This is a genomic window from Paenibacillus sp. MER 180, from assembly GCF_023713665.1.
In the GTDB taxonomy this organism is placed as follows: domain Bacteria; phylum Bacillota; class Bacilli; order Paenibacillales; family Paenibacillaceae; genus Paenibacillus_B; species Paenibacillus_B suaedae.
Window position 1 is genome coordinate 1 of record NZ_JAMAVT010000029.1, and the last position, 57,671, is coordinate 57,671.

57 protein-coding genes and 2 riboswitches (1 of these 59 running past the window's edge) are annotated in these 57,671 nt (G+C 48.4%); of the genes, 1 reads left to right on the forward strand and 56 read right to left on the reverse strand.

What is annotated here, in order from left to right:
• Positions 1-720 precede the first annotated feature (720 nt).
• From lysS to M3661_RS28280, 51 genes are all read right to left on the reverse strand, one after another.
• Entirely contained in the window at positions 721-2,226 is a 1,506-nt protein-coding gene (gene lysS, locus M3661_RS28030) for a lysine--tRNA ligase (protein WP_251490365.1), read from the reverse strand.
• A 224-nt stretch (positions 2,227-2,450) separates the two neighbouring features.
• Positions 2,451-2,927, reverse strand: coding sequence for a transcription elongation factor GreA (greA, locus tag M3661_RS28035; protein ID WP_021255209.1), 477 nt, complete (start codon positions 2,925-2,927; stop codon positions 2,451-2,453).
• Positions 2,928-3,228: 301 nt separating this feature from the next.
• The gene (dusB, locus tag M3661_RS28040; protein ID WP_021255208.1) at positions 3,229-4,230 is read right to left on the reverse strand and encodes a tRNA dihydrouridine synthase DusB; all 1,002 of its coding nucleotides are present in this window, start codon (positions 4,228-4,230) and stop codon (positions 3,229-3,231) included.
• A gap of 89 nt (positions 4,231-4,319) precedes the next feature.
• Positions 4,320-4,520 (reverse strand): helix-turn-helix domain-containing protein, encoded by a 201-nt coding sequence (locus tag M3661_RS28045; protein WP_021255207.1) that lies wholly within the window; start codon positions 4,518-4,520, stop codon positions 4,320-4,322.
• Complete coding sequence (gene folK, locus M3661_RS28050; protein WP_251490429.1) at positions 4,478-5,038, reverse strand: 2-amino-4-hydroxy-6-hydroxymethyldihydropteridine diphosphokinase; 561 nt, start codon at positions 5,036-5,038, stop codon at positions 4,478-4,480. Before folK ends, M3661_RS28045 begins: the two co-directional genes overlap by 43 nt.
• A gap of 54 nt (positions 5,039-5,092) precedes the next feature.
• The gene (folB, locus tag M3661_RS28055; protein ID WP_065292138.1) at positions 5,093-5,506 is read right to left on the reverse strand and encodes a dihydroneopterin aldolase; all 414 of its coding nucleotides are present in this window, start codon (positions 5,504-5,506) and stop codon (positions 5,093-5,095) included.
• A 44-nt stretch (positions 5,507-5,550) separates the two neighbouring features.
• Positions 5,551-6,417, reverse strand: coding sequence for a dihydropteroate synthase (folP, locus tag M3661_RS28060; RefSeq protein WP_028532534.1), 867 nt, complete (start codon positions 6,415-6,417; stop codon positions 5,551-5,553).
• A 123-nt stretch (positions 6,418-6,540) separates the two neighbouring features.
• Positions 6,541-7,425: an aminotransferase class IV gene (locus M3661_RS28065; protein ID WP_065292139.1), complete on the reverse strand. Its 885-nt coding sequence runs from the start codon at positions 7,423-7,425 to the stop codon at positions 6,541-6,543.
• Positions 7,425-8,000 (reverse strand): aminodeoxychorismate/anthranilate synthase component II, encoded by a 576-nt coding sequence (pabA, locus tag M3661_RS28070; RefSeq protein WP_251490368.1) that lies wholly within the window; start codon positions 7,998-8,000, stop codon positions 7,425-7,427. Before pabA ends, M3661_RS28065 begins: the two co-directional genes overlap by 1 nt.
• 49 nt (positions 8,001-8,049) lie before the next feature.
• Positions 8,050-9,693, reverse strand: a complete 1,644-nt coding sequence (locus M3661_RS28075) for an anthranilate synthase component I family protein (RefSeq protein WP_251490371.1) — start codon at positions 9,691-9,693, stop codon at positions 8,050-8,052.
• Positions 9,694-9,924: 231 nt separating this feature from the next.
• Positions 9,925-10,863 carry a cysteine synthase A gene (gene cysK, locus M3661_RS28080; protein ID WP_251490374.1) on the reverse strand — a complete coding sequence of 313 codons (939 nt, stop codon included), beginning with the start codon at positions 10,861-10,863 and terminating at the stop codon, positions 9,925-9,927.
• Positions 10,864-11,067: 204 nt separating this feature from the next.
• Complete coding sequence (locus M3661_RS28085; protein ID WP_251490377.1) at positions 11,068-12,009, reverse strand: SurA N-terminal domain-containing protein; 942 nt, start codon at positions 12,007-12,009, stop codon at positions 11,068-11,070.
• Between the two features lie 57 nt (positions 12,010-12,066).
• Positions 12,067-12,999 carry an Hsp33 family molecular chaperone HslO gene (gene hslO, locus M3661_RS28090; RefSeq protein WP_285853382.1) on the reverse strand — a complete coding sequence of 311 codons (933 nt, stop codon included), beginning with the start codon at positions 12,997-12,999 and terminating at the stop codon, positions 12,067-12,069.
• A 63-nt stretch (positions 13,000-13,062) separates the two neighbouring features.
• On the reverse strand, positions 13,063-13,833 hold the full coding sequence (locus tag M3661_RS28095; RefSeq protein WP_021255197.1) for a type III pantothenate kinase: 771 nt from the start codon (positions 13,831-13,833) through the stop codon (positions 13,063-13,065).
• 508 nt (positions 13,834-14,341) lie between these two features.
• Entirely contained in the window at positions 14,342-16,495 is a 2,154-nt protein-coding gene (gene ftsH, locus M3661_RS28100; protein WP_251490380.1) for an ATP-dependent zinc metalloprotease FtsH, read from the reverse strand.
• A gap of 91 nt (positions 16,496-16,586) precedes the next feature.
• Positions 16,587-17,132, reverse strand: coding sequence for a hypoxanthine phosphoribosyltransferase (gene hpt / locus M3661_RS28105; RefSeq protein ID WP_021255195.1), 546 nt, complete (start codon positions 17,130-17,132; stop codon positions 16,587-16,589).
• A gap of 90 nt (positions 17,133-17,222) precedes the next feature.
• Positions 17,223-18,815 (reverse strand): tRNA lysidine(34) synthetase TilS, encoded by a 1,593-nt coding sequence (tilS, locus tag M3661_RS28110; protein WP_251490383.1) that lies wholly within the window; start codon positions 18,813-18,815, stop codon positions 17,223-17,225.
• Positions 18,816-19,118: 303 nt separating this feature from the next.
• Positions 19,119-20,186 (reverse strand): protein kinase domain-containing protein, encoded by a 1,068-nt coding sequence (locus M3661_RS28115; RefSeq protein WP_251490386.1) that lies wholly within the window; start codon positions 20,184-20,186, stop codon positions 19,119-19,121.
• Positions 20,140-20,907, reverse strand: a complete 768-nt coding sequence (locus M3661_RS28120; protein ID WP_251490435.1) for a vWA domain-containing protein — start codon at positions 20,905-20,907, stop codon at positions 20,140-20,142. The genes M3661_RS28115 and M3661_RS28120 overlap by 47 nt, the downstream gene beginning before the upstream one ends.
• Positions 20,908-21,058: 151 nt before the next feature.
• The gene (gene spoIIE / locus M3661_RS28125) at positions 21,059-23,578 is read right to left on the reverse strand and encodes a stage II sporulation protein E (protein WP_251490438.1); all 2,520 of its coding nucleotides are present in this window, start codon (positions 23,576-23,578) and stop codon (positions 21,059-21,061) included.
• Positions 23,579-24,025: 447 nt separating this feature from the next.
• Positions 24,026-24,499 (reverse strand): S1 domain-containing RNA-binding protein, encoded by a 474-nt coding sequence (locus tag M3661_RS28130; RefSeq protein WP_021255190.1) that lies wholly within the window; start codon positions 24,497-24,499, stop codon positions 24,026-24,028.
• A gap of 129 nt (positions 24,500-24,628) precedes the next feature.
• Complete coding sequence (locus M3661_RS28135) at positions 24,629-24,961, reverse strand: FtsB family cell division protein (RefSeq protein ID WP_251490389.1); 333 nt, start codon at positions 24,959-24,961, stop codon at positions 24,629-24,631.
• Positions 24,962-25,005: 44 nt separating this feature from the next.
• Positions 25,006-25,650, reverse strand: coding sequence for a spore cortex biosynthesis protein YabQ (yabQ, locus tag M3661_RS28140; RefSeq protein ID WP_028532540.1), 645 nt, complete (start codon positions 25,648-25,650; stop codon positions 25,006-25,008).
• Positions 25,647-25,934 (reverse strand): sporulation protein YabP, encoded by a 288-nt coding sequence (gene yabP, locus M3661_RS28145; protein ID WP_065292149.1) that lies wholly within the window; start codon positions 25,932-25,934, stop codon positions 25,647-25,649. The genes yabQ and yabP overlap by 4 nt, the downstream gene beginning before the upstream one ends.
• Before the next feature lie 157 nt (positions 25,935-26,091).
• Positions 26,092-26,583, reverse strand: coding sequence for a preQ(1) synthase (gene queF / locus M3661_RS28150; RefSeq protein WP_065292150.1), 492 nt, complete (start codon positions 26,581-26,583; stop codon positions 26,092-26,094).
• 122 nt (positions 26,584-26,705) lie between these two features.
• Positions 26,706-27,431, reverse strand: a complete 726-nt coding sequence (gene queE, locus M3661_RS28155; protein ID WP_065292151.1) for a 7-carboxy-7-deazaguanine synthase QueE — start codon at positions 27,429-27,431, stop codon at positions 26,706-26,708.
• Entirely contained in the window at positions 27,428-27,916 is a 489-nt protein-coding gene (queD, locus tag M3661_RS28160; RefSeq protein WP_251490393.1) for a 6-carboxytetrahydropterin synthase QueD, read from the reverse strand. The genes queE and queD overlap by 4 nt, the downstream gene beginning before the upstream one ends.
• Positions 27,913-28,680 carry a 7-cyano-7-deazaguanine synthase QueC gene (gene queC / locus M3661_RS28165; RefSeq protein WP_083189292.1) on the reverse strand — a complete coding sequence of 256 codons (768 nt, stop codon included), beginning with the start codon at positions 28,678-28,680 and terminating at the stop codon, positions 27,913-27,915. The genes queD and queC overlap by 4 nt, the downstream gene beginning before the upstream one ends.
• A gap of 164 nt (positions 28,681-28,844) precedes the next feature.
• Positions 28,845-28,888: riboswitch (PreQ1 riboswitch) on the reverse strand.
• Positions 28,889-29,144: 256 nt separating this feature from the next.
• On the reverse strand, positions 29,145-29,423 hold the full coding sequence (locus M3661_RS28170; protein WP_251490396.1) for an RNA-binding S4 domain-containing protein: 279 nt from the start codon (positions 29,421-29,423) through the stop codon (positions 29,145-29,147).
• A complete protein-coding gene (locus M3661_RS28175) occupies positions 29,423-29,695 on the reverse strand; it encodes an HU family DNA-binding protein (protein ID WP_021255231.1) in 273 nt (90 codons plus the stop codon). The genes M3661_RS28170 and M3661_RS28175 overlap by 1 nt, the downstream gene beginning before the upstream one ends.
• Positions 29,696-29,882: 187 nt before the next feature.
• Entirely contained in the window at positions 29,883-31,403 is a 1,521-nt protein-coding gene (gene yabN / locus M3661_RS28180) for a bifunctional methyltransferase/pyrophosphohydrolase YabN (RefSeq protein WP_251490400.1), read from the reverse strand.
• A 63-nt stretch (positions 31,404-31,466) separates the two neighbouring features.
• Positions 31,467-33,104, reverse strand: coding sequence for a putative polysaccharide biosynthesis protein (locus M3661_RS28185; RefSeq protein ID WP_251490403.1), 1,638 nt, complete (start codon positions 33,102-33,104; stop codon positions 31,467-31,469).
• Between the two features lie 301 nt (positions 33,105-33,405).
• Positions 33,406-33,948, reverse strand: a complete 543-nt coding sequence (spoVT, locus tag M3661_RS28190) for a stage V sporulation protein T (protein WP_021255234.1) — start codon at positions 33,946-33,948, stop codon at positions 33,406-33,408.
• A 625-nt stretch (positions 33,949-34,573) separates the two neighbouring features.
• Positions 34,574-35,638, reverse strand: a complete 1,065-nt coding sequence (locus M3661_RS28195; protein ID WP_251490406.1) for a peptidylprolyl isomerase — start codon at positions 35,636-35,638, stop codon at positions 34,574-34,576.
• Positions 35,625-39,155, reverse strand: coding sequence for a transcription-repair coupling factor (gene mfd / locus M3661_RS28200; protein WP_021255236.1), 3,531 nt, complete (start codon positions 39,153-39,155; stop codon positions 35,625-35,627). Before mfd ends, M3661_RS28195 begins: the two co-directional genes overlap by 14 nt.
• Positions 39,156-39,289: 134 nt before the next feature.
• Positions 39,290-39,520, reverse strand: coding sequence for an anti-sigma-F factor Fin (locus tag M3661_RS28205; protein ID WP_021255237.1), 231 nt, complete (start codon positions 39,518-39,520; stop codon positions 39,290-39,292).
• Between the two features lie 86 nt (positions 39,521-39,606).
• Positions 39,607-40,167 (reverse strand): aminoacyl-tRNA hydrolase, encoded by a 561-nt coding sequence (pth, locus tag M3661_RS28210; RefSeq protein ID WP_251490409.1) that lies wholly within the window; start codon positions 40,165-40,167, stop codon positions 39,607-39,609.
• A 171-nt stretch (positions 40,168-40,338) separates the two neighbouring features.
• Complete coding sequence (locus M3661_RS28215; RefSeq protein WP_005545532.1) at positions 40,339-41,292, reverse strand: ribose-phosphate diphosphokinase; 954 nt, start codon at positions 41,290-41,292, stop codon at positions 40,339-40,341.
• A gap of 151 nt (positions 41,293-41,443) precedes the next feature.
• The gene (gene glmU / locus M3661_RS28220; RefSeq protein ID WP_065292157.1) at positions 41,444-42,838 is read right to left on the reverse strand and encodes a bifunctional UDP-N-acetylglucosamine diphosphorylase/glucosamine-1-phosphate N-acetyltransferase GlmU; all 1,395 of its coding nucleotides are present in this window, start codon (positions 42,836-42,838) and stop codon (positions 41,444-41,446) included.
• A gap of 123 nt (positions 42,839-42,961) precedes the next feature.
• Complete coding sequence (gene spoVG / locus M3661_RS28225) at positions 42,962-43,246, reverse strand: septation regulator SpoVG (RefSeq protein WP_005545528.1); 285 nt, start codon at positions 43,244-43,246, stop codon at positions 42,962-42,964.
• Between the two features lie 137 nt (positions 43,247-43,383).
• Positions 43,384-43,767 (reverse strand): RidA family protein, encoded by a 384-nt coding sequence (locus M3661_RS28230; protein ID WP_251490412.1) that lies wholly within the window; start codon positions 43,765-43,767, stop codon positions 43,384-43,386.
• A gap of 37 nt (positions 43,768-43,804) precedes the next feature.
• A complete protein-coding gene (gene purR, locus M3661_RS28235; protein ID WP_065292159.1) occupies positions 43,805-44,635 on the reverse strand; it encodes a pur operon repressor in 831 nt (276 codons plus the stop codon).
• A gap of 149 nt (positions 44,636-44,784) precedes the next feature.
• Entirely contained in the window at positions 44,785-45,639 is an 855-nt protein-coding gene (ispE, locus tag M3661_RS28240; RefSeq protein WP_021255242.1) for a 4-(cytidine 5'-diphospho)-2-C-methyl-D-erythritol kinase, read from the reverse strand.
• Between the two features lie 167 nt (positions 45,640-45,806).
• A complete protein-coding gene (locus M3661_RS28245; RefSeq protein WP_021255243.1) occupies positions 45,807-45,983 on the reverse strand; it encodes a small acid-soluble spore protein (alpha/beta-type sasp) in 177 nt (58 codons plus the stop codon).
• Positions 45,984-46,198: 215 nt separating this feature from the next.
• Positions 46,199-46,474: a biofilm formation stimulator Veg gene (gene veg, locus M3661_RS28250; protein WP_021255244.1), complete on the reverse strand. Its 276-nt coding sequence runs from the start codon at positions 46,472-46,474 to the stop codon at positions 46,199-46,201.
• A gap of 158 nt (positions 46,475-46,632) precedes the next feature.
• The gene (yabG, locus tag M3661_RS28255) at positions 46,633-47,538 is read right to left on the reverse strand and encodes a sporulation peptidase YabG (RefSeq protein ID WP_251490415.1); all 906 of its coding nucleotides are present in this window, start codon (positions 47,536-47,538) and stop codon (positions 46,633-46,635) included.
• Between the two features lie 72 nt (positions 47,539-47,610).
• Entirely contained in the window at positions 47,611-48,522 is a 912-nt protein-coding gene (gene rsmA, locus M3661_RS28260) for a 16S rRNA (adenine(1518)-N(6)/adenine(1519)-N(6))-dimethyltransferase RsmA (RefSeq protein WP_065292161.1), read from the reverse strand.
• Between the two features lie 5 nt (positions 48,523-48,527).
• Positions 48,528-49,094, reverse strand: a complete 567-nt coding sequence (gene rnmV / locus M3661_RS28265) for a ribonuclease M5 (protein ID WP_028532547.1) — start codon at positions 49,092-49,094, stop codon at positions 48,528-48,530.
• Between the two features lie 166 nt (positions 49,095-49,260).
• Positions 49,261-50,388, reverse strand: a complete 1,128-nt coding sequence (locus M3661_RS28270) for a resuscitation-promoting factor (protein WP_065292162.1) — start codon at positions 50,386-50,388, stop codon at positions 49,261-49,263.
• Between the two features lie 319 nt (positions 50,389-50,707).
• A riboswitch (cyclic di-AMP (ydaO/yuaA leader) is annotated at positions 50,708-50,911 on the reverse strand.
• A gap of 193 nt (positions 50,912-51,104) precedes the next feature.
• On the reverse strand, positions 51,105-51,872 hold the full coding sequence (locus M3661_RS28275; RefSeq protein WP_251490418.1) for a TatD family hydrolase: 768 nt from the start codon (positions 51,870-51,872) through the stop codon (positions 51,105-51,107).
• 35 nt (positions 51,873-51,907) lie between these two features.
• Positions 51,908-53,191: an HD domain-containing protein gene (locus tag M3661_RS28280; RefSeq protein WP_251490420.1), complete on the reverse strand. Its 1,284-nt coding sequence runs from the start codon at positions 53,189-53,191 to the stop codon at positions 51,908-51,910.
• A gap of 307 nt (positions 53,192-53,498) precedes the next feature.
• On the opposite strand from M3661_RS28280, the gene M3661_RS28285 reads away from it, so the two are divergent.
• On the forward strand, positions 53,499-53,753 hold the full coding sequence (locus M3661_RS28285; protein ID WP_005545514.1) for an AbrB/MazE/SpoVT family DNA-binding domain-containing protein: 255 nt from the start codon (positions 53,499-53,501) through the stop codon (positions 53,751-53,753).
• A gap of 176 nt (positions 53,754-53,929) precedes the next feature.
• On the opposite strand, the gene rsmI is transcribed toward M3661_RS28285, so the two are convergent.
• The 5 genes from rsmI to holB all read right to left on the reverse strand — a co-directional run.
• Entirely contained in the window at positions 53,930-54,823 is an 894-nt protein-coding gene (gene rsmI / locus M3661_RS28290; RefSeq protein WP_065292164.1) for a 16S rRNA (cytidine(1402)-2'-O)-methyltransferase, read from the reverse strand.
• Between the two features lies 1 nt (position 54,824).
• The gene (locus tag M3661_RS28295) at positions 54,825-55,598 is read right to left on the reverse strand and encodes a tRNA1(Val) (adenine(37)-N6)-methyltransferase (protein ID WP_065292165.1); all 774 of its coding nucleotides are present in this window, start codon (positions 55,596-55,598) and stop codon (positions 54,825-54,827) included.
• Between the two features lie 164 nt (positions 55,599-55,762).
• Positions 55,763-56,146, reverse strand: coding sequence for a DNA replication initiation control protein YabA (yabA, locus tag M3661_RS28300; protein ID WP_021255898.1), 384 nt, complete (start codon positions 56,144-56,146; stop codon positions 55,763-55,765).
• Positions 56,147-56,179: 33 nt separating this feature from the next.
• A complete protein-coding gene (locus M3661_RS28305) occupies positions 56,180-56,980 on the reverse strand; it encodes a PSP1 domain-containing protein (RefSeq protein ID WP_021255897.1) in 801 nt (266 codons plus the stop codon).
• Positions 56,981-57,671, reverse strand: the 3' portion of a protein-coding gene (holB, locus tag M3661_RS28310; RefSeq protein WP_251490423.1) for a DNA polymerase III subunit delta'. Its footprint extends 290 nt past the window's final position; only the last 691 of its 981 coding nucleotides appear in the window; its start codon lies off the right edge, out of view — the gene reads right to left on this strand; it ends in the stop codon at positions 56,981-56,983.

The following is a 57,671-nucleotide window of genomic DNA, read 5'->3' on the forward strand; positions in this document are numbered from 1 at the left end:
GTTCGTCCTGAGCCAGGATCAAACTCTCCGTTAAAGTTAAGTTTGAACTGCTCATATCTTTTGACGAGGTATTGCTACCTCATTCACAAACGTTGCTCGTTGTTCAGTTTTCAAAGAACAATCTTCAATCCAGCGCTTCGGCTTATCGCCTATTTCGCTTTCGTTCACCGCGTCTCTCAGCGGCGACTCATATAATATATCACGACCACCAATAGTATGCAACAGGTAAAAAATTACTATTTCAATTTTATACAATCTCCCCTATTGAACTGTGCATAAAACCGCTCTACAAAAGGCTTTTTCGTGATTCATATTTCAATTGTCCTCACTTATAACTACCCCATTTCCCCCTGTTTTACACAGCTAAAGGCTATATTCATGATTGTACACAATAATAGCAGCAGCTATCTGCATGCCGCACTAGATCACAAGTAACATCCATCCTATCATCTTCATTCATCCGAGCATACATGTTCTTTCATTTTCCTACATCCAGTGCAAACACCCGACTTCTTCAGTGTAGTCCCATGACACTTCTACATATTTCATCGCTATACCTGATGATTCAACCGCATACGATCACCGTAATTGAAATGAAACTAGTTATTCATTACATCTTTACCTTCTTTCTAATGGAATAGTAGCTATCTCCGAACGAATTAAAAAAGGATCGAACCTAGGCCTAAACCTAGGAGCGATCCTTACTAATGTACATTTATCTTAGTTGCTGCGCTCACGCATGTGAGGGAACAACAGTACGTCACGAATAGACGGCGCATTCGTAAGCAGCATAACGAGGCGATCTACACCGATACCAAGTCCACCTGTTGGCGGCATGCCGTATTCCAATGCACGAATGAAGTCATCGTCCATTTCATGTGCTTCATCGTTACCATGCTCACGCTCTTCCAATTGCGCCTCAAAGCGTTGACGCTGATCGATTGGATCATTAAGCTCTGAGAATGCATTTGCATGTTCACGCGCAACGATGAACAACTCGAAGCGATCTGTGAAGCGTGGATCCTTGTCGTTCTTCTTCGCAAGCGGAGAAATTTCAACCGGATGGCCCGTAACGAATGTTGGCTGAATCAACGTTTCTTCTACGAATTCTTCGAAGAATGCATTCAGAATATGACCGAATGTATGGTGCGGCTCTACCTTCACATTATGTTCCTTCGCAACACGATGCGCCTCTTCGTCTGTCATCTGTGCGGAGAAATCAACACCTGTCACTTCTTTAACTGCATCCACCATCGTTACACGGCGCCATTGCGGCGTCAGATCAACTTCGTGGTTCTGATACTGAATCTTCGTTGTCCCCAACACTTCTTGCGCAATATGCGCAACCAGATTTTCCGTCAGGTCCATGATATCGTTGTAATCTGCATATGCCTCATACAATTCAATCATTGTGAATTCCGGATTGTGACGTGTTGAAATCCCTTCGTTGCGATATACGCGGCCTATTTCGTACACTTTCTCCAATCCGCCCACGATCAAGCGCTTCAAGTGGAGCTCAATCGCAATACGCATGTAGAGTGTCATGTCGAGTGCATTATGATGCGTGATGAACGGACGTGCTGCCGCACCACCAGCGATTGCATGGAGTGTTGGTGTCTCCACTTCCAAGTATCCATGGGAATCCAAATAGCGACGCATCGATTGAATAATACGCGAGCGAGTGACGAACGTCTGCTGAACATCCGGGTTCATAATCAAGTCAACATAGCGCTGACGGTAACGCATTTCCACGTCCTTCAGGCCATGGTATTTCTCTGGAAGCGGCAAGAGCGACTTCGACAAAATCTCAAGCTCCAGCACTTTAATGGACAATTCACCTGTCTTCGTCTTGAATACCGTACCACGAACACCAATGATGTCACCTAGGTCAAGCAGGCTGTAAGCTTCAAATTTTTTCTCATCGATTGTATCTTGACGAACATAAATTTGAATACGGCCGGACAAGTCCTGGATGTGCGCGAAGCTAGCTTTACCCATGCCGCGCTTAGCCATGATACGTCCTGCAAGGCTAACCTCTACACCTGCTTCTTGGAGCTCATCCTTCTCCATCCCATCATACTTATCGAGCACTTCTTTTGCAGTTGCTGTACGCTCATATTTTGTTCCGAACGGATCTACGCCCAGCTTGCGAAGCTCGTCCAATTTGTTGCGGCGAATTTGCAGCAATTCACTTAATTCCGTTTCTTGATTGACGACGTCCGTCATTACACTCCACTCCTTGTATAATTAAATCGAAATATTCCATGATGTATGATAAATGCTTGGGAACGGCACTTATGCTTTCACGTTCTTTCATTTCTTTTCATGAAAAAAAGGGGACAATGTCCTCACTTCCTCACACCGCCGATTGGTGAAAAAAGCTTCCATGTATGGAAGCTTTCATCCCAACTTCTCATGCTTGACGCCACAAGATGCTTAGCCGCAGCCGATTAGCGCTTAATCTCGAGAATTTTGTATTGAATCACGCCTGCAGGAACGTTCACGTCCACAGTTGTGCCCTTTTGCTTGCCCAAAATTGCCTTGCCTACCGGGCTTTCATTCGAAATCCGGTTCTTCAATGGATCGGATTCAGCAGTACCGACAATTGTATATTCCATCTTGTCGCCGAATTCCAAATCCTCAACGATTACCGTCGAACCAATGCTTACAAGATCTGTGTCAATGTCATCGTTGTTAATGATCCGTGCGTTGCGAAGCATTTTTTCCAATGTAATGATACGACCTTCAATGAATGCTTGTTCATTCTTCGCATCTTCATATTCGGAGTTCTCGCTGATGTCGCCGTAGCCGATCGCTACTTTAATCCGCTCTGCCACTTCACGACGTTTAACGGATTTGAGGTTTTCAAGCTCATCCTCCAGCTTCTTCAGACCGTCCTGGGTCAGAATGACTTCTTTATCGCTCATCTTACCGATTCTCCTGTCATGATATATTTCGCATCCAGCCTCAGGGCTGCTAACAACGATCGATGCGAATGCAGCCGATGCGAATGCTATAGTTCATCATATGGCTTGATTGCCACATCATGACTCCACAACTTGGTCGTTCTTTGTCATACATAGTCGTGTAATATACACCAAGCCCGAGGCCAATTTTCTATTGTTGAATTATATGGGATGGATTTGCAAAAGTCAATGAGACCGTACATGCCCTTGAAAACGCTTCGATCCCCTGAACATGCGCCCGTAACAGCTTCTATTGCAGCAATTACTGAACCGTTGATTCAGCTTCTTGCTTCTCATTCACTTGACGTACATACTCCTCCAGCATGCGGGCAACTTCATCACGGCGTGTCTCTTCCATGATGGCATCCTTCACACGCGCGGCAGAAGGCAATCCCTTCAAGTACCATGCCAGATGCTTACGCATCTCCTTCACCGCAACCTGCTCCCCCTTAAGTGCAATGAGGCGATCCATATGAACAAGCGCAATACGAACTTTCTCTTCTGCCGACGGATCTGGGAGCAGCTCTCCTGTCGTCAAATATTCAATCGTGCGATACAGCATCCACGGATTGCCGAGTGCACCGCGTCCAATCATGACGCCGTCGCATCCCGTCTCTTCCAGCATACGCTTCGCGTCTTCCGGAGTGAACACATCCCCGTTGCCGATAACCGGAATCGAGACATTTTCCTTAACTTGGCGAATATAGCTCCAGTCCGCTTGACCCGTATACAGCTGCTCGCGTGTGCGCCCATGTACACTGACCGCTTGACCACCAGCACGCTCAACAGCTTTGGCATTCTCCACTACATAAATGTGATCGTGATCCCAGCCGATTCGCATCTTCACCGTAACCGGTTTATCTACAGCATCAACAACGGCCGACACCATCTCATAGATCTTCTCCGGGTTAAGAAGCCAGCGAGCGCCTGCATCGCATTTTGTTACCTTCGGTACAGGGCAACCCATATTGATATCAATAATATCGGCATTTGAATCTTTATCGACAATTTTGGCAGCTTCAACGAGAGATTTGCGATCCCCGCCAAAAATCTGCAGACTAAGCGGCTTCTCCCTATCATCTACATACAGCATCTCACGAGTACGCTCATTGCCGTGAACAAGCGCCTTGTCACTAACCATTTCTGCGCATACGAGTCCGCATCCGAATTCCTTCGCAATGAGGCGGAAGGCAGGGTTGCACACCCCAGCCATGGGCGCAAGCACGACTTGGTTTTTCATTTCTATATTTGCAATTTTCAGCATTGCTCGCACTCCTTTCAACTCTATCCCTATCCATATGGCTGATATGCCACACGGTTATCTATACAAAACAGGATTACCAATGTTCCATTTTACCGAAAGGAACCCGGTGATGCCAGTTCATCATGTGAAATATTTAATTGCTTGCATATTTCTTTCATTATCTGCTCATCAATCTGCCGATTTCCCCGCTCAATTTCACCGAGCACAGATACTGAGATGCGCACGCGTTCAGACAGCTGCTGCTGCGTCAATCCCCGAAGCTTGCGGAAAGCCCGGATTCGCTTGGCCACTTGCAAGGACTCCACTTCCGAATACCTTCCTTCCCATCCAGTGTTCCCAAGGCATGATGAACGAATGCGTGCAATTCGACAGCCGACTCCGGAACAATATCAGCAAGCGGCACGAGTACGAACAGCCGCTCTCCCATACGAGGATGCGGCAATGTAAGCAGGTCGGTATTCCATGAAGTATCGCCCATCCATAGTAAATCCAAATCAATGACGCGCGGGCCCCAGCGAATATCCCGCACTCGCCCCATTTGCTTCTCAATCGCAAGCATCGCCATCAGCAGTTCATCAGGCTGCAACGTTGTCCGAACACAAGCTGTCATGTTTAGAAAGGCAGGCTGATCCTCATATCCAACCGGATCTGTCTCGTAAATCGCAGAACATCGCACAACTTGAATCTTCTCCTGAGCTTGAAGATGTGTCAACGCATCATACAAGGCCCGCTCCCGCTCACCAATATTTGCACCTAGTGCAATATAAGCAGTCTGCTCTCCAGTATGTGTCACTGGATTGTAATCCATTCCTGCTTTCTCAAGCTCGCTACCGGAGAAATCCGTCTTCATTCCATCCATCTGCTATGCCCCGCTCCCGCTTGAACTCGATTCCGCCCGTACTCTCGTCATCTCAATCGTTACGCCTTGGAAATGTATATCGAACGGCGGGTTCGGCTTCGTTACGCGTACTGTTGCTTCTGAAATCAATGCATATTGCTCCAATAGGACGGCTGCAATACGTTCTGTCAATGCTTCGACAAGCTGATAGGACTCTTCTTCAACAATCTGCTTCACTGTATTATAGATTTCGGCATAATTGATCGAATGCTCAAGCTGATCAGATTTGCCAGCCGTGCGCAGATCTATTTGCAAGTCAAGATCGACAATCCAGCGCTGACCCAATCTCCGTTCCTCTTCGAATACACCATGCCGCCCGAACAATTCAATCCGATGCAACTGCATACGGTCAGGTTTCGATACTTTCGTATTCACCATGAATATACTCCCCTTCTATGCCAAAATAGGGTAATGTCACACCATTACTTCTCTGCGGCTCCATTCCGTTCTCTTGGATACAGCATAGCATCACACATCCGAACGGTCTGAACGATTTCTGATACATCGTGTACCCGCACAATTTGGCAGCCTTGGGCTACTCCCAACACAACCGTAGCTGCCGTCCCTTGAATAAGAGCATCCACTGGAAGCTGCAGTGTCTCACGGATGAACCGCTTGCGTGAAGTTCCCAGCAATACTGGGTACCCAAGCTCAACAAGCTCATCCAAATGATGCATGAGTTCCAAGTTATCCTCGTAGTCCTTGGCAAAACCAATCCCCGGATCCAGCCAAATATTTCGTTCTTCGACACCTGCTGCCTTGGCAATCGCCACACTCTCCAGCAAATCCCGCTTCACATCATCCACATACTGCTCATAATTCCGTTCAGGACGGTTATGCATTAAAATGATGGGACAGTCATAGGAAGCTGCAACACGTGCCATCTCCGGCTCCCGCTTGCAGCCCCAAATATCATTCAAAATATGAGCTCCCGCTTCTAACGCTTGTCTACCGACTTCCGCCTTGTACGTATCGATGGACAATGGGATATGAGGCATTGCCTCATGAAGCGCCTCTATAACGGGAATAACGCGGCGCAGTTCCTCTGCTTCTCCGACCGGTTCATGACCAGGGCGCGTTGACTCTCCGCCTATATCGATAATGTCTACTCCTTGCGCGACCATTTCCTTGGCATGCTCGATTGCACGATCAATCCGATCATAACATCCTCCGTCGGAGAAGGAGTCCGGCGTAACATTCAATATCCCTTGCACCAAGGTACGGTTGCCCAGTATTAATTCTGCTTGATTCCATTTATACGTGTGCTTCCAAAATGTTGGCTGCAACATATACGCATCCCCCACCCTGCCATCGTAGTGATCCAACTTAAAATTTCTTATCCCGTCGTCACCTGACATATCGGAACTTACTATTCGCAAGTTTCATGCACTCTCTAAATCAATCTCGTTTACCTACATCCTGTGAACTGTAGAGGTGCGATACAGATTCAGAAGCTCACGCGTACAAGTTCCTATCCGTCCGTCGCCCACCTGTCTCTTCTCACCTTCCGCATCGACAAGAATCGTCACCGGTACAAGTTCCTGAATGGAGGTTGTCAGGAATACTTCATCTGCCTTCCATAGCTGTTCCCAACCATACTTACCTTCCTCCACATGCATACCTGCCTGGCCCGCCAGCTCCATGACCCACTGCCTTGTAATACCAGGCAGAATGCCGGTCGATACATCTGGTGTGTACAGACGACCATCTTGAACAAAAAACACATTGCTCACGATGCCTTCGGATACATGTCCATTGCAATCCAGCATGAGCCCCTCAGCTCCTAATACGGATGAATCCATTTGTGATAACTCCCGCTTAGCGACGATATTATTCATATATTGTCCCGACTTAAAGCGAACGTCTGTCTCGGGCCCGCTCCGCCGTGTACGAAGCAGTTGCAATGGCTTGCCGCATTCATACATTTCTTCCTGCAAGGCAGGCAGCGACTTCACAAGCACTAACACATTCGGATGCGTATACGCTTCCTGTGGCAGGCCAAAACCATTCTCGCCCGCACTTAAGGTGTAACGAATATATGCCTCCATCAGGCCGTTCGCATCCATCACTTCTCGAATATGACGTTCAACCTGCCCCATATCCACTACATAGTCGATACCAAGCACTCTGCAAGCCGATGTCAACCGCTCCATATGCCGCTCCAACAAGAAGGGCTTCCCATCGTAGGTGCGCATCGTTTCAAACAAGGTCATGCCGTATAAAAAGCCGTGGTCCATGACAGAAACCGCGGCTTGATCAACAGGTACTACCTTCCCATTCCAACCGATAACATCCATTATACGCTCGCCTTCGACTTTAAAAAGTTGCGCAGCATCTGATGCCCGTAATCCGTAATGATCGACTCCGGGTGGAATTGGACACCTTCAATCGGATATTCTCTATGCCGAAGCCCCATAATTTCGCCTTCTTCCGTAGAAGCCGTAATCTCGAGACATTCTGGCAGCGACTCCCGCTCCACCAATAAGGAATGATAGCGAGTTGCTGTAAACGGGCTTGGCAACTCTTCAAACACCGACTGTCCCTCATGATAGATTGGGGATGTCTTCCCGTGCATCAATCGCTGTGCACGGACAACCTTCCCGCCGAATGCCTGTCCAATTGCCTGATGACCTAAGCATACACCGAAGATAGGGATCTTGCCCTTGAAATGTGCAATGACATCAAGTGTTATTCCTGCTTCGTTCGGGGTGCACGGCCCAGGTGACAGCAGCAGATGATCCGGTTGCAGCTTCTCAATACCTTCAATGTCGATTTCGTCATTGCGGTATACTTCCACCTGCTCCCCAAGCTCCCCTAAATATTGAACCAAGTTATACGTAAAAGAATCATAATTGTCGATAACAAGTATCATGCTAAGCTCATCCTCTCTCGGCCATGCCTGGCGGCATGCCTTACCTAATCTAGTCTCCCCGCTCCATCATGTCGCGTTCGCTCAACTGTACTGCCTTCCACAAAGCCTTCGCCTTGTTCCAGCTCTCCTTATATTCACGCGCTGGATCGGAATCAATAACAATGCCCGCTCCCGCCTGAATATGACCTACACCATCCTTCACGGTCATGGTGCGGATAATTATATTAAATTCCATGTCGCCATTATAGTCAATCCAGCCGAATGATCCCGTATATGGCCCTCTTCGTACTGGCTCCAATTCTTCGATGATTTCCATCGTTCTCACTTTCGGAGCTCCTGTAATCGTCCCTCCAGGGAATGTCGCTCGCAGCACGTCGAAGGCGTCTTTGCCGGCCGCCAGCTTCCCTTTCACCTCAGAAACCAAATGCATAACATGCGAGTAATATTCAATTGTCATTAACTCATCCACCCGCACAGAGCCGTATTCCGATATGCGTCCAACATCATTGCGCTCTAGATCAACGAGCATAATATGCTCGGCCTGCTCCTTCTCATTCGTACGCAGCTCTTCTGCCATGCGGGCATCCTCTTCCGGGGTATGCCCTCTCCGTCTCGTGCCTGCAATCGGACGAGTGCTCACTTCCCCATCCTTCAGGCCAACCAGGAGCTCGGGGGAACAAGATACAAGCTGGAAGTCAGGGAAACGAAGCAGTCCCATGTATGGAGATGGGTTAAGCACCCTCAACCATTCATAGAGCCGTTCCGGAGTTTCACGCAGCGCGCGCATCTGTCTCATGGACAGGTTTACTTGAAAGACATCACCTTGACCAATATATTGCTGAATCTGCCGTACAGCCTCCTCGAAATCCCCCTTCGGGAATGCCGTCTGTACACCTTCCAGCACATCCACATCGAGAAGATTGCCTTCCTTCAGACAGCGGCGACGAAGCTCAGCGGCCTGCTTCGCCTCATCCGTACGGCAAGATTCCCACCAGACATCCCAGCGCTTCTTCAACTTATCTGCACGCTGGTAAGCAATCTCATAGTGGATAGATACCCATTCCTCATATCTGGATTCGGCGGTCTGAGTGGAGGACTTATCCTCCTTCATTTGGTGCTTGTACGCAGGTGAGGCGCTTGGATCAACCTCCGTCATTACCGCACAGTATAGCGCTTGTTCCTCATGATCGACAATCCATAGCTCATTCATTTGCATAAACACATAATCGGGAAGATTCAAATCATCCGCCGCCAATTCGGGGAGCCGCTCAATGGATCTAGCAATGTCGTAGCTTATATAGCCGACACATCCCCCAGTGAACTTTGGAAGCCCCTCTATGCGCGGCCCACGGTAAGGCGACATCCATTCCTTCACCAAATCTAACGGAGCTCCCTCGCGTACCTGTTCATTTCCGTCTGACAGGACGATGTGTGCAGAATACCCCTTCCCTCTAATCATAGATACGGGGTCTAACCCCACAATCGTATAGCGCCCACCCTTCCCACTCTCCAGTACGAAGGTGCTCTGCCCTGCATCTGCCCATGCCGATTCCCAAGAAGGAATGTGCGTACTTCCTGCCTGCAACTCATACTTAACCACGTACGGAAGGATCGTGTATTGATTATCGATATAGCAGCGCCATTGCTCTTGTGCGATAAGCGCCTGTCCACTTAGTACTGTTGATTGAACCATATGACCACCTCTTCACCCTAGTCCATCATTCCTGCTTATCGATCCCAACTTTCCTTGGATGATAATCATTATCGGATTACTGATTAGTATAAACAATGAGACTACGGATGAAAAGATGAACCACTTACATTTTCTGCATTTTCCTTCATATAAAAATCCCCCCATCTCAGCTATCGTACAGAAGCATTATGCTTCCAAGTACACAGTTGGATGAGGGGATGTATTCATTCCTTAATCTTCAAAATTAAATAACGCTGTGCTTAAATAACGTTCGCCGTTGCTTGGTACGACTGCAACAATACGCTTTCCGGCTCCCAATTCCTTCGCAAGCTGCAATGCAGCATAGATCGCTGCCCCCGAGGAGATGCCGACTAAGATGCCTTCTTCCTTCGCAACACGGCGCGCTATCTCAAATGCGTCTTCATTCTCAACCGTAATAATTCGATCATAAATCTCACGGTTCAATATATCAGGTACGAAGTTTGCCCCAATCCCTTGGATTTTGTGCGGGCCTGGCTTGCCTCCAGACAATAATGGAGATGAGGCTGGCTCTACTGCTGCAATTTGAATGCCGGGGAAGTTCTCCTTCAGCACTTCACCAGCACCAGAGATTGTCCCCCCTGTGCCAATGCCAGCGATAAACGCATCCAGCTTGCCATCGAGCGATTGAATCGCTTCAACAATTTCTGGACCTGTCGTCTCCCGATGAATCTTGACGTTCGCTTGGTTCTTGAATTGTTGCGGGATAAAATAAGTAGGGTTCTCTTGTGCCAGCTCTTCAGCCTTGCGAACCGCACCATTCATTCCTTCTGCCCCCGGAGTAAGCACAAGCTCAGCCCCATATGCGCGCAGGAGATTGCGGCGCTCAATGCTCATCGTCTCAGGCATAACCAATATGGCCTTATATCCCTTCGCAGCAGCTACCATTGCAAGCCCAATGCCCGTATTGCCGCTCGTAGGCTCTACAATGGTATCTCCCGGCTTCAATATGCCTTCCTGTTCGGCTACCTCGATCATACTTATTGCGATCCGGTCTTTGACACTGGAGCCCGGATTCTGATATTCCAGCTTCACATAAATTTCGGCGCTATCTTCTGGTACAATTCGATTCAGGCGTACAAGTGGAGTATCCCCGATTAGTTCGGTCACGCTATTGACGATTCTTGGCATAGAGAGCCCTCCCACAGGTTAATAGGAATTGAAATATTTCCGACTAATTCACTAGGTTTTAATTTATATTAGCAAGCCGATAGTCGAATGTCAATAGACCTACTCAAAAATATTCCAAGTTTTCTCGTTCTCTGTCTGAAAAACAACAAAAAGCCCGCCCGAATAAATCATCTTATTCGGACGGACTGCTATTCATGTCACCACTTACTGTGATGAAAAGGCTGCATCTGCAATTGCCGCGCCGTATTTCTCTCGGAGCGCTTTTCTCCATTGTACTAATGGAGGAGACTTCTCCAGCGCGATTTCTTTGCGAATACGCTCACGCATCTCATCATGTTGTTCAGGCCTTACTTCCTTCTTGCCAGTAAGCTGGATAATCGCATATCCATCCTTAATCTTAACCGGCTTCGAAGTATCGCCTACTTCCATCAAGGACACTTGGTTCAGTTCCGCGTGATCGATGAATGGATCATCCTCATCAATCCACCCTATTCTCCCACCCTGCTGTGAAGAGAAGGAGTCAAGAGAGAACTCACCTGCAAGGAAACCGAAAGATTCGCCTTGCTTAATGCGGCCAATAATTGCTTCCGCGTCAGCGACGTTCGATACTGTGATATGTGCCATTTGATAGGAGTTGATTGGCTCGTATTCACCCTTATGTTCACGCATGTACTCGTCAATATCATCATCACCGATATCAATGCCGTACGTTGCGATTTTTTCCAATAGAAGTTGATTGCGCATGTCTTGGCTTAATTGTTCCGGACTCATTCCTAGTTGTTCTTTCATCGCTTGGTAATAAGCCTCTTCACTTTCATAACCCTTCATTTGACGCTTAATCTCTCGGGTGACTTCTTCAGAAGTCACCTCAACCCCGAGCGACTTCGCTTCCTGCTCAGCCGCTCGGTTCGTCAGCATCTGCTCCAGTACTAACCCACCGTACTGCTGCTCCAATTCTCTGTTCCACTCTGCACGCGTAATCTTATGCGACCCAACTGACGCAACGACTGATGAGGAATCGGATGAAGCAGGCTCGGGGGGCCCGACCGGAACATCGAGCCGTGAAATAAGTATGCCTGCAAGCACGATCACACAGGCAAACAATACAATAATACAGCCCCATAAGCTCTTGACTTCTCTCGTCATATCGCTTGCTTCCCTTACCTCATATTTCCTTGTAGCACGCCTGTGCTTACACTTACTTTACGATTGCGTCTTCTTCGTTACTGCCGCAGCAGCCAGCTTCTCAAGATCATCACGGTTGAAGACATACGCCTCGTTGCAGAAATGACATACAACTTCAGCTTTATGATCCTCATTTATAATCGCTCGCAGCTCTTCCTGTCCTAAGCTAATAAGCGTGCTTTCCACGCGTTCTCTTGAGCATTGGCATTGGAACACAAGCGGCATCCGATCCATGATATGAACATCCTTCACGATCCATGTTACCAGCTCTTCAAGCTCCATGCCTTGATCAAGCAAGGCTGTTACTGGTGGCAATGTGCTTAACGATTGCTCAATCTTCGTTATCTCTTCATCATACAAGCCTGGCAGCAATTGAATAATAAATCCACCTGCATGTAGTACAGAATTGTCAGTGTCTACGAGTACGCCAAGCCCGACTGCGGATGGCGTCTGCTCCGATGTTGCAAAGTAATACGTAAAGTCCTCACCCAGTTCTCCCGAAATAATCGGAGAGCTTCCACGGTAAGGCTCCTTCAAGCCTAGATCCTTCGTAATGTGAATGAAGCCGCTGCGGCCTACTGCTCCCGCAACATCCAGCTTACCTTCTGAGTTGCTTGCTAAATGAACTTGGGGATGTGTCACATAGCCGCGAACCTCTCCACGCGCGTTGGCATCCGCAACGACCTGACCAATGGGGCCATCACCCTTCACCTGTACCGTAAGCTTCTCTTCGCCCTTCAGCATCGCACCCATCATTGCAGCAGCCGTTACTGTACGCCCTAATGCAGCTGTTGCTGTTGGGTATGTACCGTGGCGACGTTGCAGCTCATTAACCAAGTTAGTCGTGCGCGCAGCAAAAATCCGTACCTTTCCACCTAATCCAGTCCCACGGATAAGCATATCCTGCACGGTATCTTGATTGATGTTCTGTTGTTGCTTGCTCTCTTCCATGAGTGCCTCCTGTTGCCTTACATATTTTAAATACGAATGACAGTTTACAACGATTTCTCTATATTATTGGTTACGATTGTAAATGAGACGCAGTCCTTCAAGGGTCAGCAAGGGATTCGTCGTATCAATTGTACGCGATTCGCTTGCAATGAGCTCGGCCAAGCCACCCGTTGCAACGACCTTAGGTTGTGCGCCTAGTTCTTGGCTTATGCGATCCACGATCCCATCAACTTGTCCGGCGTATCCGAATATGATGCCTGCCTGCATGGAATGAACCGTATTGCGGCCAATAACGGACTTCGGCTTCGTCAACTCAATACGAGGGAGCTTCGCTGCACGCTGATAGAGCGCCTCAGTTGAGATGCCAATCCCCGGAACGATTGCCCCGCCCAAGTAATTGCCTTGCACATCAATCACATCAAAAGTTGTCGCTGTACCGAAATCGACAACTACAAGCGGCATCTCACCACCGTATTGGTCGATGGCAGCAACCGCGTTCACGATGCGGTCTGCACCAACCTCACGCGGGTTTTCATATCGGATATTCAACCCTGTCTTCACGCCTGGCCCTACGATAAGCGGCGTCTTGTACAAGTACGTCTCACACAAGAGTTCCATCGTAGACATAATCGGAGGAACGACAGACGAGATAATAACTCCGTCGATATCCTTAACCGAAAGCCCTGCCAGTGAGAATAAGTTGTGGATCATGACACCATATTCATCCGCTGTCGCTTGACGATTCGTAGACAGCCTCCAAAAATGCTGCAGCGTCTCCTGCTGATATACACCTAGAACAATATTTGTATTTCCTACATCGATAACGAGAATCACAGTTCTATCCCTCTTTCTTCGCATTCAAGTCAAGATTGATGTCGACCGTTATAACCATGGAAACGCTTATACGGAATTGACATCGACACCGATCAACGCTTTGCCGCGAACGGTAGAGCGTGAACTCGCCCGTTGCTTCAATCTTGATGTATTCTTTACGCAACTAGCAGGAAAGTAGAACACCTGCATGACGCATCATCAACGGTGGCAACGTTGTACGATGACAGGTTATAGTACCGCTCGTACCAACAGAACTTCCATCATTCCATCAGACACGAGCGCCAACACCCAAGTGAAAAATCTATCATGCAGTACGGCACGAAAACCGTCATTATGATCTGCACGTATGGACTCCCACTTGTTGTAGTCATTAACACTTAATTTACACAACGCCTATGGCTGTGTCAATTCACAATCGAGACTGCGCCAATATTTCAATAAGCATAAAAAAAGAGTGCACGCTATGGTGCACTCTTTACAATCGCCGAATCGGCGAATGAGGGCTATTCTATTGGTTGTTGTTCTTGTTGTCATCCGGATTGCCTGTGGCATCTGTATTCGTCTCTGACTGCTCGGAAGGAGCATCTGGACGTTCAACCGCCTGTGGCTCATTGCTGCGGAAGTCCTCTGGAGAGGTTCCGTTCGGAATGTCGCCTTCCGGCTTAGCATCAGCTGGGGAATCCCACTGCGTAGGGCCAAGCTTCTCTGGCTTGCCAACAAGGTTCACCTTCACATCGCCAGTTGTCTCAATAATTGGCGTACTGGAAGATGTGCCGCCTGTCACCGATGTGCTGGCAGAATCATCTCCATCCGACTTCTTATCGGAGATATGGCCATTCTCGATCAATTGCTTGATTTGATCAAGTTCGAGTGTCTCCAACTCAAGCAATGTATTGGCGATGAGGTTCATTTCGCGAGTATGCTTCGTCAGCAATGCCTTCGCACGCTCGTAGCAATCGTTCATGATACGCTGCATCTCCTGATCGATTTCGTAAGCAATCGCATCAGAATAGTTCTGTTCATGACCAAGGTCACGACCAAGGAATACTTCTCCTTGACGGTTGCCGAACTGCATTGGGCCGAGCTTCTCGCTCATGCCGTACTCCATAATCATGCTGCGCACAATTCGTGTTGCTTGCTGGAAGTCACTATAAGCGCCTGTGCCGATTTCGCCGATGAACAATTCCTCAGCAACCCGACCACCAAGCAAACCTGTAACTCTGTCCAGAAGCTCTTGCTTTGTTGTAAGCATACGATCTTCCTTCGGCAGCATGATGACGTATCCGCCAGCACGTCCGCGAGGAATAATCGTAACCTTGTGCACCATATCTGCATGTTCCAAGAAGTATCCGATAATAGTATGACCGGCTTCATGGAACGCGACAATACGTTTTTCTCGATCGCTGATCATGCGGCTGCGCTTCTCTGTACCTACGATTACGCGGTCGATTGCTTCGTCCACATCTGTCATCGTAATGTCTTTATGGTTTTTGCGCGCTGCAAGCAATGCTGCTTCGTTCAGCAAGTTCTCCAAGTCGGCACCCGTAAATCCAGTTGTACGCTTGGCAATTGTATTCAGCTTCACGTCCTTGTTCAGCGGCTTGTTGCGCGCGTGAACCTTCAATACAGCTTCCCGGCCCTTCAAGTCAGGGCGATCCACTGTGATTTGACGGTCGAAACGACCTGGACGGAGCAATGCTGGATCAAGAATATCTGGTCGGTTCGTTGCTGCGACAATGATAATTCCTTCATTGGCGCCGAAGCCGTCCATCTCGACGAGCAATTGGTTAAGCGTCTGCTCCCGCTCGTCATGACCGCCGCCAAGACCGGCGCCGCGCTGACGACCAACAGCATCGATTTCATCAATAAAGATAATACAAGGAGCATTTTTCTTCGCATTTTCGAACAGGTCACGCACACGGGATGCACCGACACCGACGAACATTTCAACGAAGTCAGAACCTGAAATGCTGAAGAAAGGAACTCCTGCTTCGCCTGCAACAGCACGTGCAAGCAATGTCTTACCTGTACCTGGAGGACCGTTCAGAAGAACGCCCTTCGGTATGCGTGCGCCGAGTGCTGCGAACTTGCGCGGATCCTTAAGGAATTCGACGACCTCGACCAATTCCTGCTTCTCTTCATCCGCCCCTGCAACATCCTCGAAGGTAACACGCTTCTTCTCTTCATTATACAAGCGAGCACGGCTCTTGCCGAAATTCATGACCTTGCCGCCGCCACCCTGAGCTTGATTAAAGAAGACGAAGAACAGGATGAACATGATCACAAATGGAATGAAGGAAGTCAGGACCGTCAGCCATAGGCTTTGCTCCTCCATCTTCTTCCACGTAAGCTTGAGGGATTGCTGTGCCGTATCGGCCTTCATAATCTCCTCAATAGCTGGTGAGCTATCTGGAATATACGTTACGAACTGCTGAGATTTCTGTCCATCTGGAATTTTCTTATATTTACCGATGACCAAATATGCCCGACCTTCATATTGAATCGTCATTTCGTCTATATTGTTGGCCGCTAACTCTTTGCGAAACTGGTCATATCTCGGGGTTTCCGTGGCTTCTCCGCCGTTGCCAATGAATTGGACAATGCCGACCACGACTAGAAAAAGAATCAGATAAAAACCAGAGTTCTTAAAAAAGCGATTCATCCCCAACCTCCTCTCAAAGACACGAAATTATTGTATCATAGCACGTATTGCCATCACAACTTGACCATCTAAGCGATGAGAATGAATGATTCTACACCTCGTCGGAATAAATCTCACGCTTCAATACGCCAATGTATGGAAGGTTGCGATACTTCTCTGCAAAATCAAGTCCGTACCCAACGATGAACTCATCCGGCAGAACGAAGCCTTTGTAGTCTGCTTCCATATTAGTGGTGCGACGCGCCGGCTTATCGAACAGAGTAACTACACGGATCGAGTTCGCCTTGCGACCCTGAAGCACCTCAATTAAGTAACTGAGGGTCAGCCCTGTATCAATAATGTCCTCCACAATGAGAACGTCGCGGCCTTCAACCGATACATCCAAATCCTTCATAATACGCACAACGCCCGAAGACTTCGTCGATGCGCCATAGCTGGATACCGCCATGAAGTCCAATTCCAACGGTACTGTAACATTCTTAACCAAATCGGCCATAAAAATGAACGCGCCCTTGAGCACGCAAATAACGAGTGGACATTTACCAGCGTAATCGCGGCTAATCTGTTCACCCAATTCCTGTACTTTTGCTTGAAGCTGTTCCTCGCTAAATACTACCTTCTCAATGTCGTTATGCAATGATGGGCCCTCCTATTGTGAATACTCAATCTTATGTGAACGTTAATCGTTCCATGCGGCAAGCCAATGACCGGCTATGTCTTCGTTACCTCATGGATGGACAGATCGCTCATGGGCTCCGCCCTCCAGTGCAAAATGAACGACCGCTTGTGTCGAAGGCTTCACATATGCCGCATTAGAACGCCGCACTCCAGGTATCCACACAATGTGTCCGTTCGCGTCCGCAACAAGAGGAATCGTGTCACGCAATGACGGCGCGATTTTCAAGTCAACGAACATATCTTGCACTTTTTTGCTGCCATTTAGTCCTTGCACCCGCATCCGATCTCCCGGCTGCCGAGTACGAACAACAAGCGGCCAGCACAGCTGTTCAGCATCGAATGAAGCTTCCCAAGCCTGTCCGTGATGATGTTGACCCGCTGAAAAGCTCTCGCTCCTTCCGGCATCACTGCCAGCCTTCACTTCTGCCACAGCCGTCCACCGCAGTGTGCTGTTGTTATTCGGTAATGACAATTGCCCCATTGCATCGGTTCTATGTATCGTAAAGCCAGTCTTGCAGTCTGCACCTTCTGTAGAATCATGGTGTATCCGAAGCCATAGCAAACGCTCATATTCACGCGCAAATACAATGTCTTGAGCAACATCCACCCTCCACGTAGTCGAACACTCGCCTGCTGCTCTCACTCTTGCTGAGTCAACGGCTTCAAAATCAATCTGATCCGAACCTCGTGTAAGATAATTTAATATTAGTTTAATCAACCTGCGTTGTAAAGCAACATGTAATCCTAGAAAGGTGTTCCGATCAAGAATATATCCCGCCTGCACATGCGGAATAAATAATGCGGCATTGCTGTCACCAGACCTACCATCGTTTACCGCCTTTACGTGACGTTGAAACAACCTGCGGGTCTCCGCTTCCATATAAGCATCTTCATCACGCAGTGAGTCCGCCATCCTGCAGAGCGCTTCAACTAGTCTTGGATTCTCCTCCTCAAGCTGAGGGATAATATCCAGCCGCATCCGATTGCGAAAATAACTGCGCTTGGTGTTGCTGCTGTCGTTCACATATGGAATATCCCGCACTGAGCACCAATGGAGCACCTCCATCTTACGCAGCATTAGCAATGGCCGAACAAAGAGCAGCCCTTCTTCTTCGCGGCTCCACGCCATACCAGCTAACCCAGTGCTGCCTGATCCTCTTATTAAGCGCATAAGTACGGTCTCGGCTTGGTCATCCGCATGATGGGCCAGTGCAACATGAGTAGCTCCATAATGACTGGCAGTACGGATGAGGAACTCATAACGAAGCTGCCTTGCTGCCGCCTGAGGATTAAGTCCTTCCCGCTTCGCTAAGCCAGGAGCATCGACCCGGATCATCTCAAATGGCAGCCCCAATCTTGTCGCTTCCTGCTCGACGAATCTGGCCTCTTCATCTGATTCTTGCCCGCGAAATCCGTGATGAACATGGGCAACAATGAGCCTGCCCGGCTTGCAGTCACTTCGTTCGTTCAATGCAGCCAATGCATGTAGAAGCAGCATCGAATCCGGACCGCCTGATACAGCTACTACCATTACAGCACCTGCACCCCAAAGACCTCTCTTACACCAATCGGCTTCCAATTGCTCTATCCATTTGTCCCAAGCATTGAATTGATCACCGTCCGCTGATTGTCCTGCTGTCATTATTCATCCCCGATTCCCGCATTCATTCAAGCACCTGCATGCTTCCGCAGAAAGCTCCACTCACGTGCAGGTTCATGTCCCGTCTTGCTATGTATGAAGCATACCAAATCGATGAAGCACGTTCAAAATCTGCGTGCTACCAATCGAGCCCGTGAAGCCTGCATTGCATCCATCGGAAGTCGATTGAGTTCACCCGCTACCATTCCGAACATCTTCTTAATAAGTATGTATGTATAACTACGTTGTTCCTACGGATAAGATGCATATGATTGTTACCAATATACCACAATTTAGGCTATGAAATTAATAGGGGATTCCTGTCCACCATGCGATACTAATTGCAAACAAAATAACAGATACAGCAAAAAACCACTTCATCCATAGCGGAGTTGGCCGATATGGCCGCATCCCCGATCGATGCAAGCGGCGACTTAATTCATCCCACATCCGGCATGCTTCTTCCGAATTTGAAAATGTCCCCTTTAACGCATGGACAAGCCATGACTCGTAATGCCGCAGGACAGGATGGGTATGAACAAGCTCCAGCACTTCCTTTACTTCCCGCGTTTGGGGCAATGCCCGTTTCATGCGCTCACGGAGCTCCTTTCCCCCGAGCACCTGAATCGTCAGTATGGCAAATGAGAACAGATCATATCCATCATCTGCGGTACGCGAGCCCGCATGCCAATACCCCCGATCATACATTTCAGTGAATTGCTTTACGCTCTTCCCTCTGCTCGTTAATCCTCCATAATCAACAAGCTCAACCTCTCCGCCATTACCTACAATGACATTTTCCGCCTTAAGATCGCCGAAAACCCATCCATGCCGATGTACATTATGCAGCTTCGCCAGCAGTTTGCTCCCCACTATACCGTACCACCTGGGGCCCTTCTTCCGGATGTAAGCTTTAATACTTTCACCTGGAACATAGCGCATTACATAAAAGGATATACGCTCCCCATTCATATCTGCATCATCTACATCAACAAGGAAGGGGCGATTGTCTTGGTGAGCTGATGATCGGGAGGATGTTCGCCGCTGCTTCTCCAGACTGCCAAGGGCATTCACTTCCGATTGGAGATCTACGGCGTTGGCGCTTATTTTCAACGCAAAGGTGCCTATCGCTCCCCCACGTCCATCATTAGGGGCCGACAGCAGCGTCACCAGATAGACTACCCCATTGGCGCCACTTCCAAGAAGACGCTCAATCCGATAGGCACGGTGATTCCATACCCCATGCAGCACCATGCCTGCCCGCAACTGGTGGTGGGAGTCTCCCTTTTGGGATTTTTGGGATGCTCTATTGAGTTGTCGCCTTTCCTTAAACGATGTAGTCACTCCATACCCCGTCCATTTCCATTCTTTCATGATGATTAATAGGCACCACTTCTGCTTCCTTGTTCACAGTACGAGGTGCCGCAAGATAATAATCTATGACTTGCAGCAAAGCCGGGCCAGTCGGTGTTGTCCCACGCATATTCAGTCGCTGAAACAACTTCTTCGCACGCGTGATCTCATCCGTCCACTCCAAGTCCTGTACTGCTTCCTCTCCCCCATATGGGCCAGGAAAATGAAATACACACAGCTCACTCTTGCCGCTTCGAGCTTGCAGGCTAAGCATTAAATCTCGTATCGCTTCCTCGACTGCGGCCAGCTTCGGCTTCATGCTTGCACTAGCATCAATAAGCAGCGCCACCTTGAGCGCTGACTGTTCCGTCATATCGTCCATGACACGAACCACTTCAGAACGCTTCTCCAGTGGAAGTGCTTGCACGCCATCAGTTGCAGCATCACCCAGAATTAGCTTCAATTCCTTATTCACAGCCTGCTGTATCGTCTGCACTACTGTCTTACGTGTCATCATCTGAATCGTCTGTGACAGCTCATGCGATTGCACGATGCGGCTTACACCACCGCCTGCACTAGCAATCTCCTCAATCTCGCAAGCACCCAATTGTCCAATTGTACCATAATCAACAATGCCGACTACATTGACCGTTATTCCGTTCTCCCTTGCCTCCGCGGCGGCAATGGCGGGCTGAATGCCTACATTGGAGCATCCATCCGTAATGAGAAGAATTTGCTTCATCATCCTTCATTCATCTCCCTATGGTCAACTATGAATCTAGTTCTAGTGTGCCCCATAATAGGAGAGTTTAACCATAGTGTGAGTCCTCCCCTCTCGGGAGAAGTCTTAGAAGCAAATGAGGAATAATCGTTCATTGTCTGTTTATGGATAATCAACTGACAGGCATCGGCCGTTCGATTCGATCACCCCCACTCCAGTGCAAAGTCGCCCATTGTGGTCGATGTCTCGTTACACGCGTGACAACAATGGTCATGTCATCATCAATACGTCCGCCCGAATGCCGGATGACAGTCTCTAGCAGGAGATCAGCAATTTCCTGCGGGTCGTCCGTCTCGAGCTCCTGGATGAGCCGCTTCATCCATAATTCCTTATTAACGGCCGACCCAGGCGCATCAAATACCCCGTCTGTCATCATTACCACGATATCACCCGGTGATAGAGAGGCGTCAACCAGTTCAATTTCAATATCCTGTAATATACCTATCGGCAAATTGTTCGAGGAAACTAAATGAACCTCTTCGCCTCGCTTAATGAAGCTTGGCGTTGAACCACTCTTAATCAACATCGTCTTGGCAGAGAATAAATCGATAATTGCTAAATCTAGCGTAGCGTACACTTCATCAGGAGATCGAAGGGTCAGCACCGAATTGACGGACTTGATCGCCAACTGCTCCTCAATTCCTGCCTGAAGCAGCTGAGAAAGCAAGTGAAGTGCCGTGCTGCTCTCCAAACGCGCCCTCTCTCCATTCCCCATTCCGTCACTTAAGGCAACTGCGAACTTGCCGCTGCCCAGCTCAAGCGCACTAAAGCTGTCTCCCGATAGCATTCCACCTCCCTTGGCAGTACCCGCCATCCCTGTATCAACCTCGAAGGCCTTCGCGGTTACGAAGGAGACAACCCCCTGCCCTTCCGCTCTGGTAATGGATTCGTCCCGTACGGCAATATGCTCGCCCAATATATCTGACAGCAGCGGAGCGATCAGCTTGCGGCATTCATCATATCCTTCCGTGAAGGAATGCACCATTTCAATCTCCACACGCCCAGGATCCAGTGACATGATATCTACACGGTTAACCGACAATCCTAGATCTTCTACGGCCTGACGGATCTGCTCCTCCTGCATGAACAGTTCTCTGCCCTCGCGCTGAATTTCCTTCGCTAAGTCGTCCATGACCTGTGAAACCCCTGATAATTGCTCAGCTACAAACTGGCGACTGTCCTGCAGCTGCCTGCGCCAATGTTCCTCATGCATGTGCCGAATATGCTGATCTCGCAGCACTGTAAGCATCTGATGCGCCCGCAGACAATGTGTCTTCCAAGAGTGAGGGAGCGGCTTGTCCTTCCATGCGAACTCCGGGTTCCCCTCCACCTTTACGAGCATTTGCTTCATCATCGTCATCGTCTGGATCGACTTGCGGCCCCAACATGCCTGCCGTCGCGGGCAGGCCCCGCATGTAACCACAGATGCAGCCTCAATAACTCCATCCTGTAGCTCTTCCTCACTTACCTGCGCAGGTGCATCACCAGCTGTCGTAGGTGCAGCCTGCTTGAAGCTGTGTGACAACTGATCGAATACCTTGGAGAACTGCTGGACACGCTCTGCCGTCATGTCGCGCATGCGCTTCGCATATTCATGCTGTGAATTCGTATGCTCACTCGTCCCTGGGACATACTTAGCCAATGTGCGGCATATGGATTTGGGAGTAAGCAGAAATAGGGCGGCTGCGGCTATTGTCTCCCATGTCGATACCATGACCTGCTCAGGCGGACCAATATAGACCGATAAGATTGCCGTACCTAGCAGCATACCGAAGGCAACTGCCCAGCGCTTCCCTTCCCGAAGCAGTCCTGCAAGCAGACCAGAGAAGGCTAGTACGCTCATTTGCGATAGTGAGCTCGGCTCTGCAAGACCAAGGATTAGTCCAAGCACAACGCCTACTGATGCGCCTAACGGCGCTCCGCCAACTAAGGCAAACAGAAGAACGAAATAGCGTGATAAAATATGATCCAGCTGCATGCCCTGTACACTCCAGCCGACAGCACCTGTCATCATAGAAGCAAGCAGAATCATTAGGCAAATCATTTCATCCACACGAAGCGTATAATTGCGTTTACTCATCGTCAGTACGGGTAGGGCTTGAACAAATACGAGCGTTAAGACGAAGCCAAGCGCCGCATCTGTGACATCCATTGCTAGGGCATACCAAGTAAAAGAGTGTGATAGAAAAGTGACGAACAGCTTCACAATAAGACTAGCCGTAAACACCATCAATGGTGCGATGTTCATATCTGAACGTCTATCATAAGCCTTCCATCCACGATACATGAGGACAATGAGCAGCAGCTGCATCCCCATCATTATTGTAATTTGCTCTGGAGCGAACAAGCTTCCGGCTAACAATGCAGTTCCCACCCACGTAGCCAGCTCCCGGCGCGAGAAATATACAACCGCAAAAAAGGCAGCCGCAAACGGGAATAATTCATTCAAGATCATGGCACGACCAAGAAGGAAGCCGATCAGGACGAACATAATCGTCCATTTGCGCGTACCTAGCATACGTTGGAATCCGTCCAGACGCCATTTGCTAGGAGCATTCATCCATCCGGTTCCTTCTTCCTTGATATCCTGCCAGCCTCTTTTTGGAAATGGAATGATCTTTGTCTTACTCATCATTTGGCACCACCTATTCTATGAATTGTGTGCCTCTCATTATAGAAAAGGTGATAGAAATAGTTTGTCATAAAAAGGAAAGGTGCCAAAAAAACTTTCCGACAAGCGTCGCGAGCGCTTTCCAGTGCAGAATATGTGCGGCGTGTCAGGGGTTTGGGCGAATTTCACTTAAGCAGCTCAGAAGAGGAGATGTCATATTTTTGTCGTTCATCCGCAAGGGTCGACCGCCATTTGACAATAAAGCATACGGAAAGGCGTAAGAACCTGTCGTACAGGCAGGCCGACACGACAAAAAAAGTTTTGCCAGCAATTTTGCAGCAAGGAAACGGCGATCCCGTCAGATTGTGGCGTCCAAATGTCTACATGTTTTGCTTATATGCACACGCAAAAAAACCGCAAAACCGGTTGCCCGGCTTGCGGCTTTATTTACGTTGTCGTCCTGGACGATTACATGCGGCGTGCTCCACGGCCTCCACGCTTGGATTCCGTATTCTTCTTCAAAGAAGAAATGCGTTCTTCACTATCCTTAAGGAAGCGCGACATCTTATCCTCAAAAGAAGCGAAACTAGGCGACTTGCGTCCCCCTCGATCCCGGTTCCCGTGTCCATACCTGCTATTGCCCCCGTCTCTTCCTGGAGGACGGTCCGGACGAGGTCCTCTTGGAGGTCTCTGTTCCGTTACAGGTTTATCGACTGCTTGCTTAATAGACAAGCCGATCTTGCCGTCCTTGTCGACGTTAATAACTTTGACCGTGACTGTATCGTCAATCTTCAAATGGTCATTCACGTCCTTGACATAGTTATCGGCAATTTCAGAGATGTGAACCAGTCCCGTGACACCTCCCGACAGATCAACGAACGCTCCAAAATGCGTAATCCCTGTCACCTTGCCTTCTAACTTGGTGCCCACTTCAATTGTCATAGAATAAAATGTTCCTCCCTTAAAATGTTAAACGGAACATTGCTCAAAAGCAAAAAAGCAATGCTTATGTCGTGATTATACTGTAATGGCGCAACATTGGTCAACCGACGGTTGTCCTGATTTTACGCTCTATTCGTCGTGTTTGCGGATGAGGAGTTCGTCCGGAAGCACCATACCTCGGCTTCGCGCCAATTGCAGTATGTATTCCGTTGTATTGAGCCGATCGACCTCTTGACGCAGATCGTTGCGAACCTGTTCGACTTCGCCCTTCTCCTTCTCACGCGCCTTCAAATCTGAGCGAAGCTCTTCCATCGTGTTCAATTGACTGAAGTACGTATACGTGCCCCACCCTATAAACAACGCCATGAAGATCAGCCACATGCGCAATCTGCGCTTGGCTCCCGCTATTTTGTTATCTTGGTTGCGGCTTGGAGTATGTCTTCGGGATCTAGACACCGACATACGTGCACCCCCTTGTATCAGTAGCTCACGATACACCTTACCCGCTAGCGCTTGCGTCTAAACAGGTCAAGGAACCGCCTCATCTGGCAACGTACACCAATGAGCCACGCGGAAATGCGCTTGCCGGCTGATATCACCCCTTGCCATATGCCCTTGCACCGTTCCGTCATTCTGAATCGGTTCCATAGCGGCATGACAAGCGGCTTGAACAACCATGCGATGAGCAGCCAGAGCGGTCGTAAACATTGTAGCACAATTTTGAGGAGGAACATAGCAGACGATATGAAAAATAATGTAAGTGCTTTTATTCCTGCCCATATCCCTTTGAACGGCAGTACAATAAGCACATACACACACCGCATTGCGAAGTGCCATATGGCCTTTATGGCGGCAACTACCCATTTCACAATCATAACGGTTATTCTGCTAAGGAAGACAGCATACAGCCATGCGCCTGCTGCTAGACCAAGCAGCACATAAAATCTTAATTCTCCCTGATTGCCCTTCACGAGCATTTGGAACACGAATAGCGTCGCTGCCAGCCAATAGAGCAGATCAAATACAGGCAGCGTCCACCGTGGAAACTTGAATTGGCCTGCGACGACACGGTAGCTGTCGAACACCAGACCAAGCGCAAGTCCGCTCATCATCATGAGCATCACGGTCATCCATTGGGTGTGGAGGTTCACTTGAATAACTTACCGAAAAAGCCCTTCGACTTGTCCTGCGTATTCGCATCCAAATAGGTCAGGGAGTTGACCGTACCTTCGATGGCAACCAAGCCTTGTTCCAGGCTCAAATTTTTAATATGCAAATTGTGGCCGCGTATCGTCAAGAAGCCGCATTCTGTATCTAGCAGGAACTCCTCACTGTCGAAGCTCTCTACCTTGCTCACTCCGCTAATCTCGAGGAGCTTGCGGTTCATCATCTTCACTTCTTGGCGCTTGGCCGCTGGCTTATTGAAATCAACCATGGCATGTACCCCTCCTTCTCAACACTAGCTTATGAAGGAGATTGAAGATTAGAACTGCAACTATAGCAAAGAGAGAGGTTTATACTATGAACATATACTCTCTCTTCGCCTGCTCTATTTGTAGTGATTGCTCAGTCGCTTACCAGCATTCATATACTTAGCGATTGTCTACCTTCTCTGGATACATATCATGGTTCATCAATCGATGAGCAGCCATGTCTTCAAACTTCGTTCCCGGCTGGCCATAGTTGCAGTACGGGTCAATCGAGATGCCGCCACGCGGGGTAAATTTGCCCCATACCTCGATATATCTCGGATCAAGCAGCTTAATCAGATCATTCATAATGATGTTCACGCAATCCTCATGGAAGTCGCCATGGTTGCGGAAACTGAACAAATACAGCTTGAGCGACTTACTCTCCACACATTTCGCACCCGGGATATAGCTGATGTAAATGGTCGCAAAGTCTGGCTGTCCCGTAATCGGACATAGACTTGTAAATTCCGGACAATTGAATTTGACGAAATAATCCCGGTTAGGATGTTTGTTGTCGAATGACTCCAAAATGTCTGGTGCATAGTCTGACGGGTACTCCGTCTTTAATCCAAGCTGCTTCAAATGCAATTCTGCTTCATTTCTTCCTGCCATCGTCATTGAATCTCCTTCTGTATCATTATTCGTAGGATAATCTGTAATCCTGCATGAGTTGTACGAGCCATACTTGTATTTAGAAAACCATTCCATCTGTGTAGGTAGAGATAGTCATCGCGCTATACGCCACGCTTGTTGCCCCACACCAATGTGTGCAGCTGAGGCAGCACGCGTATCTGGTTCAAGCGCGGTTCTAAGGCAACCTTATCGATCAACCATTCATATTGTCGAAGCAGCTTCTGTACCAACTCCTCGTCATCTCCGCTATGGACATCCTCATTCCCCGTCTGCATGATGAACGGAATCTCAGGGTATCGTTCATGAACTTCTATCGCATACTCCATGTCATCTTCATTGAACACAACGACCTTCAGGCATAGTCCCTTGCGTGCAGACCGATTCCATAGCTTGCCTACGATCTCATCCAAGCGTGTGAAGTTCGTACCCATCCCAGAGCTTGGCGGCTTCGGAGACAGCGTGACGTCATCAATATCCAAAAGCCAGTCTTGCCAGCGTGATCCCTGTGTCTCTACAGCCGTGCGAACCCCGCGTTCACTGAGACGTTGAACCAACTCGCCCATACCTTCCAGCAAGGCAGGATTGCCGCCAGAGATCGTAACATGCCCATAGCGCCCCTTAGCCAGACGATCCAGCTCTTCAATAACACCATCTGCCGTCAACTGACGGATGTCATCTTTGGCAGAACCATCCCATGTAAAGGCAGAATCGCACCAAGAGCAGCGGTAATCACAGCCGGCTGTACGGACGAACATCGTCTTCTGGCCGACTAGAAACCCTTCTCCCTGCACGGTAGGGCCAAATATTTCCAGCACAGGGATCGTCATTGCTCCATCCACTCCCGTCGTGCTTCTGCATAGCTGGTCGGAGTCTCATAGAGCCGAACAAATTCTACTCTTCCCCCTTCGCATCGCTCTGCGTAAGGTTCAGTTTGCAATGCAACTTGCATTTGTTCATACAACCACACGACCATGTTCTCTGCCGTTGTATTCATCGGTGGGAGTGTTTCATTCAAGTAACGATGATCGAGATAAGGCTCGATTCTATCCTTCCAAATCTCCTTTATATCTCCAAAATCGAGCGCCAGCCCGATTTCATTTACAAATCCGCTTAACCCAAAAACAACCTTGTACGTATGCCCATGAAGGTTTTTACATTTGCCTTCATAAGCATGTAAATGGTGGGCAGCATCGAAGGTGAACTCTTTGCTCACAAGTACCCGGTGGCGGTGATAACGCAACGAATCCTGTGAAATGTTGGCTCCCAGCACTTGCAGCTTATCGACGATACGGAATGGCCCAGGAGTACTCATCGGCTTGCCCCCTCCTCTTGCTTACGTTCCATCAGGTAACATTCAAGTCCTGCCTTGCGCAGCTTGCAGGATGGGCACTCTCCGCAGCCATCTCCCGGAAGTCCGTTGTAGCAAGTTACTGTCTCGGTACGAACGAAATCGAAGGCACCAAGTTCGTCAGCGAGACACCACGTATCTGCCTTATCCAGCCACATCAGCGGGGTATGCAGTACGAATCCATAATCCATTGCCAGATTCAGCGTAACATTGAGCGATTTGACAAATACGTCGCGGCAGTCTGGATAACCACTGAAGTCCGTCTCACATACTCCTGTAACGATATGGCGTGCTCCAATCTGCTTCGCATAGACAGCAGCGAAGGAGAAGAACAATAAGTTCCGTCCTTCCACAAAGGTGCTCGGAAGTTCGCCTTCTTCCTGTTCAATCGCGATGTCGTCTCGCGTCAACGCATTGGGAGCCAGTTGATTGAGCAAGGACATATCGAGGATCCGGTGCGGTACACCCAACTTACCGGCAATCGCCTTCGCATGCTCCAGCTCTGACTTATGGCGTTGTCCATAGTCAAAGGTGATCGTCTCGACTTCCTCAAATCGCTGCAGTGCCCAAAACAGACAGGTCGTGCTGTCTTGCCCGCCACTAAAGACGACGACAGCCTTTCCTTGCTTCCGTCCCGCATGTGCTTGGCTACGGGAATCTGCATTCCAAGCTGCTTCGCCGGCTGAGGAAACGTGGTTGTTGCATAGTTGTTCATTTACTTGCTTCATGTGTTCTTCATCCTTTCCTGTCCCCTCACAACCCTATAAAGGGTCTCCTAAGACAGAAGGCCTGTGCTTGCTCAGGTTGACTGTTCGTTGGCTTTAGCCGATATACAGCTCCTGTAAGCACAAAAAAAGACAGCACTAAGGAAAGATAGCCCTGTAGGATGCTGTCAGCCTTAGTTTTTTATAGAGGGAGATTGCGAACCTCTCCCGTGCTGAAGCACGGAATGTTATGATGTTGAATCCCACCTGAGTGGGATTGCTTATTCCATTATAGCGCGTATGTCCTCCGCATGACAGCACCGTCACTGAATACCCATAATGCTCCATATCAATTAGAGACCTATATACAACTGCTCAACAACGCTGAATGTTTCCTCGCAAATCAAAAGAAGCGGTTCCGTCCTCTCAGACGGATAACCGCTTCCTTGCTCGTTGGAATATGCATTTCTATCGCAATGGACTGGCTGTTACCAGTTCAATCCGTTGTCTCTTGGAATTGCTTCTTCCTTCAGCAGCGTATACATGCCCGTCGCCTCTTCCTTCTTCGTCGTCTCTTGGAGACGCTCTACTCGGACGGTGACGAGCTTCTGCCCGAATTGTACCGTAATCTCGTCGCCGACCTTCACTGTCGTGCTCGGCTTCGCTTCACGGCCATTCAGTTCAACACGCCCCTGCTCGGACACATCCTTCGCGATAGTACGCCGCTTGATGAGCCGCGATACTTTCAGGAACTTGTCTAGACGCATTATTTTACAGCTTCTTTAAGCTTGTTGCCCGCTTTGAATGCAGGAACTGTAGATTCAGGAATCTCGATTGTGTTACCTGTTTGCGGGTTGCGACCTGTGCGGCCAGCGCGCTTGCGTGTTTCGAATGTGCCGAAGCCGATCAATTGAACTTTGTCGCCGCTAGCCAAAGCGTCTGTTACTTCACCGAAGAAGCCGTTCAGTACGGATTCAACGTCCTTCTTAGTCAAACCGCTTTTTGTGGAAATGTTGTTGATCAAATCTGTTTTGTTCATGTGTATTGTCCTCCCAATTCCTCTTTTTCATAGTTGAAATGAATAATGGTCTACAGGCGCTTGCCCGAGCCTTGGAATGTTGATGCTTGTATGTATTCTTGCTTCATCACCAAATTCCTTCCCGGGTGCGGCATTTTTTCATATTTTGACGAAAAATAGAGAGCAGTAGTCCGCTGCACCCCAAGCATTATGGCTCTAAGCGCTTCGCTTCCTGCCACCATTGCTCCATTTCTAGTAAATCAGTTTGGTCAAAAGATTTACCCTTTATACGAAGTTGTTCTTCGATGTATTGAAATCGGCGTACAAATTTACGGTTCGTATATGTTAACGACTCTTCTGGATCGGCGTCAATGAACCGAGATACATTCACGACAGCGAATAATAGATCGCCGAGTTTCTCGCGCGCATGATCCAGCTCTTCATCCTTCACGGCATCGTCTTGATCCGATCCCGCATCTCGTATCGCCTCTCGCAATTCTTGCAATTCTTCGGCCACTTTGTCAAGTACATCCTTGGCATTGTCCCAGTCAAATCCGACTTTAGCCGCCTTTTTCTGCAGCTTATAGGCCTTCATGAGCGCAGGCAAATCACGCGGCACACCGTCCAGTACGGAAGGTCTCGCGTCCGCAATTCCCTTGATCTGCTGCTCCTCTGCCTTCATCTGTTCCCATGTTCCAAGCGCGGATTCGACATCTTCTGCATGATGATTACCAAATACATGCGGGTGGCGGAAAATAAGCTTCTCATTCAACGATTGGATGACATCGTATACACTGAATGTACCCACTTCTTCCTCCATTTGGGAGTGCAGCATAATTTGCAACAGCAAATCGCCGAGCTCCTCCTGCATCGCAGTTGGATCATCGTCATCAATCGTTTCTAGTACCTCATACGTCTCCTCGATCAGATTTTTGCGAATCGATTCATGTGTCTGCTCTTGATCCCATGGACATCCTCCAGGGCTTCGCAAGATCGAGACAATCTCATGCAGGCGACCGAATGTGCGCTTGCGCACTTCATCACTGTCGGTGCGTGGAACCCAAATTAAGGATAGGTTGCCGTAGCCTTCAATGCGATCCAACTCATACAACGGAATGCGCTGCATATGCTCCATGCCTTCTACGCCAAGCGCATGACCTACTACGACTTCATAGTCTTCCGGATATACTTCCATCAGTCCCAGCTTCACATCAGACGCTGTAAACGTATCATACACTTGTCCAATCACGGTGTGCAACCTTGGGTTCAAGCCATCAGCCTGCAGTCCAGCCGCATCAAGCAGTTGGAACCCTTCAATCGGATCGAATCCGAAACGTAGGAACGCCTGATCCAGGAAGCTCTCTCCCCCGATAATTCGCAGCTCAATGCCCTGTTCCGAGCATTGATCCCGCAGCAAGCGAACCGTTGACTCTGCGACCATCGGATGCCCAGGAACAGCGTATACAATCGGATTCTCGGGACTGACAGCAGCAGCTGCCATCAATTGGCGAACAATTTCTTTGTACACCGATGGGAAATCGTCTTGCATTTCATATACGGAATCGAATGAGCGAAATGCGACTTCATTCTGTTGCAAATATGCGATTACCGGATGGTCAGCCGTGCGTACGTACAATTGCTTTGCCTCGCGCAGCAAGTTCCATACGGCTAACGTCAATTGGCTTTCATCGCCGGAGCCGAGCCCGACGACAGTAATGGTTCCAGGCATGAATGAATCTCCCTTCGATTGTTGCATCACTGTGTATTATTCCCCACACTTCTGCCCACAGAATCACATGCGGGGCGAGAATCGCGCAGCGAATGAAGCAAGCTTCGGCCCGATGCGCGGCAGCTCGGCCAGTTCCTGCGGCCGAACTGCACCGAGTGCGATGGCTAGCAAGGCGAATATAGCCGCGCCAAGCGGCACGCCTACGGCTACGGCGAGCAGGGCCGCTAAGCGGCCAGTAGCGCCGAGCCAAGCTGGAACGGCCGCGGCCAGGCTGACGCCAGCAGCCATGCCGCCAAGCGCCAGCGCAAGGCGCGCGCTGCGAGCGCCCCAGGCGGCGAAGTGCACGCCGCTTGCGACGGCGAGCGCATGCGCGTTCAATGCTGCGGCCAGACCAAGCGAGGCCGCTGCGGAGATGGCTGCCCCGGCAATGCCGTAGGCCGGGATCAGCCATACATTCAGCGCCGCCTTCACGATTGCGGCGCATACAAGATGCACGGCTGGCGCACGCACCGCGCCCATGCCCTGCAGAAGCGCGGCTGACACGGCGTGGAATACGCCGCTTACAGCCGTGGATGCCACCAGCACGAACGTCAGCGTTCCCGCGCTATCCGTGTACAATGCCACATTGAGCGGCTCCGCCAAGGCGACGAGCCCGACGGTGGCAGCAAGACCAAGCATCCACGACCATCGAAGTGCTGTCTTAATGGTCGGTGCAAGGCCGACAGTACCCTCTCTGCGCATGAGCAACGCCACCATCGGAACGATCCCCACAGCAAGTGAACTCGCAACCATTGTGACAAGTTGCACAAGTGGATACGCCCGGCTGTACACGCCGAACTGTGCGAGTGCCTCTGCCTCACTCCACCCTTGCTGCAGCAGAAACCGAGGCACCGTAAATACATCCACTACATTTACCGCTGGCAGCACAATTGCACCTAAACAAATTGGCAGGGCAGTCCATGTCAGCTTCCGAATCCAGCTCCAGATGGCGCCTGCCTGCTGCCTCATCCCTAATTGCGGTTTTTTCCGCAGTCGACTGTGGCTTCTACGCTTCTCCCTCCAGCGGAAGATCATCATAGTTAGCAACCCGCATAGACCACCCGCAAATGATCCAAACGTAGCTCCTGCAGCGATTGTCTCATCCGCTGCGCCCAGATGACTATAGTACAGCAGAAGCCCAATCATGACCGCTACGCGTCCTGTCTGCTCGATAACTTGCGATACAGCTGTTGACGTCATCCGTCCACTGCCCTGATCGTAGCCTCGGAGAGCAGCGGCAAGCGGCATTACAAGCAGCGCATAGGCAGCACTCTGGATAGCGGCCACCGTATGTTGATTGCCAATCCAACTGGCTATCTGTTCTGCGCCAGCCAGCATAGCGAAGAACCCGGCAATCCCAGTAACCGTCATGAGCAGACTGGATGCTAGAAGCACCTGTTCAGAGCCTACCTCATCCCCAGCTGCCTCGCATTCTGCCACGAGCCGTGCTACCGTAACTGGAATACCCGCACTAGCTATCGCTACTAGCAGCACATAGAATGGGTATACCGCGTTATATATGCCGAATACACCGTCTCCCCCGATATTTTGCAGCGGGATTTTCTGCAGTGTTCCGATTACCTTCGACACTATCGTCGCCATGCCTAGCAATAAAGCGCCGGACATAACTTGCCCCGCAACTCGGGGGGTTCGTTTGTTCAACCGTCATCCCCGCCCATCTCTAACATTCGTAACGTATTATAGCATATCAAGACAGGCCAATTCCTCCTTGCCTGGGCAAGCTCCATGCATAGAAGCTGCAGCACCGTCTATGATGTCTGCAATCTCGTATTTTCAGCGCTCCTGCCCAACAAGAAAAAAATGCGGCTAATCAATATGCCTCTGCAACGGCGTAGGGATAACTGGATATTAGAGCTCAGAGCACAAAAAAAGCCCCTGCATCGCTCAAGCTGCGTATACACGCATCCTGTATGAGCAGGGACTTTCGTTAGCAAATTTCGGATTACTGCTCCATTTGCTTACCAAGGAAGCCAGCAGCCGTTTCCGACATTTTCACTTCCATTTGGCTCATTTTCACGCTGTCGTCTTTGTTAAGCATAACAACTGTACCGATAGGATCTCCACCAGCAACGATTGGAGCAACAACGAAAGAAGAGAAAGCTTCTTGGCTGTCTTTTACGATTTCATAATTGCCTGCGTTCGTTTCGATCATTGTCTTGCGGTTTTCCATACAGTTTTCAAGCAACATCCCGATTTGCTTGTCCATGTATTCTTTCTTCGATCCGCCAGCAACTGCGATTACAGTATCACGGTCAGAGATCATTGTGATATGTCCTGTGCTCTCATACAAGGATTCCGCATATTCCTTAGCGAAGTCGCCCAATTCACCAATTGGGGAATATTTCTTAAGGATAACCTCTCCATCACGATCAACGAAAATTTCAAGAGGATCTCCCTCGCGAATGCGCAAAGTGCGACGAATTTCTTTAGGGATTACAACACGTCCGAGGTCATCGATACGACGTACAATTCCAGTAGCTTTCATTATGAGTTGCCCCGCTTTCAGTAAGTATTTTCGATTTACTGTATTATTGTTAATTAGGAGGGATGCGGAATGGTTTGTAATACTGACCATAGTATTCATCTGCTCCCAAGTTCTTATACATACACATCATACGTAGGTAATGCCATCCAAGTTGCAAAAAAAATCACATTTTTCGACACTAACCGACATTTTTTTAGAACGAATTCTTAAAATTTTCACATTTTACATCAATATAGCGGAATTTTTTAGTTTTTTCCTCTGATTTTGTCGAAACAAAGCTTATCTTTTTCGACATCAATGCGAAATGTTGGATTTGCTTTAGTATCAAACTTCATTATCGTACTTTTGGCATTTTACTTCTGTGTACACAGTGAAAAGATCACACCATCCAAATTATGACCGGTAGTAATTTGAATAGCCGCTAACATAGTATGTCTAATTTTCCCCAAGCCATGACAAATGTAAATAAACGTATTTTTAAAGGATGAAACCGGAAATGAAAATTTTTTATTGTTTTTATGAATATTTCATTCCGTTTCCATACCTTCCGCGAAAAATAGCCCCTTCCCCTTGAGGGGAAAGGGCTACGGCACGAGATGATGACAAATCATCTCGCGGCATGCCTTTACTTGCCTGATTCTGCTTTTGTATCTTTAGGAGCTTCTGTATTCTGATCTTTTTTCTCGTCCTTCTTCTCTTCTGGCTTTGTCTCCGTCTTAGGAAGGTCGATTTTCTTGATCAGCTTATCTAGATCCTTCTGCATGAAGTTGTTCATCAGCTCAGAAGCTGCACGCGTACGCAATGCTTCCTTCTCTTCTTCTGTCAACTTGCTGTATTCCTTCTCTTTACGATCTTCCACGCGCATAACGTGGTAGCCGTAGTCTGTCTCAACTGGATCGCTCACTTGGTTAAGCGGCAATGTCAAGGCAGCTTCCTTGAATTGCGGTACCCATTGACTTACAGCAGCGTCCTTGTACAGACCACCAGTCTTAGCGGAACCTGGATCATCAGACGTTGTCTCAGCCAACTTCGCGAAGTCTTCACCCTTCTTCAGACGAGCTTGTACATCCTTAGCCATCTTCAGAGCATCTTCTTTTTTGCGCTCTTTGCCTTCTTTGTCCTTGAATCCAATGAGAATATGACGAACGGAAGCAGTTGTCATATCCTTCTTATTCTTCTCGAACTCAGCCTTGAGCTGTTCTTCCGTTACCTTGCCGTTGTAATCCTGTACAACTGTCAAGATGCGCGCCATATACTCCGTAATTTCCTCTTCCGTGAGTTTGCGCTTGTCCAGCATTTCTTTGAACTGCTTGTCTCCGACTTGCTTCTTCATCAAGCCAATTTGTTCTTTGGCTTTATCTTTACCCGTTTGCTTTGCTTTCTCCGGTGCTTTGCCATCCAAATAGCGATACGCGATTTGCTGCTTCACGAAGTAGTCGCGGAATTGATCCATGCTAATAATCTGCTCGTATTCCGGATAGAAGAACAGCATGTTCGAGATTTCTTTGTCGAAATCATTCTGTGTAATCTGTCCTCCCTCATACGTAGCAACGACTTTACTGTTGTCGGTTGCCTTGCCCGCTGACTTCTCGTCTTTGTTGCCGCATCCGGCTAATACGGATATTGCGAGTACCGCAGACAATGCCAGCAACAACCACTTCTTGGAACGCGTCTTGTTATTTTGCAACATTCTGCAATTCTCCCTTCGATTTGATGGCACCCTTAGCTTCCTGCATGAATTGCTCTAGTATCATTAACAGCTGCAGCGCATCAACGCCTCGTGCATTGAACTTCACAGCACCGCAAGCCTCTTGATCGACATTAATCCGTCTGTCGAGTTTAGATGCAACAGCAGCCATCTTCTTGCGGTCTAACCACGGATCCGCCGAAGAATGGACCTTGATCGTGACCACATCTCCACGCTGTACAATTGACTCCCATCCATACTGCTTCGCATGAAGCTTCAGCCTAGCGACAGCGAGTAATTGAAGGACAGCAAGAGGTGGTTCACCAAAGCGGTCGATGAGTTCATCCCGCAGTTCTTCGACTTCATCCAATGTAGCAAGTCCCGCTACCTTTTTATAAATCTCAATCTTCTGAATACTATCATAAATATAATTCGGCGGCAAATACGCATCTACGTTCAGGTCGATGAGGGTTGTAAGCTCCTGCTGATCTTCAATAGCGACACCATCGATCTCCGCCTTGCGCTTGTTCACCTCATCTGCAAGCATCTGCGAGTATAGATCAAATCCAACAGATGCAATAAATCCATGCTGCTCCGCACCTAGCAGATTACCCGCCCCTCGGATGGATAAGTCGCGCATCGCAATTTTGAATCCGGAACCAAGCTCGGTGAACTCCTTAATCGCCTGAAGCCGCTTCTCTGCCACCTCGTTCAGTACCTTGTCGCGCTGATAAGTGAAGTAAGCATAAGCAATCCGGTTCGAGCGGCCCACTCGCCCACGCAACTGATACAGCTGCGACAGACCCATCTTGTCCGCATCATGAACGATGAGCGTGTTCACGTTCGGAATGTCTACGCCTGTCTCGATAATACTGGTGCTGACGAGCACATCGTATTCCCCATCCAAGAAGTCGAGAATTGTCTTCTCCAGCTCTGTCTCGGACATTTGCCCATGGCTTACCGTCACACGGGCATCCGGCACGAGCATTTTAATATGGTCGGCCATCTGATGAATCCCCTGCACTCGGTTGAACAGGAAGTAGACCTGCCCGCCTCTTGCCAGCTCTCGTTCTATTGCCTCGCGAACTAAATTATCGCTGTATTCAAGCACGTAGGTCTGAACAGGGAATCGATTTTCTGGCGGTGTCTCGATAACCGACAAATCCCGGACGCCGAGCATGGACATATGCAGGGTACGCGGAATAGGTGTTGCCGTCAGTGTCAGCACGTCGACATTCATCTTCAGCTTTTTCAACTTCTCCTTGTGCGTTACGCCAAAACGTTGCTCTTCATCGACAATCAGCAATCCTAAATCTTTGAAAACAACATCCTGAGAGAGCAGGCGGTGAGTGCCGATAATGACGTCGACAACACCCGACTTTAGCCCTTTCATGGATTCGTTCTGTTCCTTGCGGGAACGGAATCGGCTAAGAACCTGAATATTAAATGGATAGTCGGCAAATCGCTCACGGAACGTCTCATAGTGCTGCTGTGCCAAGATGGTTGTTGGTACGAGTATCGCCACCTGCTTGCCTTCGATTGCAGCCTTGAAGGCAGCTCGAACCGCAACTTCCGTCTTGCCATACCCTACGTCACCGCACAATAGACGATCCATCGGACTCGCCTTCTCCATATCCTGCTTAATTTCTTCGATGGCACGCAGTTGATCTCGCGTCTCATCATATGGGAACATATCCTCGAATTCCCGCTGCTCTGGTGTGTCCTTCTCGAAGGCATAACCGCTAGATGCTTGTCTTGCTGCGTACAGCTTGATCAAGTCGTCAGCAATGTCCTTCACGGAGGAACGAACTTTACTCTTAACCTTCGTCCACTCGGTGCCACCCAGCTTATAGATCTTCGGCTCCTTCTCTTCCGAGCTCACATAACGCTGGATGAGATGAAGCTGATCCACTGGGACAGATAGTTTATCCCCACCCGCATACAAAATATGCAGATAGTCCTTATGGATACCGTTAATCTCCAGCGTCCCAATTCCGATATACTTACCAATGCCATGATTCTGATGGACGACATAATCGCCGACCTTCAGTTCCGTATAGCTGCGAATCCGTTCCGCATTGTCCACCTTCGCGTTCAGTTCCGTGCGGCGTGTCTTCCGCTGCTTGCCGGAGAACATCTCACCCTCAGTAATAACTACAAGGTGAATGGACGGGAGCTCAAAGCCTGTCTGCAGGTTGCCCTTTAAAATCGTAGGCTCAGGTATTGCGTAATCCTGAAGCACACGACGCATCCGTTCAATTCGTTCATCACCGTTCGCCAGCATAATGACATTGGCGCCTGACTTCTTCCACCGTTCCATTTCTGCTTTCAAGACATTCATTTGTCCATGGAAGTTCTGCATGGAGCGGCACATAACGTTCACGATATTTTGCGGCTGCGTATGAGGAACCTGTCTGAGGAACAGCGCCATAAATACGGTCTGGAATGGGCGCTTGCCCATTGCGACGTCAGATGTCACTCCTAGAGGAAGCGCTGGCAATGTCTTGCCATTCGACAACAAGTGTGTGCTCCACTCCAATTCATCTCGTTCAAGCTGTTTGGCTGTCTCCATGACTCTAGCAGGCTCATCTACGACAAGCAGCGTATCCTTCGGCATATAATCATATAATGTGTGCTTCTCTGGATAGAGCAGCGCCACATATTTATAGAGCTCTGTAAAATAAACAGAACCTCTCATTCGTTCGATATCATGCCCGATTTCCCGCTCAAGCTTCTCCTTTACTTGGCGATCGGACATCTTGCCCAGCTGTTCTTCAAGACGTGCAAAAGTCGCCTCAGCCGCAGCGGCGAAGCGTGTCTCGTCTGCAATTAAGTCTTTGCAAGGCAGTATTGTCAATTGCTTCAACTTATCGATAGAACGTTGATCCTGGGTGTCGAATGAGCGAATGGAGTCAATTTCATCATCGAACCATTCAATTCGATACGGATAAGGAGCTGTGATTGGATAAATATCTACAATCCCACCACGGACGCTCATCTCTCCCTTGGCCTCGACACGTTCTGTACGCTCATAGCCGCACGCAACCATTTCTGCCAGGAAGGTTTCCAGTGGAAGCTCATCGCCTAGCGACAGAGATATTCCAGCCTCAGCCATCATCTCGCGGGCAGGCAAAAAGCGCCGCAATCCCGCATACGGCGTTACGATTATCCCACGGAATCCACGTGCACACCGGGTAAGCACTTCGATGCGCTGCGCAATCACTTCTGGACTTGATATCGCTGCTTCTGCAGCTACCAACTCATTGGCCGGGTATAAGAGCACTTGATCCGCCGACAAACATTCTTGCAGGTCATCAGCTACTTTTTGTGCAGAGAACATGTTGTGTGTGACGACGAGTACTGGACGATCCAACTGCATCTGAAGTGCCGCCATCATCACCTGACGAGCTGAACCGGACAAGCCGGATACCAATTGCTCCTTCATTCCTGCACGGACACCCGCAGCAATCGATTCAATATCACGTTCTTCTGATAAAGCTTGCATGAGTGCATTCAACAAAAGATAGGCACCTCTTTCTCACCCACAATAAATACTCAAGGTATAACTAGTAAGGTTATATACGTTACCCTCATCCAAAATAAGCCTCGGCTGACAAGCCAAGGCTGACGCTAACTCCCATTGCCCATCCACCCTCATTGCAAGGGGGAGGAAAGCAAAGACAACTCGGGATGCATCTGAATCGCTTCTGTACAATATTCACATGTCATCCGCACGGTTACATCTCCATTGGAATGAACGACAATATATTGTTGGCGCTCGTCTGGGGTAAGACGGTGGAAGCCGAGGCGTTCCTCATCAATCCCGTTCCCGTCGATGCGCCCAATCATTGTATGACAATGTTTGCACACGTAATTCACAGACATGTATATGCCTCCCAATCTTGGATTATACCGTTCAGTATGTCCAAAAGAAAGGCACATTAGCCCAACATCAGTTTTGATCAGATCATTTATCCATTGAATTTCGCCATCGTCTGCTCGAACGAATGCTTAAGCGAGAATTCGACAGCGTCGCAAGTGCGCTCAACTGTCTGCTTCAAGTCTTCCATACCCGCTTTAGGGAACGTAGACAGCACATAATCTACAATAGACCGACCAGGCTCCGGACGAGATATCCCCATCCGAACTCGATTGAAGGATTGCGTCCCCAGATGCTGGATGAGCGATTTAATCCCGTTGTGACCACCCGCACTCCCTTGATAGCGCAAGCGAATCTTCCCAAGCTCTGTATCCATATCATCATATAGAACGATAAAATCCTCAATATCCGCCTTATAGTAATCCATATATGCGCGAACAGCCTCTCCAGACAGATTCATATACGTCATGGGTTTGATAAGAACTACCTTCTCTGTTCCAACGCGTCCCTCTCCGATTAACGCCTTGCATTTGCTCTCACGTACCTGAATGCCGAAGCGATCCGCAAGAGAGTCAATTGCCATAAAGCCGATATTGTGGCGGGTTGTGGCATATTCGGTTCCTGGGTTACCTAATCCTACAATCCACTTCAAGAGCGCTACATCCTTCCTTATTGATCATCGATATGATGATTGAACTGCTTTTGGCATGCATCCGCACCTGATTCGCAGACACATTCAAATGCCGATAAGGGTTACTTCTCCGGCGAAGACCGAAGACGTAACCCTTCCGTAATGTGCAGCTCAGGTCACTCGACCCACGCTTTATTCAATCTCAAACAATTTACTGATAGACAATTCTTCGTGAACACGAATAATCGCTTCACCCATTAACGGTGCAACCGACAGTACGTGTAACTTGCTAGATGGGTTTTCATGTGTAATCGGAATTGTATCCGTTACAACAACCTCTTTAAATGGCGATTTCTCCAAACGATCCATCGCAGGTCCGGACAATACTGGATGCGTGCAGCAAGCGTAGACTTCCTTCACCCCTGCTTCAACCAATGCGTTCGCACCAAGCACAATCGTACCAGCCGTGTCGATAATGTCATCGATAATAATCGCTGTCTTGCCTTTAATATCCCCGATAATATTCATAACTTCACTAACGTTCGGCTCTGGACGACGCTTGTCGATAATGGCAAGCGGTGCATTCAGGAAGTCAGCCAATTTGCGCGCACGTACCACACCACCATGGTCAGGCGATACGACAACAACGTTTTCGAGTTGCTTCGAGCGGAAATATTGTGCCAAAATTGGAACACCCAGCATATGATCCACAGGAATATCAAAGAATCCTTGAATTTGTGTGGCATGCAAGTCCATCGTAATAACACGATGAGCTCCTGCTGTCTCGATCAAATTCGCTACAAGCTTCGCCGTAATCGGATCGCGCGAACGCGCTTTACGGTCTTGGCGAGCGTAGCCATAGTAAGGGATAACTACGTTAATGCTCTTTGCCGATGCACGCTTCAATGCGTCCACCATTACAAGCAACTCCATCAAATTGTCATTGACCGGGTCGCATGTCGATTGAACGACGTAAACGTCACAACCGCGTACACTTTCAGACAACTTAACTTGGATTTCTCCATCACTAAAGCTCTTCGTTTCTGCATCTCCCATCGGAATTCCGATGTATTCTGCAATCTTGTTCGCCAAATTAGGATTGGAGTTGCAAGTGAAAATTTTCAACTTGGAATCACAATACGTCATGATATTAAAAACCCTCCGTGCCGGTTCTTGTTCATCGTTGTTTTATACTGTCCGTTAATGGTGCTGCTTAGTCTATCCCTACATGGTCTCAACTAAAAAGGCTCTCAATACCATGCTAAACGATATTGAATGAAAAGTGCAACCTTATCGATCACTTTTCTCGTTCTTTTTTTGCTTTTGCACGGGCACGAATCTTCTCCGCATACCCCGGCTTGTTTACTTGACGCTCACGAGCGATGGCCAAGTCATTATCTGGTACAGGATGTGTAATCGTTGATCCGGCAACGACGTAAGCGCCAGTGCCCACTTGGATAGGTGCAATCAAGTTGACATTGCTGCCAATGAACGCGTCATCGCCAATTTGAGTGAGCGACTTATTGAAGCCGTCATAGTTGACCGTAATCGCGCCACATCCAATATTTACATTCTTCCCTACTTCGGCATCGCCAATATAACTGAGGTGCGATACTTTCGTTTGATCATCAAGCGACGCATTTTTAATTTCCACGAAGTCGCCGACTTTCACCTGCTTGCCAAGACGTGCGCCTGGACGCAAATAAGCGAATGGACCAACTGAACTCTCGTCGCCTACAATCGCTTCACAGAGTACAGATTGCTTAATATGCACTTGATCGCCGATTGTTGAATCAACAATCTCGCTGTTCGGCCCAATAACGCATTCGCCGCCAACCGTCGTGTTGCCACGCAGGCTTGTCCCTGGTTCAATGATCGTATCCGCTCCGATGACAACACCAGACTCAATATACGTATTGGCAGGATCAATAATCGTTACACCATTCAGCATATGGCGTTTGTTGATACGATCACGCATGAAGCGTTCCGCTTCAGACAACACCAAGCGATCATTAACGCCGATTGCCTCACTGTTATCCGGCGTACAATATGCTTGCACCGTATCTCCTTGTGCCTTCATGATGCCGATTACGTCAGTCAAATAATACTCTTGCTGGGCATTATCATTTCTGATCTGCTCCAGCGCCGCGAACAACTTCACATTGTCGAAGCAATACGTGCCCGTATTGATCTCCTTCACGAGCTGTTCTTCGGTCGTACAATCCTTTTGTTCGACAATTTTCAAGACCGAACCGTCTTCTGCGCGAATGACGCGACCGTAACCTGTCGGATCATTCAGTTCAGCCGTCAAAATCGTCGCTGACGCCTGAGCGCGGTTATGCAGTTCCATCAACTGAGCCAACGTTTCTGGTGTCACTAGCGGTGTATCGCCGCAAATGACAAGTGTCGTTCCTTCCTCACCATCAAGAAGCGCCTTCGCTTGCTTAACCGCATGTCCTGTACCAAGCTGTTCCGCTTGCAAGGCGTACTCGGCACGGTTCCCCAGGAATTGCTGTACTGCTTCTGCTCCATGTCCTACAATGACGACGGTGCGCTCACAATCCACACTTTCGACAGCATCAAGAACATGCCCTACCATTGGTTTCCCGCATACGGGATGAAGCACTTTGTACAATTTTGACTTCATGCGTTTGCCTTGTCCGGCAGCAAGCACAATGGCCATTCTTTTCAAAGCGTCCGACCTCCTGCTCTACCTTTACTCCATAGAAGAATATATCTCATTATGGAGAAAAAGAAAAGAGAGCCCCTATGATTGGCTCTCTTTCTTTGCAACCCCAATTATAAAATCATAAAACTACGCGCCCTCTTCGATAACTTCCTCTTCCGTAGCAGCGCGTTCGTATTCAGCCAATACAGCAGCTTGAATCTTCTCGCGAGTCGCCGAAGAAATCGGATGAGCAATATCGCGGAATTCGCCATCTGGAGTCCGCTTGCTCGGCATCGCTACAAACATGCCATTGTTGCCGTCGATTACACGAATGTCATGAACGACAAACTCGTTATCGATCGTAATCGATGCGATTGCCTTCATTCTCCCCTCTGTGTTGACGCGGCGGAGTCTTACATCAGTAATTTGCACGTGTGTTCACCACCTTTTTCCATCGAGACTTGGTGTATAATTCCACACGCGCATGAAAAATCCTTCTTAAATTTGCCAATAATCTAACTTTTTTTAAAAATTTATGCCTGTCTTTAACGGATTCGACAAGCTTCGATTTATATCGCTGCGATCAGTTCAATTTCGACAAGTACGTCCTTCGGGAGTCTCGCTACCTCTACACAGGAGCGTGCAGGCTTGTGATTACCGAAGTACGATTCATAGATAGCATTGATTTGAGCAAATTGATTCATGTCCTTGATAAAAACAGTAGCCTTAATTACCTTATCGAAAGAAGTACCTGCTTCTGCAAGCACAGCCCTCAAGTTGGAGAACACTTGGTGTGTCTGCTCCTCAATTCCGCCTTCCACGAGCACACCTTGTGCAGTCAACGGAATTTGACCCGAAGTGAACAAGAGGTTGCCCAGCTTCATTGCTTGTGAGTATGGGCCAATGGCCGCAGGCGCTTGATTCGTTGCAATTGCTTCTAATTCTTGAGACATTTGAATACCCTCCCGAATCAATGTTGTTCTCTATCGCTTATTCCTTATCGAAGTAGTTCCCCGGCTTCACCATAATATGACGAGTCCGTGCATCTACAGTCCCAACGCGAATGAGGGACACATAATCTGTCAACAGCCGTTCTTCGTTCGATACATCCTCCGATTCTACCAATACACCAACACCCGCTACTGTGGCATCGAATTCCTTCAGCAGATCCATCATGCCGTGAATCGTTCCACCAGCACGCATGAAGTCGTCCACGATTAATACGCGTGAGCGCTCCTTCAAGGCACGCCGTGCGAGTGTCATCGTATGGATGCTCTTCTGCGATCCTGATACATAGTTAATGCTAACGGCCGATCCCTCTGTCACAACATGGTCGCGACGTACTAGCACCACTGGCAGGTTCAGATGAGCAGCAGTCGCATAGGCAATTGGAATCCCCTTCGTCTCTACCGTCATCACGACGTCAATATTGCAGCCTGCAAAGGCAGATGCGAACATTCGACCTACATCGTTCATCAAGGCTGGTTGACCTAAAATATCAGTAATATAGAAATATCCCCCAGGAAGCACCCGGTCTGGATGCCCCATTGATGCGCATAAAGACTCAATGACAGGAAGTGCGATATCAGGCGTGCATTTCGGAATAAACTTCACTCCGCCTGCAGCACCAGCCAGCGTCAGTAAATCTCCCGTCCCTTCGCTCTCGAACACCTCTTTAATAATAGCCAAATCCTCGCTAATGGAAGACTTGGCTGCACCGTAACGTTCTGCAAATGTCGTGAGCGGTATGAGCGTATGCGGCTTAGACATCAGATATTGGGTCATCTCAACCAGACGGGCGCTTCGCTTCAATTTTTTCATGATTACTCCTCGCTCAAAACCGAATATTATATTGTAGATATTACATGAATGTACGCTAGTTAGCAAGATGATGGCCGCTTGTCAAGTCAAACATTCCTTGAATTGTAACCATTTCGCCTTCTTGATACACGTTAATCTATTTAAGCCTGTTATCCCAACAAGCGTACCGCGTACACTTCCTTGCAAAAACCGCGCAGTCCATTATAGATCCTTGCGATCTTAGATTCTTTAGACACAAGGCCGAATACCGTCGGACCGCTGCCCGACATCAGCACTCCTTCAGCCCCGAGCCGAAGCATAGCATCCTTCAACTGCTGCACCTCCGGATGGAGCGGCAGCGTGACATCCTCCAGCACATTGCCAAGCGATTCACACACCCCTTGGAAGCTTTGGGCCTGTATCGCTCTGCGCATTTGATCCAGCGATGGATGCTCCGTAATCTGACTCGCTCTAAGGCGCCCATAGACATCAGCCGTCGATACATTAATCGGCGGCTTGGCAAGCACAACCCAGCATTGAGGTGGCTGCTCAATCATCTCAAGTGCCTCTCCGCGGCCGCGAGCTATTGCAGTCCCTCCCGTCACGCAGAACGGGACGTCTGACCCAAGTTCCGCACCAAGCACCTGAAGCTCCTCATCAGGAATCCCTAACTTCCATAATCGATTCAAGCCTCGCAGTGTAGCAGCAGCATCGCTGCTTCCGCCGGCTAGTCCGGCAGCTACTGGTATTTTTTTATCTAAATGAATATATACGCCTTGCTTCACTTCATAACGTTCTTTAATTAGTTTTGCCGCTTGGAACGCCAAGTTCTTCTCATCTAACGGTATGTAACCTGCTTGGCTGGAGATGATAATCGTATCTCGAGGAAGTTCCTCCATCTCGAGACGGTCCGCTAAGTCTACCATCGTCATGACCATTTCGACGTCATGATACCCATCCTCGCGCTTACGCAGCACATCCAACAGCAAATTTATTTTGGCAGGCGCCTTCTCGTACACTTTCACTCGCGTTCACCCTTCTTTATCCTACGGATCGCTTACGTTATTATAACAGACTCTATGGTGCAAGTCATATGTGTACGTATACAGGCAATGAACATGATTTCGTTAATAAAAAAAGCGAACAGAGCGGAATAGATCCGATGCTCGCTGGATAGAAGGTTCATGACTCGTTATTTTTTCGAGGCTGCCTCTTCGGCAAGTTGAATGGCCCGCTTGACCATATCGCCAGCATCCTTCGCACGGATAGCACCCCATCCGTATTTGGACACCGTATCGTAGAAGCCAAGATCTTTAGCCAATTCCACCTTCAGATCTTCAGACATGAAGCTGCGCTTTCTTCGGCTCATCACTGCACCTCCCACGCTTACCTTAAAGTTCATATCATCAGCAAGCACGACATAATCATCGGCCTACCGTTAATGTAAGTAGAAGCCACCTCCATTATACGTTCACTCCTGTTCCGATTTATGGGGGAGCATCTGGGAGAACCATGACCGTACGTGCTCATGTCATTCCTTCAAAACAAACAAAAGGCAGCCCTCACAGGCTGCCGTCATGTCGCTTAACCGCGAACATATTCAATCTTCAACTCGCCGTTATCGGCGCATACGGTCACTTGGACCGATTCTGTTAATATATCTGCATAGCTATAGGATACCCGCTTAAACGCGTTCTGATCCTGGTCCAACTTAACAATAAATACAGAAGGGTAGGTTTCTTCCAACACGCCCGTACGCTCAATCGTTTTCCGACGACCGCCATTGGCGCGGAGCAGAATCTTCTGACCGACATGTGCTTCAAGACAACGACGAATTTCAAACAGCGCGTTTTTCGCCATTACAGCTACCACCTCTTTCCTTGTCCATTATAACCAATTCAAGAGGTGTTGTCAAATAAACAAATAATTATAACAATAACACCGTTTTAGTGTCAATGTGTTTTTTTGCCCAAATTTATTAAAATGGTTCTTTTTTCTGTATTTTATACATAGGCCGCTTATATTACGGTTGGTGTAACGTTCAATGTCGATAAATCCTTCAACTTCGGCATGCCCACGCGATAACTTCCCTTTGTCTCAATGCCTCCCACCCCGTCAATGCCACTGACCATATGAGGCGCAATATCCCCAATCTGTACGGTATCACGAATTGAGGTATATGAGGCCTTAACCGCTACGTAAGCTGGATCAAGGGCATGAATCATAATTCGGCCCGGTGAACTTGCAAAGTTGGCTCCTGCTTGCAGAAGCGCCTCGAAGTGAGATTGGCATGCCCCGGCAATTACAGTCAATAAATCAAGATGGCGCTCATACTGCCTTGCCGTCTGTACTGCATTAACGAAGTTCTGGGAGTTCTTATAATTCTGCAAATTTAACAGATCACGGTACCTGCCGTTCTTCAATACACCATCATGTCCAGTAATGACGATTATATTCGGCTTCACTCGCGGCAGCAGCCGATACAACGTATCTGCCATATTGCGTTCATTCACATAATGGCCTTCTGCCGGCACGTTGAGCTGATTATATATCGCCATGCTTTTCTGTAAATACCCGGGATCCCCATCCAGATGGAGTACCGTTCCCGGCATATCAAAGGTTGAAATGGAATTCGGCATCTCTGCAAATGGAAGCTCCGTCCGCCTGCGCTCATGCAGCTGCCTACGCTGCTGTTCAAGCACCTCGACAGACTCCAACATCTTGATATGAGCCTGTTCCGTGCGGCGCGCAATCGTTGCCTTCGGTACACTAACTAAATCTTCAACATGGGAATCCGCCAGTAAGCGGTAATCCGTCCCCTTAATAATCGCCGTCTGTCGGAAGATCTCCTCCACACGGAATGTAATATCGCCACCGTACGACTTGCGTACGACCAAATCTCCTTGCTTCACTGGTTCGTTCATAGGATCAATCACCTCTCCGACTATCCTATGGGCAAACGCATAAATTGGTGATGCCTAAGCCTTAAAATTATGTTATTCCGCTTGATCCTCTTCTTCTGCACGTGCAATGGCTTGACCGATCGCGTCGGACAGAGCAGCGAACTCCTCAATCGAGAGTGTTTCCCCTCGGCGATTCGGTTCAATTTGTGCTAAAGCGAGCGCTTCTGTCAGCCTGTCTGTCCCGCATTTGCCGGCATAGCGAGCCTTCAGGTTATTCCAAATCGTCTTGCGACGCTGAGCGAACGAAGCCTGTACAACATCGAATAACAACGACTCATCCTTCACCTGCACAGGTGGAGTCTGTCTCACACGTAGACGGATTACTGCAGACTCTACATTTGGCTGCGGGATGAACACCGTATGCGGTACGGTGCATACAAGCTCCGGCTCTGCAAAATATTGAACAGCCACACTTAAGCTGCCGTAATCCTTGCCTCCCGGCTTCGCTGCCATTCGCTCTGCAACTTCCTTCTGAATCATGACGACGATGTTCTTGAGCGGCAGACGCTCCTCCAGAAGCTTCATCATAATCGGTGTCGTCACATAATACGGCAAGTTGGCAACAACACTTACCCGCTCGACATCTTGGAACTGTTCGCGGAACAATTCATGCAAATCCACCTTCAATACATCCCCATGTACAACATGGACATGCTCATAGGGCTCCAGCACTTCCCCTAATATCGGAAGCAAGCGCTGGTCGATCTCGACTGCTGTTACACGACGAGCGCGCTTAGCGAGCTGCTCCGTAAGCGCACCAATCCCAGGCCCAATCTCCAGGGCACCTGTCACATCATCCAGCTCTGCAGCATCCACAATACGGCGCAAAATGTTCATATCAATTAGAAAGTTCTGTCCTAAGCTTTTCTTAAATGAAAACCCATGCTTGCGTATAATGTCTTTCGTGCGATTCGGTGTTGCAATATCTATTCTCGTCTGCGTCATTCCATCTATTCTCCTTCTGCACATTGTTCCTGCTCGAATTGGTTCAGCTTCCGCAAGGCGTTCTCAAATTCCTCTCGTCCGATCTGGAACACACCGCAGCGCTTGAGCATCTGCTTCGCGTTGCAGTATCCAATGCCCAATATTTCACCTAACTGCCGTCTGCGTTCTGCAGAGCCTGCATGCGTCGTTAATCCCGCTTCGACGAGATCCGTCCACGTCAGCTCTGATGTCATGCTTGGCATCTCGGAGCGAACCTGCTCTAAGGCACGGCGAATCGCTTCTGGCTTTGCATTCTCCACACCAAGATCCCCTTTGGCTATCGCCTCATGTCTAGGCAGGAAAGCGTGTTTGCACCCAGGTACACGTTCTGCTATCGTCTTCCGAATTTTCTCCCCCGCATGATCTGGGTCCGTGAAAATAATAACCCCTCGGCGCTCTTGGGCCAATGCGATGCGTTTTATCGTTGTATCATTAATCGCCGATCCACCTGTCTCAATTGTATCCGCCTCAACGGCACGGTGAATGGCAACGGTATCATCTTTGCCTTCTACAACTATCACTTCGCGTATCAATATGCTTGCTCCTCTCACCACAAGGCTGCTTCCTAATTCCGCATCCTTCTCTTGCTCTCCATTCATAAATAAACAACAAAAGAAGAGGGTGTCCCCTCTTCTTAGCATGACATAAATCATTATTCATTACTATATCCTAATTACACATGGCTGCATACCTTGTGCGTTAGTTCGATTCCGGCTTGACTGGGCCAACCACGTATACGGTGTACCCCTTCTTGCGTCCGAATTTGCTGACCGCCTTCTTGCTGTCGAAGTATACATCGATAATTTTCCCCTTGACCGCGCCACCTGTATCTTCAGCACGTCTGAATCCAATCCCTTCGATATATACCCACCAGCCGAGCGGAATGACCTTCGGATCAACCGCGATAGTACGACCTTCTGATACTATTGCGCCAGATGCCGTCTTCGCACCAGCCGATCCCTCAGATTCCGTATACGCCGTCAGTTGAACGTTCTTCAGCACTTTTTTATAGTTAAAATCTTTGTCGCCACTGGAAACATTGTCAGAATCGTCTTCCTGCGCGTTCACTGACAGAACAGCAACTTCCGGTTCCTTCTTCGTTCCATAGGCTATCACTTGATTCACTTGTTTTGTATGAACGGATTTGTCGACCATCTGCGAATATACGAGCTTACCATCCTCGTACGTTTTCTGTACTTTCTGGACAACCAAGCCTTCTTTTCCATCTTGAACCGTCTTGGTCTTCCCCTTAAGGAGAGTAGCATCTGCCTGCTTCACCACTTGATAAGGAACCTTCACTTTACGCTCTTCCATCTTCTTGCTGACACGGACGATTCGAATATCCATGTTCTTCGAAATAGAGGCACGCTTAGAAGGGAATACCTTATCTTCAGGGTTCACTTGGATTTGCAGCGAACTCAGTGCATCATGCACCGACTTCTTCGTTGTAAATTGTGTTTCTTTCTTCCCATCCGCTGTAATTTGGATAGGCAAAGCGCGTTCAATAATAACTCGATCTCCATCAGCAATTTCTGCATCAAGCGGCTTCGATACTGCATCGTATGCCCCAAGCGCTATCGCATGCTCATCCAAAACATTGCGAAGCGTATCTAGGCGAGTTTCGACTGAACGCTCTTGTCCATCAACGAGCACAGCCACTGTCTTCTTCGTTACATTATACCAAGTCAAGACTGCTATTAATGTGATCACGATTGCTACAGCTGCAATAACGGTGATAACACGCACATTTTCATGCTTCCATCGCAATGCGAGTGACATGCTGGATGATCGGGGTTCATGGGTTTCGTTGTTCACGATCTGTCCCATTTCTCGGTCCTCCTTACATAGTCCCGCCGTCGAGTGCTCTGCATGATTCCATCTGACGCGACTATTTCAAGAATGTTTACGAGAGACTTCACTTGCCATAAACGAGCATGTAATCGTTCAAGACAATGCTGAAATCTCCGTACCAACGTTTCAGTATTGGCTGCTCCCACCTCCTATTTCTTACACCCTATGACGTCTTTATTCTCATTATTCAAAAAAAGAATGTTTGAGAGTAAACAAAAGAAGCCCTTCGTAAGAGGAGACTCTTTCGCGGCTTCCGTAATAGAAACCCAAACGTCAACAGTGTATAGGACGCGAGGAACCCTCTCTCGGTACGCTGACGAGGTTAGCTGTCGGGTTCGGGCTTGAGAGTCGCCCTATCGGAACCAACCGGCTCATGGCTCGGTCGTCCCTAATTCACCCCAAGGAATTAATCCGTGTGAATGAACATGTACTCATGTCATGTCGTTCACACTCTGGTTCCCCCGCTCTCCACTTCATGGAGATTAAGCGATACTGAATTAGTTGGAACAATATTGAATTGTGTAATAACATCTGTGAGAAATCATATCGTGTTTGCAATCTTCTTGTAAAGACAGTAGCAATTCCGTTTTTCGCGAAAAATGGTTAAAAAAATGTAACTTAATCCGTTTTTCATAATGAAATCCACTTATTTTATGGCCGATGTCTTTTTTTCACTTGTTTTTGGCCCGTTTTCACGTGATGTCAAAACATGTCATTGCATTTTGAGTCGTCATTCTGCAAAATTCTTCAAATTCCATACCTTTCAGCTCTGCTGCAACCTCTGCAACAAGACGTACATATGCAGACTCATTGCGCTTGCCTCGGAACGGATGAGGAGTTAAATAGGGGGAATCTGTCTCCACAAGCAATCGATCATTCGGAACCTTAACAAGTACTTCTTTCGGCTGTTTTGCATTTTTAAACGTAACGGGTCCTCCAAATGAAAGGTAGAAGCCCATATCCAGACACATCTTCGCTGTTTCCCAACTGCCTGAGAAGGAATGCATGATGCCCCCTACTTCGTGAGCCTTCTCCTCGCGTAAGATGCGGACTACATCTTCGTGCGCTTCACGATTATGAATAATGATTGGCATCTTCAATTCTCGCGCCAACCCAATTTGCTCGCGGAATACACGGTGCTGAACATCCTTCGGAGACGTATCCCAGTGATAGTCCAGTCCGATCTCGCCAATCGCCACAACCTTCTCATGTTCCGTAAGCTTGGCGATCCAGTCTATATCCTCCGGCTTCATCGTTATCGCATCTACCGGATGCCAGCCTACAGCTGCATAGATGAAATCATATTTCTCCGCCAACGCCATCGTTGTCGGGATCGTCTCTCGATTGAACCCGATGTTAACCATACGGGTCACCCCTTGTTCAACGGCCCGTGCGATAACCTGATCGCGATCCTCGTCAAAATTGCTGCTGTCTAAATGCGTATGAGTATCAAATAACACGTTTATGCGCTCCTTTTTCTTTCTTGCAAATCGATCTAGTAATTGCGGCGTATAAACATACGCTTTGTATCTTCCATAAGGTGATTCGAGACTTCCAGAAGCTTGTCCATTGGGAAATATATATAGTGTTTTCCACGACGAATACCGCTAATGGAACGTACAATATCCGATTTCTTGGACAGCTCCACAATTTGCTGATCCCGCCCCCACAGCATAATATGCTGCTGTGAACGGGCATCTCCCTTTCGATATACGTCATAAGGCTTGTCGAAGGGGGAATCGAACATAAGTTCATAGTTCGGATCAAGCCCAATCTGTGACCACTCTGCCCGCAATCGTTCCTGTAAATCTTCATCCATCTGTTCGACTTCAATATATTTATATAGTTTACGCTCCATGAATCGTTGGCACAAGTCAACGAGACGTCCATCCTTCTCCCTTGTCCACTGCATGAATGCGGTCTGCACAAATGCCTCATCCATTTGGACATATTGTTCCGTCGTAATCGTTCCTTCAAATAAAGCATCTAGAGGAGAGAGGAAATATTGAAAAGTATATCCACCCAAATATAATTCTTTGGCTCTTTTGAAAATTAGGCGCAGCAACATCTCCGAGCTTCGGGTTACAGGATGGAAGTAGACTTGCCAGTACATCTCATATCGAGCTAGCAAGTAATGCTCTACTGCGTGCATGCCGCTCTCTTTGACTACGATCCGATCCTTAAGCGGGCGCAGCACCCTTAGAATACGATCGATATCGAATGTACCGTAATTAACACCGGTAAAGTATGCATCCCGCAATAAATAGTCCATACGATCCGCATCAAGGGAGCCGGATACCAAATTCACGACAATCGGCCGCTCATATGTCTTGCGAATCACTGATGCCACCTTGGTTGGGAGCTGTGGATCTACTTGTCTCAGCACGCGATTGATATCGGTATCTTCTATTATAATGCGGTATGTCCAATCTTCATGAAACATATCGAAGGCCTCTTCAATGGAATGAGAGAATGGTCCATGGCCCACATCATGAAGCAGTGCAGCACATAAGGCGACCAGCCTCTCTTCTTGCGGCCAGTCCTCGTATTGGTTTCGTTCAAATTGGGAAATAATTCGCCGAGTAATCTCGTATACGCCCAGAGAATGAGAAAAGCGGCTATGCTCTGCCCCGTGGAATGTTAAATAGGAGGTTCCTAATTGACGAATGCGGCGGAGCCGCTGGAATTCCCTTGTGTTAATCAAATCCCAAATTGTTCGATCTTGAACATGCACATAATTGTGAACCGGATCCTTGAACACTTTTTCCTCTAATAACATTGAAAATCACTCCTTTCGATTCGAACCTTTTCGACATAGTCTGCCTTATTGTCGAAAAGATTTGGTTTATTCTTGTTTCTGTTTATTTTTGCATAAAAAATACCATACGAGTGTAAAAGTGTACGCTACGTCGTTAAAAACAGCTTAATATAAGCTAAAAAAAACCTAAAATCCATAAATTAGCACGCCAAGTATACATTTTTTAGGTTGACTAATTTGGGAATGGTTGGTACGATAAGAATCAGCCAAAAAGAATTTTGTCGAAATATGACATTTCATGCTAAAGCAAAGAGGAGAGCGTTGAACTATGATGAAGTCCACTGGTATCGTCCGTAAAGTAGATGAACTAGGTCGTGTCGTCATTCCGATCGAGCTTCGCCGCACCCTTGGTATCGGTGAAAAGGATGCGCTAGAAATTTACGTTGACGGAGAGCGCATCATGCTTAAGAAATATGAACCAGCATGCATCTTCTGCGGCAATGCAGAGAACGTTACATACTTTAAAGGAAAAATTGTTTGTCACGAATGTATATCAGAAATACCACAACCTGTGACAAAATAAAAAAAATAGGTTATAATAGCTCTAATCACATATGTTAATTCTAACCTTTTTATATCTTCCTTGATGCCTCCATGGTTTTGAACCCAACCATGGAGGTCTTTTTTTTGTTTTACAGCAAGGGTTTTCCCTCAATTGTCTGCATGTTTCTCTTATGATCCATTGTATCCATTCTTGTTCTATAACAATGCCTGATAGATATCCCGTCTGGATACACCACGATCCTTGGCTGCCAGTTTCATTGCATCCTTGCGTGATACTCCCTGTTCACGTTCATAATGCGCAACATGCTCTTCTTCCGTCAGTTCCTGCCACCATGCTTGTCCCGCATCTTGAGAAGCTCCATTCTCATCAGCTCCCTCGACGACGATACAACATTCTCCTAATGGAGGATGCTCGCTTACAAAGGCAATGCATTCACCAACCGTACCGCGGATGAAGTGTTCGTAACGCTTCGTCAGTTCGCGGGCAATCGTAATCCGGCGGCTGTCTCCGTATGCGGAAGCAAGCCGATCGAGCGTCTTCGCAATACGGTGCGGTGACTCATAGAATAACAGCGTTCCCGCTTCCATTCGGAGTGAGGCAAGCACCGCATCTGCATGCTTCTTCTCCCGCGGAAGAAAACCTACGAATGTGAAACGATTCGTTGGCAGCCCAGACGCAATTAAGGCAGATAAAGCCGCATTTGGTCCAGGAATCGGAATAACAGGAATGCCCGCTTCTACAGCCAGTTGAACAAGATCTGCACCCGGATCTGATATCGCGGGTAACCCGGCGTCGCTCACAAGGGCGATACGCTTGCCTTCTTCCATGATACGCACAAGTTCAGGTCCGCTTGCCTGCTTGTTATGCTCATGATAGCTGTACAGCGTCTTCCCTGTAATTTCGAAATGACTCAACAGCTTCCTTGTCTCACGTGTATCTTCCGCCGCAATAATATCAGCTTCCCGCAGTATGCGTACAGCCCGGAATGTCATATCTTCCAGATTTCCAATCGGCGTCCCTACAAGATATAATGCCCCTACATTTTCCTTGTTTTGTTGCTGGTAGCTATATTGTTCCGTCAATTGCATATTACCCATCCTTCAGCTGCGAGGCTTTCCCATAATAGATATCCATTAATTCCTCACGATATTCTTTTCCATCATTATATACGATAAGCGGCGGCAATAGCCGTACATCCGGCTTGCCGTCTCGCGCGGCCTCAATCAATACCATATTGGCCTCTACTTCCTCGCGTGGATGAACGAAGCGAATGCGCTTCGGCTCCAATCGATATGTCCGCATAAGCGCTATGATATCCGTCAATCGGCTAGGACGGTGAACCATGGCAAGCTTCCCGCCCGTTCGCAGCAGCTTAGCACTCGTGCGAATCACATCCTCCAGTGTGCAGGCGACCTCACTGCGAGCTAGTGCATAATGCTCGTTCTCTTTCACATCACCCGCCGTCAAAGGCATATAGGGAGGATTTACTGTAATCATTTCGTAAAAGGGACGCTCTGCATCTGGTGTAAATGCCTTCAAATCCCCTTCGATAATGCGTATTCGCTCTTCCAAGCCATTTAGCCGAACGCTGCGGCTGGCCATATCCGCAAGTCTTGGCTGTATTTCCAATCCATCGATTTGCGCATTAGTCCGTGTGGACAGCAGCAGTGGGATTACCCCATTGCCTGTACACAGATCCATAATCCAGCCACGCATTGGCACGGAAGCGAATCGAGCCAGCAGGACAGCATCCATGGAGAAGCTGAACACCTCTGAGCTCTGTATGATTCGTAATTGATGAGTGAGCAAATCGTCGAGCCTCTCAGATGGATGCAGCCCGATCACATCGTTTCTATTCTCCATAACGCCCCTGCCTTTATCATCTTCATTTAAGTACTACCTACACCTATATCTTTAACGTTTCATAAGGGACTTCCTCATCAGCTATGCTGTAAATTGCCCCTAATATGATGAAAAGCCGTAGGTGGGGAACCCTCTTATCGGTTCCCACTGACCTACGGCCGCGGTTATTTATTGAGGAAGGACAGACAGAACAAACAGTCACCTTCCGTCCGCAAATGTCCATAATACACGTTGCAAATGTGAAACCCTTCATGATACAGCCGCGCCAAATTATCATACCCTTCGCCAACCACGTTCTCTTTGGAATCTCCATTTGGATCAGGATTTACTGCGGGTGCCGAGTCTCCCTTCACCTCAGGTTCAACTTCCAAGTGCTCGTGATGCTCGTGGTGCAGTACTTTGCGCAGCTGCTGATTCTCCATCCACAAGCGTTGATTCTCTTCCAGCAGCTCTTTGACGACGAGTTTCAGCGCACCAAGCTCTTGATGAAGGTCTCCCATATGCGTTTCCAATTCATGAATCTGCGCAAAAATGTCTTTCTTCTCCAAGTTCCCACCCCAGAGCGTGAAAATGTCCGCTATTTATTTTACGACAACGTCGTCGAAAGCAAAATCTTTCACCTTGCCGATATCCGCTAATTGGACGTGCACTTTACGTTCACCGGCATTAATACCGACGACCTTGCCCTCTCCTATCGAGGTAACAACCCACTTGCCGACTGTAGGAAGCTCTTCTTTCACGCTTTCATAATTGTCATGCTCGTATTTCAGGCAGCACATCAAGCGACCGCACAAACCGGATATTTTCGTAGGATTCAGCGATAAGTTCTGGTCTTTTGCCATTTTAATAGATACCGGTTCAAAATCACCTAACCATGAGGAACAGCATAACACGCGCCCGCAAGGCCCAATGCCGCCAAGCATCTTCGCCTCGTCCCGTACACCAATCTGCCGGAGCTCAATCCGTGTCCGGAATACGCTGGCCAAGTCTTTCACCAGCTCGCGGAAGTCCACGCGTCCTTCTGCCGTAAAGTAAAAGATGATTTTGTTCCGATCAAACGTATATTCAACATCTACAAGTTTCATCTTCAATTGATGCGCCTTAATCTTGTCCATACAAGTTGCGAACGCATCCTTCGCAGCTTGCCGGTTCGCATCCACCAATGTAGCGTCCGCTTCATTAGCGATGCGAATGACTTTCTTCAAGGGAAGCACCACATCGTTCTCACCGACGGTCTTCGGACCAATCACGACTTTGCCGTACTCAATGCCGCGCGCCGTTTCGACGATCACATGCTGGTCCCTCTGGACCGGCCATTCGACCGGGTCGAAATAGTATATTTTGCCCGCTCTCTTAAAACGGACGCCGACTACATTATACAATCAAGTACCTCCTTGGATTCCAACCAGAAACTGCTCGCAAGCAAGTTGCGGGCTTACATTGGCGCGCACCCGCTTCTGCGCCTCCGTCGCCGCATCCATGCACCGAATCCATCCTTCAGCCGACTTCGTCCAGGCCAGCTTGCTGATTGTATCAAGCTGATCGATAAAGACGAGACTCTCCTGCCGGTTGTATTGGTAATTCAACATATCTCGAAACCAGAGATGGAACAAACGGAACAACATGTCCGTATGTTCAGCAAGCTCGGTCTTAAACAACTTCTGCTGTGCGGTTAGAAGTGCGGAAGGAAGTCTTGCTTCGCACTCCTTTCCTAATTGTAACATTACGTTTCTCACTTCTGCAAACCAATTCTGTCCACATAGCTCACGCCCAGCTTCTAGGCCGTTTACAAGATAGACAGCTGCACGAGCTAATGTAGCAGGACAACCCTCTGCTACTAACGTTTGACAGATAAGGTTCGGATCCTGCGGCGTAAATGGCACCATCTGTGAACGGGATTGAATGGTTGGCAGCATCGCTTGTCCATTCTCTGTAATCAGAATAGCCACTGCAGGACTTGTTGGCTCCTCCAAAAATTTAAGCAGGCTGTTGGCCGCTTGCACGGTCATCTTCTCCGCCTGCTCCATAATGTACACTTTCCGACCTGTAGCTTGGGTTCGATAGGAAAATTCG

Coding starts and splice junctions, on each gene's coding strand:
- M3661_RS28285 (WP_005545514.1), top strand. CDS start 53,499: ATGATGAAGTCCACTGGTATCGTCCGTAAAGTAGATGAACTAGGTCGT.
- M3661_RS28170 (WP_251490396.1), bottom strand. CDS start 29,423: ATGCGTCTAGACAAGTTCCTGAAAGTATCGCGGCTCATCAAGCGGCGT.
- yabN (WP_251490400.1), bottom strand. CDS start 31,403: ATGCCTGGAACCATTACTGTCGTCGGGCTCGGCTCCGGCGATGAAAGC.
- M3661_RS28120 (WP_251490435.1), bottom strand. CDS start 20,907: ATGAAGCAAATTCTTCTCATTACGGATGGATGCTCCAATGTAGGCATT.
- M3661_RS28065 (WP_065292139.1), bottom strand. CDS start 7,425: ATGGATGTTATCGGTTGGAATGGGAAGGTAGTACCTGTTGATCAAGCC.
- yabP (WP_065292149.1), bottom strand. CDS start 25,934: ATGGTTGATTTCAATAAGCCAGCGGCCAAGCGCCAAGAAGTGAAGATG.
- queF (WP_065292150.1), bottom strand. CDS start 26,583: ATGGCAGGAAGAAATGAAGCAGAATTGCATTTGAAGCAGCTTGGATTA.
- greA (WP_021255209.1), bottom strand. CDS start 2,927: ATGAGCGATAAAGAAGTCATTCTGACCCAGGACGGTCTGAAGAAGCTG.
- M3661_RS28085 (WP_251490377.1), bottom strand. CDS start 12,009: ATGACGAGAGAAGTCAAGAGCTTATGGGGCTGTATTATTGTATTGTTT.
- queD (WP_251490393.1), bottom strand. CDS start 27,916: ATGAGTACTCCTGGGCCATTCCGTATCGTCGATAAGCTGCAAGTGCTG.
- rsmA (WP_065292161.1), bottom strand. CDS start 48,522: ATGACGCAGACGAGAATAGATATTGCAACACCGAATCGCACGAAAGAC.
- purR (WP_065292159.1), bottom strand. CDS start 44,635: ATGAAAAAATTGAAGCGAAGCGCCCGTCTGGTTGAGATGACCCAATAT.
- queE (WP_065292151.1), bottom strand. CDS start 27,431: ATGACGATCCCTGTGCTGGAAATATTTGGCCCTACCGTGCAGGGAGAA.
- dusB (WP_021255208.1), bottom strand. CDS start 4,230: ATGCTGAAAATTGCAAATATAGAAATGAAAAACCAAGTCGTGCTTGCG.
- M3661_RS28280 (WP_251490420.1), bottom strand. CDS start 53,191: ATGTTATTAGAGGAAAAAGTGTTCAAGGATCCGGTTCACAATTATGTG.
- M3661_RS28215 (WP_005545532.1), bottom strand. CDS start 41,292: ATGACGTATTGTGATTCCAAGTTGAAAATTTTCACTTGCAACTCCAAT.
- M3661_RS28075 (WP_251490371.1), bottom strand. CDS start 9,693: ATGGTTCAATCAACAGTACTAAGTGGACAGGCGCTTATCGCACAAGAG.
- hslO (WP_285853382.1), bottom strand. CDS start 12,999: ATGGAAGAGAGCAAGCAACAACAGAACATCAATCAAGATACCGTGCAG.
- M3661_RS28205 (WP_021255237.1), bottom strand. CDS start 39,520: ATGTCTGTGAATTACGTGTGCAAACATTGTCATACAATGATTGGGCGC.
- M3661_RS28245 (WP_021255243.1), bottom strand. CDS start 45,983: ATGAGCCGAAGAAAGCGCAGCTTCATGTCTGAAGATCTGAAGGTGGAA.
- M3661_RS28135 (WP_251490389.1), bottom strand. CDS start 24,961: ATGTCGGTGTCTAGATCCCGAAGACATACTCCAAGCCGCAACCAAGAT.
- ftsH (WP_251490380.1), bottom strand. CDS start 16,495: ATGAATCGCTTTTTTAAGAACTCTGGTTTTTATCTGATTCTTTTTCTA.
- M3661_RS28175 (WP_021255231.1), bottom strand. CDS start 29,695: ATGAACAAAACAGATTTGATCAACAACATTTCCACAAAAAGCGGTTTG.
- folP (WP_028532534.1), bottom strand. CDS start 6,417: ATGTTGCAGCCAACATTTTGGAAGCACACGTATAAATGGAATCAAGCA.
- rsmI (WP_065292164.1), bottom strand. CDS start 54,823: ATGCAATTGACGGAACAATATAGCTACCAGCAACAAAACAAGGAAAAT.
- queC (WP_083189292.1), bottom strand. CDS start 28,680: ATGAAGCAAGTAAATGAACAACTATGCAACAACCACGTTTCCTCAGCC.
- M3661_RS28195 (WP_251490406.1), bottom strand. CDS start 35,638: ATGTTGCAAAATAACAAGACGCGTTCCAAGAAGTGGTTGTTGCTGGCA.
- folK (WP_251490429.1), bottom strand. CDS start 5,038: ATGGATTACAATCCAGTGACACATACTGGAGAGCAGACTGCTTATATT.
- folB (WP_065292138.1), bottom strand. CDS start 5,506: ATGGTGAATACGAAAGTATCGAAACCTGACCGTATGCAGTTGCATCGG.
- tilS (WP_251490383.1), bottom strand. CDS start 18,815: ATGACAGCAGGACAATCAGCGGACGGTGATCAATTCAATGCTTGGGAC.
- M3661_RS28230 (WP_251490412.1), bottom strand. CDS start 43,767: ATGTCTCAAGAATTAGAAGCAATTGCAACGAATCAAGCGCCTGCGGCC.
- M3661_RS28270 (WP_065292162.1), bottom strand. CDS start 50,388: ATGGGACAGATCGTGAACAACGAAACCCATGAACCCCGATCATCCAGC.
- yabG (WP_251490415.1), bottom strand. CDS start 47,538: ATGAACGAACCAGTGAAGCAAGGAGATTTGGTCGTACGCAAGTCGTAC.
- pabA (WP_251490368.1), bottom strand. CDS start 8,000: ATGATACTTGTTATCGACAATTATGATTCTTTTACGTATAACTTGGTT.
- lysS (WP_251490365.1), bottom strand. CDS start 2,226: ATGACGGACGTCGTCAATCAAGAAACGGAATTAAGTGAATTGCTGCAA.
- M3661_RS28295 (WP_065292165.1), bottom strand. CDS start 55,598: ATGGAGAATAGAAACGATGTGATCGGGCTGCATCCATCTGAGAGGCTC.
- veg (WP_021255244.1), bottom strand. CDS start 46,474: ATGGCGAAAAACGCGCTGTTTGAAATTCGTCGTTGTCTTGAAGCACAT.
- M3661_RS28115 (WP_251490386.1), bottom strand. CDS start 20,186: ATGAAAGAATGGAAATGGACGGGGTATGGAGTGACTACATCGTTTAAG.
- M3661_RS28130 (WP_021255190.1), bottom strand. CDS start 24,499: ATGACAATTGAAGTGGGCACCAAGTTAGAAGGCAAGGTGACAGGGATT.
- spoVT (WP_021255234.1), bottom strand. CDS start 33,948: ATGAAAGCTACTGGAATTGTACGTCGTATCGATGACCTCGGACGTGTT.
- cysK (WP_251490374.1), bottom strand. CDS start 10,863: ATGCCAAGAATCGTCAATAGCGTGACCGAACTAATCGGGGATACTCCA.
- spoIIE (WP_251490438.1), bottom strand. CDS start 23,578: ATGAGTAAGACAAAGATCATTCCATTTCCAAAAAGAGGCTGGCAGGAT.